The 57,169-nt window shown below is 64.0% G+C and carries 51 protein-coding genes (1 of these 51 cut by a window edge); 25 read left to right on the top strand and 26 right to left on the bottom strand.

Annotated elements, in window-relative coordinates:
• The 3 genes in view from AC2FNS_RS15620 to AC2FNS_RS15610 are tightly spaced (at most 13 nt apart) and all read left to right on the top strand, a layout consistent with a single transcriptional unit that may run on beyond the window.
• On the top strand, window positions 1-929 hold the 3' portion of the coding sequence (locus tag AC2FNS_RS15620) for an ABC transporter ATP-binding protein (RefSeq protein ID WP_496711754.1). It extends 184 nt beyond the left edge of the window; the window shows 929 of its 1,113 coding nt (coding positions 185-1,113); its start codon lies off the left edge, out of view; its stop codon occupies window positions 927-929.
• 13 nt (window positions 930-942) lie between these two features.
• Window positions 943-1,863 carry an ABC transporter permease gene (locus AC2FNS_RS15615; protein WP_496711753.1) on the top strand — a complete coding sequence of 307 codons (921 nt, stop codon included), beginning with the start codon at window positions 943-945 and terminating at the stop codon, window positions 1,861-1,863.
• Window positions 1,860-3,122, top strand: coding sequence for an ABC transporter permease (locus AC2FNS_RS15610; protein WP_496682373.1), 1,263 nt, complete (start codon window positions 1,860-1,862; stop codon window positions 3,120-3,122). The genes AC2FNS_RS15615 and AC2FNS_RS15610 overlap by 4 nt, the downstream gene beginning before the upstream one ends.
• A 33-nt stretch (window positions 3,123-3,155) precedes the next feature.
• Here the strand turns inward: AC2FNS_RS15610 and AC2FNS_RS15605 are convergent, their stop codons facing one another.
• From AC2FNS_RS15605 to AC2FNS_RS15560, 10 genes are all read right to left on the bottom strand, one after another.
• Window positions 3,156-5,075 (bottom strand): beta-galactosidase, encoded by a 1,920-nt coding sequence (locus tag AC2FNS_RS15605; RefSeq protein WP_496711752.1) that lies wholly within the window; start codon window positions 5,073-5,075, stop codon window positions 3,156-3,158.
• On the bottom strand, window positions 5,072-5,932 hold the full coding sequence (locus AC2FNS_RS15600; protein ID WP_496797754.1) for an SMP-30/gluconolactonase/LRE family protein: 861 nt from the start codon (window positions 5,930-5,932) through the stop codon (window positions 5,072-5,074). The genes AC2FNS_RS15605 and AC2FNS_RS15600 overlap by 4 nt, the downstream gene beginning before the upstream one ends.
• On the bottom strand, window positions 5,929-6,534 hold the full coding sequence (locus AC2FNS_RS15595) for a 2-dehydro-3-deoxy-6-phosphogalactonate aldolase (protein ID WP_496803906.1): 606 nt from the start codon (window positions 6,532-6,534) through the stop codon (window positions 5,929-5,931). Before AC2FNS_RS15595 ends, AC2FNS_RS15600 begins: the two co-directional genes overlap by 4 nt.
• Complete coding sequence (locus tag AC2FNS_RS15590; protein ID WP_496685333.1) at window positions 6,531-7,424, bottom strand: 2-dehydro-3-deoxygalactonokinase; 894 nt, start codon at window positions 7,422-7,424, stop codon at window positions 6,531-6,533. Before AC2FNS_RS15590 ends, AC2FNS_RS15595 begins: the two co-directional genes overlap by 4 nt.
• Before the next feature lie 4 nt (window positions 7,425-7,428).
• Complete coding sequence (locus AC2FNS_RS15585) at window positions 7,429-8,196, bottom strand: SDR family NAD(P)-dependent oxidoreductase (protein WP_496711749.1); 768 nt, start codon at window positions 8,194-8,196, stop codon at window positions 7,429-7,431.
• On the bottom strand, window positions 8,196-9,905 hold the full coding sequence (locus AC2FNS_RS15580; RefSeq protein WP_496711748.1) for an IlvD/Edd family dehydratase: 1,710 nt from the start codon (window positions 9,903-9,905) through the stop codon (window positions 8,196-8,198). Before AC2FNS_RS15580 ends, AC2FNS_RS15585 begins: the two co-directional genes overlap by 1 nt.
• A gap of 13 nt (window positions 9,906-9,918) precedes the next feature.
• Entirely contained in the window at window positions 9,919-11,259 is a 1,341-nt protein-coding gene (locus tag AC2FNS_RS15575; protein WP_496711747.1) for an alpha-glucosidase/alpha-galactosidase, read from the bottom strand.
• 22 nt (window positions 11,260-11,281) lie between these two features.
• On the bottom strand, window positions 11,282-12,130 hold the full coding sequence (locus AC2FNS_RS15570) for a carbohydrate ABC transporter permease (protein ID WP_496682354.1): 849 nt from the start codon (window positions 12,128-12,130) through the stop codon (window positions 11,282-11,284).
• A 1-nt stretch (window position 12,131) separates the two neighbouring features.
• Window positions 12,132-13,055 (bottom strand): carbohydrate ABC transporter permease, encoded by a 924-nt coding sequence (locus AC2FNS_RS15565; RefSeq protein ID WP_496685325.1) that lies wholly within the window; start codon window positions 13,053-13,055, stop codon window positions 12,132-12,134.
• A 91-nt stretch (window positions 13,056-13,146) separates the two neighbouring features.
• On the bottom strand, window positions 13,147-14,406 hold the full coding sequence (locus tag AC2FNS_RS15560; protein ID WP_496713356.1) for an ABC transporter substrate-binding protein: 1,260 nt from the start codon (window positions 14,404-14,406) through the stop codon (window positions 13,147-13,149).
• 142 nt (window positions 14,407-14,548) lie between these two features.
• Between AC2FNS_RS15560 and AC2FNS_RS15555 the strand changes: the two genes are divergently transcribed.
• From AC2FNS_RS15555 to AC2FNS_RS15530, 6 genes are all read left to right on the top strand, one after another.
• Window positions 14,549-15,343, top strand: coding sequence for an IclR family transcriptional regulator (locus AC2FNS_RS15555; protein ID WP_496713354.1), 795 nt, complete (start codon window positions 14,549-14,551; stop codon window positions 15,341-15,343).
• Window positions 15,340-16,398 carry an ABC transporter ATP-binding protein gene (locus tag AC2FNS_RS15550; RefSeq protein ID WP_496713352.1) on the top strand — a complete coding sequence of 353 codons (1,059 nt, stop codon included), beginning with the start codon at window positions 15,340-15,342 and terminating at the stop codon, window positions 16,396-16,398. Before AC2FNS_RS15555 ends, AC2FNS_RS15550 begins: the two co-directional genes overlap by 4 nt.
• 122 nt (window positions 16,399-16,520) lie before the next feature.
• Window positions 16,521-17,480, top strand: coding sequence for a dihydrodipicolinate synthase family protein (locus AC2FNS_RS15545; protein WP_496713350.1), 960 nt, complete (start codon window positions 16,521-16,523; stop codon window positions 17,478-17,480).
• Window positions 17,471-18,406, top strand: a complete 936-nt coding sequence (locus AC2FNS_RS15540) for a 4-hydroxyproline epimerase (RefSeq protein WP_496713348.1) — start codon at window positions 17,471-17,473, stop codon at window positions 18,404-18,406. Before AC2FNS_RS15545 ends, AC2FNS_RS15540 begins: the two co-directional genes overlap by 10 nt.
• A gap of 16 nt (window positions 18,407-18,422) precedes the next feature.
• Entirely contained in the window at window positions 18,423-19,661 is a 1,239-nt protein-coding gene (locus AC2FNS_RS15535) for an NAD(P)/FAD-dependent oxidoreductase (RefSeq protein WP_496797824.1), read from the top strand.
• 7 nt (window positions 19,662-19,668) lie between these two features.
• The gene (locus tag AC2FNS_RS15530) at window positions 19,669-20,694 is read left to right on the top strand and encodes a trans-3-hydroxy-L-proline dehydratase (RefSeq protein ID WP_496797823.1); all 1,026 of its coding nucleotides are present in this window, start codon (window positions 19,669-19,671) and stop codon (window positions 20,692-20,694) included.
• Here AC2FNS_RS15530 and AC2FNS_RS15525 read toward each other — a convergent pair.
• Window positions 20,691-21,707, bottom strand: coding sequence for an Ldh family oxidoreductase (locus AC2FNS_RS15525; protein ID WP_496803905.1), 1,017 nt, complete (start codon window positions 21,705-21,707; stop codon window positions 20,691-20,693). The genes AC2FNS_RS15530 and AC2FNS_RS15525 overlap by 4 nt on opposite strands.
• Before the next feature lie 142 nt (window positions 21,708-21,849).
• On the opposite strand from AC2FNS_RS15525, the gene AC2FNS_RS15520 reads away from it, so the two are divergent.
• Window positions 21,850-22,938 (top strand): helix-turn-helix domain-containing protein, encoded by a 1,089-nt coding sequence (locus AC2FNS_RS15520; RefSeq protein WP_496681544.1) that lies wholly within the window; start codon window positions 21,850-21,852, stop codon window positions 22,936-22,938.
• A 10-nt stretch (window positions 22,939-22,948) separates the two neighbouring features.
• Here AC2FNS_RS15520 and AC2FNS_RS15515 read toward each other — a convergent pair whose 3' ends face one another.
• Window positions 22,949-24,253 carry a UDP-glucose dehydrogenase family protein gene (locus AC2FNS_RS15515; RefSeq protein ID WP_496713340.1) on the bottom strand — a complete coding sequence of 435 codons (1,305 nt, stop codon included), beginning with the start codon at window positions 24,251-24,253 and terminating at the stop codon, window positions 22,949-22,951.
• Window positions 24,254-24,414: 161 nt separating this feature from the next.
• Between AC2FNS_RS15515 and gmd the strand changes: the two genes are divergently transcribed.
• Both gmd and fcl read left to right on the top strand, forming a co-directional pair.
• Complete coding sequence (gmd, locus tag AC2FNS_RS15510; protein ID WP_496681540.1) at window positions 24,415-25,539, top strand: GDP-mannose 4,6-dehydratase; 1,125 nt, start codon at window positions 24,415-24,417, stop codon at window positions 25,537-25,539.
• An 11-nt stretch (window positions 25,540-25,550) separates the two neighbouring features.
• Window positions 25,551-26,528, top strand: coding sequence for a GDP-L-fucose synthase (gene fcl / locus AC2FNS_RS15505; protein WP_496713338.1), 978 nt, complete (start codon window positions 25,551-25,553; stop codon window positions 26,526-26,528).
• Window positions 26,529-26,561: 33 nt separating this feature from the next.
• Here fcl and AC2FNS_RS15500 read toward each other — a convergent pair whose 3' ends face one another.
• The 8 genes from AC2FNS_RS15500 to AC2FNS_RS15465 all read right to left on the bottom strand — a co-directional run bounded on the left by AC2FNS_RS15500 (window position 26,562) and on the right by AC2FNS_RS15465 (window position 37,564).
• The gene (locus AC2FNS_RS15500) at window positions 26,562-27,647 is read right to left on the bottom strand and encodes a DUF2793 domain-containing protein (protein WP_496797822.1); all 1,086 of its coding nucleotides are present in this window, start codon (window positions 27,645-27,647) and stop codon (window positions 26,562-26,564) included.
• A 248-nt stretch (window positions 27,648-27,895) separates the two neighbouring features.
• Window positions 27,896-29,332 carry a mannose-1-phosphate guanylyltransferase/mannose-6-phosphate isomerase gene (locus AC2FNS_RS15495; RefSeq protein WP_496713334.1) on the bottom strand — a complete coding sequence of 479 codons (1,437 nt, stop codon included), beginning with the start codon at window positions 29,330-29,332 and terminating at the stop codon, window positions 27,896-27,898.
• 72 nt (window positions 29,333-29,404) lie between these two features.
• Window positions 29,405-30,298, bottom strand: coding sequence for a UTP--glucose-1-phosphate uridylyltransferase GalU (gene galU, locus AC2FNS_RS15490; RefSeq protein ID WP_496681531.1), 894 nt, complete (start codon window positions 30,296-30,298; stop codon window positions 29,405-29,407).
• 247 nt (window positions 30,299-30,545) lie between these two features.
• Window positions 30,546-32,351 carry an ABC transporter ATP-binding protein gene (locus AC2FNS_RS15485; RefSeq protein ID WP_496712338.1) on the bottom strand — a complete coding sequence of 602 codons (1,806 nt, stop codon included), beginning with the start codon at window positions 32,349-32,351 and terminating at the stop codon, window positions 30,546-30,548.
• Between the two features lies 1 nt (window position 32,352).
• Window positions 32,353-33,282, bottom strand: a complete 930-nt coding sequence (locus AC2FNS_RS15480; RefSeq protein ID WP_496681526.1) for an ABC transporter permease subunit — start codon at window positions 33,280-33,282, stop codon at window positions 32,353-32,355.
• Window positions 33,283-33,292: 10 nt separating this feature from the next.
• A complete protein-coding gene (gene oppB / locus AC2FNS_RS15475) occupies window positions 33,293-34,216 on the bottom strand; it encodes an oligopeptide ABC transporter permease OppB (protein WP_170367374.1) in 924 nt (307 codons plus the stop codon).
• 68 nt (window positions 34,217-34,284) lie between these two features.
• The gene (locus tag AC2FNS_RS15470) at window positions 34,285-35,913 is read right to left on the bottom strand and encodes a peptide ABC transporter substrate-binding protein (RefSeq protein WP_496712339.1); all 1,629 of its coding nucleotides are present in this window, start codon (window positions 35,911-35,913) and stop codon (window positions 34,285-34,287) included.
• A 418-nt stretch (window positions 35,914-36,331) separates the two neighbouring features.
• Window positions 36,332-37,564 (bottom strand): lytic murein transglycosylase, encoded by a 1,233-nt coding sequence (locus AC2FNS_RS15465; RefSeq protein ID WP_496712340.1) that lies wholly within the window; start codon window positions 37,562-37,564, stop codon window positions 36,332-36,334.
• A 130-nt stretch (window positions 37,565-37,694) separates the two neighbouring features.
• Here AC2FNS_RS15465 and AC2FNS_RS15460 point away from each other — a divergent pair, with 130 nt between their 5' ends.
• Genes AC2FNS_RS15460 through AC2FNS_RS15445 form a run of 4 tightly spaced genes read left to right on the top strand, consistent with a single transcriptional unit; the run spans window position 37,695 to window position 41,692 of the window.
• Window positions 37,695-38,657: a cytochrome ubiquinol oxidase subunit II gene (locus tag AC2FNS_RS15460; protein WP_496712341.1), complete on the top strand. Its 963-nt coding sequence runs from the start codon at window positions 37,695-37,697 to the stop codon at window positions 38,655-38,657.
• A complete protein-coding gene (locus AC2FNS_RS15455; protein ID WP_496712342.1) occupies window positions 38,654-40,744 on the top strand; it encodes a cbb3-type cytochrome c oxidase subunit I in 2,091 nt (696 codons plus the stop codon). The genes AC2FNS_RS15460 and AC2FNS_RS15455 overlap by 4 nt, the downstream gene beginning before the upstream one ends.
• Window positions 40,741-41,373, top strand: coding sequence for a cytochrome c oxidase subunit 3 (locus AC2FNS_RS15450; protein ID WP_496712343.1), 633 nt, complete (start codon window positions 40,741-40,743; stop codon window positions 41,371-41,373). Before AC2FNS_RS15455 ends, AC2FNS_RS15450 begins: the two co-directional genes overlap by 4 nt.
• Window positions 41,366-41,692: a cytochrome o ubiquinol oxidase subunit IV gene (locus tag AC2FNS_RS15445; RefSeq protein WP_496712344.1), complete on the top strand. Its 327-nt coding sequence runs from the start codon at window positions 41,366-41,368 to the stop codon at window positions 41,690-41,692. Before AC2FNS_RS15450 ends, AC2FNS_RS15445 begins: the two co-directional genes overlap by 8 nt.
• A 6-nt stretch (window positions 41,693-41,698) precedes the next feature.
• On the opposite strand, the gene AC2FNS_RS15440 is transcribed toward AC2FNS_RS15445, so the two are convergent.
• Together AC2FNS_RS15440 and AC2FNS_RS15435 are read right to left on the bottom strand one after the other, a co-directional pair.
• Window positions 41,699-42,061 (bottom strand): fluoride efflux transporter FluC, encoded by a 363-nt coding sequence (locus AC2FNS_RS15440; protein ID WP_496685274.1) that lies wholly within the window; start codon window positions 42,059-42,061, stop codon window positions 41,699-41,701.
• The gene (locus AC2FNS_RS15435; protein WP_496712345.1) at window positions 42,058-42,426 is read right to left on the bottom strand and encodes a fluoride efflux transporter FluC; all 369 of its coding nucleotides are present in this window, start codon (window positions 42,424-42,426) and stop codon (window positions 42,058-42,060) included. The genes AC2FNS_RS15440 and AC2FNS_RS15435 overlap by 4 nt, the downstream gene beginning before the upstream one ends.
• A 203-nt stretch (window positions 42,427-42,629) precedes the next feature.
• On the opposite strand from AC2FNS_RS15435, the gene AC2FNS_RS15430 reads away from it, so the two are divergent.
• Window positions 42,630-44,210 (top strand): FMN-binding glutamate synthase family protein, encoded by a 1,581-nt coding sequence (locus tag AC2FNS_RS15430; RefSeq protein WP_496712347.1) that lies wholly within the window; start codon window positions 42,630-42,632, stop codon window positions 44,208-44,210.
• A 9-nt stretch (window positions 44,211-44,219) separates the two neighbouring features.
• On the opposite strand, the gene AC2FNS_RS15425 is transcribed toward AC2FNS_RS15430, so the two are convergent.
• From AC2FNS_RS15425 to AC2FNS_RS15410, 4 genes are read right to left on the bottom strand one after another with little or no spacing between them, the layout of a single operon-like run.
• Entirely contained in the window at window positions 44,220-44,876 is a 657-nt protein-coding gene (locus AC2FNS_RS15425; protein WP_496712348.1) for an ABC-type transport auxiliary lipoprotein family protein, read from the bottom strand.
• A complete protein-coding gene (locus AC2FNS_RS15420) occupies window positions 44,873-46,189 on the bottom strand; it encodes an MlaD family protein (protein ID WP_496681499.1) in 1,317 nt (438 codons plus the stop codon). The genes AC2FNS_RS15425 and AC2FNS_RS15420 overlap by 4 nt, the downstream gene beginning before the upstream one ends.
• Before the next feature lie 5 nt (window positions 46,190-46,194).
• Entirely contained in the window at window positions 46,195-47,010 is an 816-nt protein-coding gene (locus AC2FNS_RS15415; RefSeq protein WP_496681497.1) for an ABC transporter ATP-binding protein, read from the bottom strand.
• 1 nt (window position 47,011) lies between these two features.
• Window positions 47,012-48,136: an ABC transporter permease gene (locus AC2FNS_RS15410; protein WP_496712349.1), complete on the bottom strand. Its 1,125-nt coding sequence runs from the start codon at window positions 48,134-48,136 to the stop codon at window positions 47,012-47,014.
• Window positions 48,137-48,336: 200 nt separating this feature from the next.
• Between AC2FNS_RS15410 and AC2FNS_RS15405 the strand changes: the two genes are divergently transcribed.
• From AC2FNS_RS15405 to AC2FNS_RS15370, 8 genes are all read left to right on the top strand, one after another.
• Window positions 48,337-49,872, top strand: coding sequence for an alkaline phosphatase family protein (locus AC2FNS_RS15405; protein WP_496712350.1), 1,536 nt, complete (start codon window positions 48,337-48,339; stop codon window positions 49,870-49,872).
• Between the two features lie 102 nt (window positions 49,873-49,974).
• Window positions 49,975-50,955 carry a biotin synthase BioB gene (gene bioB, locus AC2FNS_RS15400; RefSeq protein ID WP_093963112.1) on the top strand — a complete coding sequence of 327 codons (981 nt, stop codon included), beginning with the start codon at window positions 49,975-49,977 and terminating at the stop codon, window positions 50,953-50,955.
• Entirely contained in the window at window positions 50,952-52,082 is a 1,131-nt protein-coding gene (locus AC2FNS_RS15395; protein WP_496712352.1) for an 8-amino-7-oxononanoate synthase, read from the top strand. The genes bioB and AC2FNS_RS15395 overlap by 4 nt, the downstream gene beginning before the upstream one ends.
• Window positions 52,079-52,699, top strand: a complete 621-nt coding sequence (bioD, locus tag AC2FNS_RS15390) for a dethiobiotin synthase (RefSeq protein WP_496712353.1) — start codon at window positions 52,079-52,081, stop codon at window positions 52,697-52,699. The genes AC2FNS_RS15395 and bioD overlap by 4 nt, the downstream gene beginning before the upstream one ends.
• Window positions 52,696-53,982 carry an adenosylmethionine--8-amino-7-oxononanoate transaminase gene (gene bioA, locus AC2FNS_RS15385; protein ID WP_496712354.1) on the top strand — a complete coding sequence of 429 codons (1,287 nt, stop codon included), beginning with the start codon at window positions 52,696-52,698 and terminating at the stop codon, window positions 53,980-53,982. Before bioD ends, bioA begins: the two co-directional genes overlap by 4 nt.
• Window positions 53,979-54,596, top strand: a complete 618-nt coding sequence (locus tag AC2FNS_RS15380) for a pimeloyl-ACP methyl esterase BioG family protein (RefSeq protein WP_496803904.1) — start codon at window positions 53,979-53,981, stop codon at window positions 54,594-54,596. The genes bioA and AC2FNS_RS15380 overlap by 4 nt, the downstream gene beginning before the upstream one ends.
• Window positions 54,593-55,351, top strand: coding sequence for a methyltransferase domain-containing protein (locus tag AC2FNS_RS15375; protein ID WP_496712357.1), 759 nt, complete (start codon window positions 54,593-54,595; stop codon window positions 55,349-55,351). The genes AC2FNS_RS15380 and AC2FNS_RS15375 overlap by 4 nt, the downstream gene beginning before the upstream one ends.
• A 107-nt stretch (window positions 55,352-55,458) precedes the next feature.
• The coding region (locus AC2FNS_RS15370) for a PAS-domain containing protein (protein WP_496803908.1) at window positions 55,459-57,169 on the top strand (1,711 nt) is incomplete at its 3' end.

Genomic DNA, 57,169 nt, shown 5'->3' with positions numbered 1-57,169 from the left:
ATGTCCTGATCGGCGGCAAGAACATGAAGGGCATCGGGCCGAACAAGCGTCCGACCGCGCTGATCTTTCAGAACCTCGCGCTGTTTCCGCTCATGAAGGTGTGGGAGAACATCACCTTTTCGATGGAGATAAAAGGTGCCAGCGCCGCCGAACGGCGCAAACGCGCGGACGAACTGCTGGACATGATTGCGCTGCCGGGTCAGGGCGACAAGCTGCCCAGCGAATTGTCGGGAGGCCAGCGCCAGCGGGTGGCCATCGCGCGCGCCTTGTGCGCCGAGCCGGACGTGCTGCTGTTGGACGAACCTCTGTCGGCGCTGGACCTCAAGCTGCGCCAGCACATGCGCACCGAGCTGCGCGAAATTCAGCAGCGGGTGGGCATCACCTTCATCTACATCACCCATGACCAGGGCGAGGCTCTGACCATGTCGGACAACATCGCCGTGATGCGCGCCGGGGTGATCGACCAGATCGCCGATGGCAAGACCATCTACAACGATCCAGCCACGGCGTTTGCCGCCTCTTTCGTGGGCGAAAACAACGTGTTCCGCGGCAAGGTCAAGCGGGTGATGGGGGATGAGGCGCTGATCGCAACCAACCGTTCGGGTGAGCTGGTGGCGCGTATTTCCACGGCCAACCGGGGCAAGTTGGCCGAGGGCGACGACGCCATGATGTTCATCCGGCCCGAGGCGTTCTCGATCGCGCCCGAGGGCGCCAGCGGCGATCACTTCGTGACCGCGCGCGTGACCCATGAGGAATTCGAGGGCAACGTCTTCAACATCTTCACCGAAGGCGATGGCGGGAAAGAGATCAAGGTCTCGATCCCGAACCACGGCCAGTCGTTCAAGGATCACACGGGACAGAACATCACGCTGGAATACGACACCCGCAACGCGGTCGTGGTTCCGGCCGGTGAACTGGCCGCGGAATAGGGAGGCCCGAGACATGCCCTCCTATCTGAAGGATTTCTTCAACCGCAACGGCACCGGCATGGGGCTGACGATCCTGGGTCTGGTCCTGTTCTGGACGATCGGCCTGATCATCCTGCCGCAGCTGTCGATGCTGGACTTCTCCTTCCGTCCCAACCTGCCGCCCCCGGAAATCGGCGGCCCCAAGGACGTGTACACGCTGGAGAACTACAAATACCTGATCTACGGCCCCGAGGGCGGCAGTCAGGACTACAACACCGTCGATCTACGGGTGTTCTTCCGCACACTGGTGGCGGCGGTCTGCGTGACGATCTTCAACCTGATCCTCTGCTATCCGATCGCCTATTACCTGGGCCAGTCCAAGGGCAGTCACATTCGCATCTTCGCAGTCATGTTGATCATCCCCTATTGGATCAACGAGATCCTGCGCGCCTTTGCGCTGCGTATCATCTTTGGCGAAACTGGCGTTCTGAACACGCTGTTCGTAGGCCTGGGCATCTGGGACACGCCCTTCGATTTCATCCGCAACGACATCGCGCTCTATGCTGGTCTGGGCTATGCCTACATCCTGCTGATGATCTTTCCGATCTACAACGTGATCGAAAGCCTCGACCGGAACCAGATCGAGGCGGCGCGGGATCTGGGGGCGCCCTGGTGGCGGATCCACTGGCGGGTGGTCATCCCATACGCCAAGCCGGGGATCAGCTCGGGCTGTACCATGGTGTTCATGCTGTCAGCCGGTGCGCTGGCCGCGCCGCAGATCCTGGGAGGGCCGTCAAGCCTGTGGTTCACGCAGCTGATCTATCAGCAGTTCAACGACAACAATGACTGGCCCCAGGGCGCAGCCTATGCGGTGGTGCTGCTGGTGACCTGCATCCTGTTCGTGCTGGCGATGATGCGCCTGTTCAAGGTGAACATGGGGGATATCGGGAAATGAACAATTCCTTCCTCCGCATAAGCATCTGGGTCTATCTGGCGATCTTCTTCGCCTATCTGCTGGGTCCGCTGGTGATCATGTCGATCACCGCCTTCAACTCGTCCAGCTTCCCGCGGATGAGCCCGTGGGAATGCCTGACCTTCCAGTGGTTCACCGAACTGTTCCAAGATCAGCGCATCCTGAACGGGATCAAGAACTCGTTGATCATCGGGGCGGGAACGGTGGTTCTGTCGGTGGCGATGGGGCTGGCCGGCGCGCTGATGCTGACCCAGATCTGGCCCCGGCTGCGCGCCACCTACTATACGATCATCATCGCGCCGATCCTGATCCCGGGCGTGGTGCTGGGCATCTCGACCCTGGTGTTCTGGGACCGGATCAACCGGATGCTGGGGCTGGGCGCGGACAGCGTCCTGTCGAACGGGGTGTTCCTGACGGTGATCGGCCAATCGACCTTCATCGCCAGCTATTGCATGCTGGTGCTGGTGGCGCGGTTGCAGCGCTATGACACGGCGCTGACCGAGGCCGCGCTGGATCTGGGTGCGACCCATGCGCAGGCGTTTCGCAAGATCCTGCTGCCGTTCATGCGCCCGGCGATCGCGTCGGCGGCGGTGCTGGCGTTTCTGGCCTCGTTCGAGAACTACAACACCACCACCTTCACCTTCGGTGAGTATCCGACGCTGACCATCGAGCTGGCGCAGAAGGTGCGGTACGGCATCACGCCCTCGATCTCGGCGTTGGCCTTCATCATCGTGGCGCTGACGGTGTTCTTTGCCCTTCTGAACGAGGCCAAGCTGCGCCGGCAGGAGCTGGTCGCCGCCGCCCGCCGCAACGCGACGGTGCAGGACCTGGGCGGCAAGATCCGCCTGCCCAGCTTCTTTGCCGGGAACATGGCGGCGGTGTTGCTGGTGGTCTTTGCGGTGGCGACGATCACGGTGGTGGGCACGGCGGCGGTCTACAGCCCCGACCAGTGCATCGCCAACGTGAAAGAGCAGAAACGCCTGGAGGCCGAACGCCGTATCCAGGAGCTGCGCAAGCAGCGCGAGGAGCAGCGCAAGCAGCGCGAAGCCCAGGAGGCCGAGCAGGGCGGAGCCACGCAATCGGCGCCCAAACCCTCGAACAACAGCGGCTTTGGCGGTGTGTTCGCGCCCGGCACTCTGGGTGGCGGCAGTGACGCCGAGCCCGAAGCCGAAGCACCGCCCAAGGGCAATAGCGGCTTTGGGAACGTGTTCGATCCCAACAGCCTGAGCGGCGACCAATAGGCGCGCCGGTCAGGGCTTCTGCCCGGCCTGAGGTCAGCCCCGGCCGGGCGGATTGCGTTTCAGAATGGCCACGTCGCAGGCCGCGATGGTGTGCCCGTTCCATTCGACGGAATGAGCGTTGTAGTTGATCAGGAACTGATGGGTCGTGGTTTCGCGCCGCCGCAGGCCGGGCGGCATCGGATGCAGGGTCAGCCCGACCTTCTGCGCGGCCATTTCAACGATCCGGTCCCACAGGTCTTCGTCCGGGAATCCGGCCAGATACCAAAGCTGGTCGCCCCCTTTCAGTGCCGGGGTTCCGTCTTCGAAAGTCAACAGATTGGGCGCGTTGCCGGTCAGCCGCTCGACCCAGTGTTGCGCGGCGCCGCCGCCCTGAACCGGGCGGGTGATCTCGGGCGGCAGAGATTCCACCAGCGCCACGTCGCAGTCCAGCGCTTGCAGGCCGGGGCGGCCTTGGGCCGGGATCTGGAAATCAGCCGTGATTGCACCTGTGCGCGGGCCCAGAACCGTCAGTTTGGTCGCCGCGCGCAACCGGTCGGCCAGCGCGTCGTCCAGCGTGGCCAGCCCGGGGGCGAGAATCAGATCATACTCGGCTTCGTCCATGCCCGTGGCCGGCACGACATCGACCGACAGCCCGGCGCGGCGCAGGGCGCGATAAGCGGAAAACACCAGCCGGAAATAGTTGAACCCCGCGCCCTGAGGCTGGGTCGCCCAGGCCCAGTCCGACGGGTAGTCGAACAGGATGGCCACCCGCGCCTGCACCGGTTCGACCGGCCCCAGCGCGGCCAAATCCGCGACCGTCTGCTGCGCCTCGGTCAGACCGGGGGCAGGGCGGTTGTTCGGCGTCAGCAAGCCCGCGTGCATTTGTTCCTGCGCAAAAGGCGCCTGCCGCCAGCGGAAATAGCTGACCACCTCGGCCCCGTGGGCCACAGCCTCAAACGACCAAAGCCGCACCATGCCCGGCAGGGGGGCCGGGTTGTAGGGCGCCCAGTTCACCGGTCCGGGCTGTTGTTCCATCACCCACCAGCGGCCGCGCCCGACGGCGCGGTACAGATCGTGGTGAAAGGCCTGCATGTCGGGATCGCCCTGTTGCAGAAAGGCTGTCTTGTGCGCCGCGTCGGCCTCGAGCCGGTCGGACAGGAACCCGATCGGGTAGCTGTCCCAAGTGGCGATATCCAGATCGGCGCCCACCTCGAAATGGTCGAAATCAAGAATCCGGCCCATGTAGTTGTGCAGCAGCGGCGCGTCGGTCAGAGGCCGCAGCGCCTGAACCTGTGCCCGGTTGAAGGCCACCACCTGGTCCGAGCTGAACCGGCGGAAGGCCAGAACATGCGCCGGGTTGGGTTCGGTTACGGTCAGGTTGGGCAGGTCGATCTGATCGAAATCGCTGTATTCCATAGACCAGAACACGTTGCCCCAGGCCGCGTTCAGCGCCTCGACCGAGCCATAGCGTTCGGCCAGCCAGCGGCGGAAGGCCTCCCGGGCAGGCTCGCTGTAGCTGACGGTGGTGTCGTGGCAGCCATATTCATTGTCGATCTGCCAGGCGGCGACGTACGGGTTTCGGCCATAGCGTTCGCCCATGATCCGGGCGATGCGGACGCACTCATCGATATATCCGGGATGGCTGAAACAGTAGTGACGGCGCGAGCCGAACTTGCGCGGCTGCCCGTTTTCGTCCACCGCCAGCATGTCCGGGTGCCGGTCCAGCATCCAGCGCGGCGGCGTGGCGGTTGGGGTTCCCAGCACCACTTTCAGCCCGGCCGCACCAAGGGTCTCGATGGCCTGATCCAGCCAGTCGAATGTCAGCCGGCCCGGTTCCGGCTCCATCCGGCTCCATCCGAATTCGCCGATCCGGACCCAGCGCAGACCGGCCTCGACCATGCGCGCGGCATCTTCGGCCCACATTTCTTGCGGCCAGTGTTCAGGGTAATAGCAAACGCCAAGTTCGGGGGTCATAGGATAACTCTGTGTTCCGCCTGACCTTGGCCCGCGTTTTCGGCGGCAAAGGTCATTCCGTTAGTGGGGTGTGACGCGATGGTGTCCGCATCCAGCCCTTCGCGGGCCGAGGTGCAAAACAGCGTCGTCAGATCCGGCCCGCCGAAAGCGGGGCACGAGGTATGGGTTGCCGCGAAGGACACCGCGCGCAGGAAGGTTCCGCCGGCGTCATAGGCCGCGACCCGCGCCGCGCCCCATTGTGCGAGCCACAGGTTACCCGCGGCATCGACGACCGCGCCATCGGGGTTCAGACCCTTGGCGCGCAGGTCCAGAAACACCGCGCTGTCGCCCTCGGGCCAGCCGGTTTCGGGGTTCAGACCCCAGCGCCGCACCTGCCCGGTGGCCGTGTCGCAGAAATAGGCGCAGGACCGGTCGGGCGCGAAACTGATCGCGTTCGAGATGGTTACGTCCGGCACCAGCTGCCGCAGCTCACCCCGCCACAAGCGATAGATCGCCCCCGCGCCCCGTTCCGCGCGCTTGCCCATGGTGCCGATCCAGAATCCGCCCCACGGATCAGCCCGCCCGTCATTCGAGCGGGTCACCGGGTTGTCGGCCTCGAGCGCGATGATGCGGTCCTTGCGACGGCTCTCCAGCCCGAACGTCCACAGCCCGGTTTCCGACGCGATCAGCAGCGTGTCGCGGTCGATCCAGCCTGCGGCCGAGACGTGCTCGGCAAAATCCCAGCTTTGCGGACCATCCGCTTCGCGGGTCATCAGGCGCTTGTTGACGATGTCGAACCAGAACAGCTGTTGCCGTTCGGGGTGCCAAAGCGGGCCCTCGCCCAACTCGCACGGGCGGTCGTCAAAGACCTGGCTCATCTCGCGGCCTCGTCATAGGCGGCTACGATCCTGCGGGCGTTCTCGGCGATCTGGTCCACGGACATGCCGGGTTTGAACAGGGCCGAGCCGATGCCGAACCCGTCAGCCCCGACCTTGAGCCAGTCGCCGAAATTCTCGGGCCCCGCGCCGCCAACGGCATAGACCTGCGTACCCTTGGGCAGGATCGGGCGCATGGCAGCCAGCCCCGCCGGTCCGGCCATCACACCGGGAAACAGTTTCAACCCGGTGGCCCCGGCCCGCAGGGCGACGAAGGCCTCGGTTGGGGTATAGATACCGGGCCAGCTTTGCAGGCCCAGATCCACCGTGCGCGCGATCACCTCGGCATCGCAATTGGGCGACACGATCAGCTTGCCGCCCACGGCAGCCACCTGTTCGACCTCGTCCACGGTCAGGACGGTTCCGGCCCCGACCAGCGCGCGGTCGCCGATCGAACGGGCCATACGGCCGATGCTGTCCAGCGGGTCGGGCGAGTTCAGCGGTACCTCGATCCGGTCGATCCCTGCGTCCAGAATGGCCTGGCCGACGGCCTCGGCCTGCGCCGGGTCAAGCCCGCGCAGAATGGCGATGATGGGGCGGCTCATGCGGTTTGCCTCGTGAGGGTGCGGGCCTGTAGCAGACCGGCCAGCGTGGCCTGGGTCGCGTCGGCGGTTTCGACGAACGCGCCCTGTTGCTGCAGCGCCGCGGCATAGATGTGCGACAAGGCCTCGGCGCCGACGATGGCCAGTTGCTGACCCAGCCAATAGGGGCGGGTGGCGGCCAGCTCGGCACCGATCAGGGCACCGGACAGGCGGGCCCGTGCGGTGGCCGGGTCCTGGCCGTGCAGCAGGTCGGCCGCACGCAGCCCGAACAGCCGCCCGGCCAGTTGCTCGGGCTTTGACAGCGTGTCCGCCACGGCCGTGGCGAAGGCGTCGTCGTCCCAGCCTTCGCCCACCGAGTGTTTCAGTACCGAGTGCTGGCCCAGCAGATCGAAAAGTTCACCCGTCATGAAGGTGCGGAAGCTGACGACCTCGCCCGCGCTGACCTGCACCCATTTGGTGTGGGTGCCGGGCAGGCAGATCACGCCATCCCAATGCGGGCGCGTGGACAGGTAGCCGGCGATCTGGGTTTCCTCGCCGCGCATCACGTCCGCGGGGTCGTCCTGTTTCAGGCCTGGCACCACGAAGGCGCGGATGCGTGGATCGGTGCCGGGCACGCGCACCGGAACGGTCGAGATCGGCTTGGCGGGAACAGCCACATAGGGCGCCTCGACCCAGCCCTGGCGGGCACCGACCATGCCGCAGGCGATCACATCGACGGGCGCCGCGCCCAGCCAGCCCTGGACCAGCGTCAGCAGCGCGTCCTGGAACTGATCCCGGCCCAGCGTTGCCATGCCCCGGTCGCATTGGGCGTGGTCCAGCACCGTATCGCCCTGCATCGCCCAGGCGCGCAGATGCGAGGTGCCCCAGTCTACTGCGATCCACTCGGTGTTCATGTCCTCACCCCGTTGTGACCACGCCGCCATCGACGACCATGCATTGCCCGGTCATGGCGCGGCTGGCCGTTGATGCCAGAAACAGCGTCGGCGCGATCATGTCGTCCGGACGCAGATGTTCCTTCAGGCATTGGCGATCCATATGCGCGGCCAGATCTTCGGGCGTGGCCCACATGTCCAGTTGTTTCTGCGTCAGCACCCAGCCGGGCGCCAATGCGTTGACGCGGATGTTCTTCGGCCCCAGCTCACGCGCGAGCGAGCGGGTCATGCCGGTGATTCCGGCATTGGCCGTCGTATAGATCGGATAGCCCGCATTGCCCATCATGTAGCTGATCGAGCTGAAGTTGATGATCGACCCGCCGGTTTCTGCCATCTGCCGCGCGGCCTGCTGGCAGGCAAAGTAATAGGCTTTGAGGTTCACCGCGATCATCCAGTCCCAGAACTCGGGCGTGGTTTCCTCGAGGCTGTGGCGCTTGTCGTTCGCGGCATTGTTGACCAGCACGTTCAGCGGGCCGTGGGCCTCGGCGGCCTTTGTCATGGTTTTGCGCAGCAGCGCAGTGTCGGTCATGTCGCCCTGCAGGAACAAGGGCGCGCGGCCGTGTTTGGCGCGCATCTCTTCGACGAACGCGCTGGCGTCGGACCGGCCGATAAAGGCGACCTTGGCGCCCTGGGCCAGGAACCCGTCGGTCAGGGCCGCGCCCACGCCGGACCCACCGCCGGTGATGAAGACGGACGCCCCGTCGAGGTCATGGAAAGTGGCTGGCTGGCTCATCAATGGCTCTCTCGGGTCACAAGGCGGGTGTCCTTGCCCACCAGGAAATCAAGGTCGGCCCCCTGATCGGCCTGCAGGACATGGTCGATATACAGCTTGGCATAGCCGCGGGTGTAATGCGGGTCGTCGGGCTGCCAGGCCGCGCGGCGGGCCGCCAGTTCCTGTTCGTCGACCAGCAATTCCAACTCGCCCTTGCTGGCGGACACGCGGATGCGATCGCCGGTTTTCACCAGCGCCAATGGGCCGCCCGCCTGCGCCTCGGGGCTGACATGCAGGATCACTGTGCCGAAGGCGGTGCCCGACATGCGTGCGTCGGAAACGCGGATCATGTCACGCACGCCCTGTTTCACCAGCTTGGCGGGGATCGGCATGTTGCCGACCTCGGGCATGCCCGGATAGCCCTTTGGCCCGCAGCCCTTGAGCACCAGGATGGTCTCGGGCGTCACCGGCAGGTCATCGCGGTCGATATTGGCCTTCAAGTCCTCGATGCTGTCGAAGACATAGGCCTCACCTTCCGTTTCCAGCAGGCTGTCGGTGGCCGCCGAGGGTTTTACGATCGCCCCGTTCGGCGCCAGGTTGCCGCGCAGAACGCGCAGCCCGGCGGCCGGTTTTACCGGATCGTCGAAGGAATGGATCACGTCGCGGTTGAAGCATTCTGCTCCTTCGTAATGGGCCGAGATGTCTTTGTTCAGAACGGTTATGGCCGGGCGCAGATGCGATTTCAGCTCGGACAGGACCACAGGCATCCCGCCGGCATAGCAGAAATCCTCCATCAGGTACTTACCCGAGGGCATGCAGTTGACCAGCAGCGGAATGTCCGACCCGATCTCGAAATCCTTCAGAGTCAGGTCCACGCCCACCCGGCCGGCCAGCGCCAGCAGGTGCACCACGGCGTTGGTGGATCCACCCACCGCGGCATTGGCCAGGATGGCGTTCTCAAACGCCGCCTTGGTCAGAATGTCCGAAGGTTTGAGGTCTTCGTCCACCATCTCGACGATGCGCTTGCCGGTCATGTGCGCCAGCGCCATGCGACGGGCATCGACGGCGGGCAGAGCGGCGTTTGTGGGCAGGCTCATGCCCATCGCCTCGACCAGCGACGCCATGGTCGAGGCCGTACCCATGGTCATGCAGACGCCCTTGGACCGGCTCATGCCGGATTCGGCGTTCATGAAATCCTGCAAGGTCATCTCGCCGGCGCGCACGGCTTCCGAGAACTTCCATACATCGGTGCCCGAGCCGATATCCTTGCCGCGATACTTGCCGTTCAGCATCGGCCCGGAACTGACCACGATCGTAGGCAGATCGACCGAGGCCGCGCCCATCAGCTGGCCCGGCGTGGTCTTGTCGCAACCACCCAGCAGCACCACGCCGTCGATGCCATAGGCGCGGATCGATTCTTCGACATCCATGGCCAGCAGGTTGCGGAACAGCATGGCGGTGGGCTTCATCTGGGTTTCGCCCAGCGACATCACCGGGAATTCGACGGGAAAGCCGCCGGCCTCCCACACGCCGCGCTTGACGCCTTCGGCCAGGTCGCGCAGGCCTGAATTGCAGGGCGTCAGCTCGGACCAGGTGTTGCAGATGCCGATGATCGGGCGCCCGTCGAACGCATGATCGGGAAAGCCTTGGTTCTTCATCCACGACCGATGGATGAACCCGTCCTTGTCGAGCTTGCCATACCAATGCTGTGAGCGGCGTTTCTTGGTCATTTGCGGGGCCCTTTCAAGCGGCTTTGGCGGGCTGGCACCAGTCGGGCAGCCAGTCGGCATGGGCGGTCAGCAGGTCACTGACCAAGTTGCGGATCTGGCGCAGGTCCAGTTCGGCGGCGGTGTGCGGGTCCATCATGGCGGCGTGATAGATGTGTTCGGGGTTTTCCTCGACCAAGGCGCGCACGGTCAGTTCCTGCACGTTGATCTGGGTGCGCATCAGGGCGACCAGCTGCGGCGGAATGTCGGTGACGACCGAGGGCTGCACGCCGTTGCTGTCGACCAGACAGGGCGTTTCGACCGCGGCGCCCAGCGAAAGCTGCGGGATCTGTCCGGTATTGGGCAGGTTGCCATAGGCGACGTACGGCGTGTCGGTGACGATTGCGTTCATCAGGTCGGCAGCGAACTCGTGGCTGCGGATCACCTCGATGTCGCGCCCGTCGGTCAGGGTCTTGGCCTGTTCTTTCCAGTTGGCGACCTGCTCTTCGCATCGGGTGGGATATTCGTCCAGCGGGATCTGGAACTGGTCGATCAGGTCCTGACGCCCATCCTTGATAAACCACGGGACGTACTCTGCCAGGTGTTCCGAGCTTTCGGTGCAGAAATAGCCCAGGTGATCCATCACCTCGTACCGCACCTTGTTCGGGCAGCGCGGCATCAGCAGCGGCGTCTTGGGCAGCTGGCCCGCGTGATAGCCCCGGCGCAGCGCCGGATACAGGTCGCGGCCCTGATGTTCGAGCCGCAGGAAGAAGGCCACGTGGTTCACGCCGGCAACGCGATAGCGGATTTCATCTTTGGGCAGGTCGAGGTCATGGGCCAGTTCCTCGACCGTGTTCTGGACCGAGTGGCACAGACCGACTTGTTTCAGCGCCGGGAACCGTTCGGCCAGCGCCCAGGTGTTGATGGCCATCGGGTTGACATATTGTAGCAGCGTGGCATCCGGGCACAGCTGCGTCATGTCGCGGGCCACATCCCACAGGACGGGCACGGTGCGCAGGCCGCGCATGATGCCGCCCACGCCCAGCGTGTCGGCGATGGTCTGGCGCAAGCCATATTGCTTGGGGATCTCGAAATCGGTGACGGTGCAGGGTTTGTAGCCGCCGATCTGGAAAGCCGTGATGACGAAATCAGCCCCGTCCAGCGCCGCGCGGCGGTCGGTGTGGGTGGACACGGTCGCGCCGGTCCCGACCGAGCGGATCATGGCGCGTGCGACGGTTTCGCTCTCGGCCAGACGCTCGGGGTCGATGTCCATCAGGGCAAAATGGCTGTCGGCCAGCGATGGGGTCAGCAGGGCGTCGCCCACGATGTTCTGCATGAAAATCGTGGAACCTGCACCGATGAAGGTGATCTTGGTCATGACTGTAAACCTTGACTAGGCGTTATTTTACGGCACCGAGGGTCAGACCCGCGATGAAGTGTTTCTGCATCAGAAAGAACATGGCCACCGGCGGCAGGGCCGCGACGATCGAGCCGGCACTCATCAAGTGATAGGCGGCGCGGAACTGCGCGTTGAAGCTGGTGATGCCGGCGGTGACGGGTTGGCTCTCGGCCCCTTGGGTCAGCACGACGGCCCAGAAATAGTCGTTCCAGATGAAGGTGAAGATCAGCACGCTGAGCGCGGCGATCGCGGGCTTCATCAGCGGCAGGACGACGTACCAGAAGATGCGCCATTCGCTGATGCCCTCGACCCGGGCGGCCTCGATCAGCTCGAACGGCAGGGCGCGGATGAAGTTGCGCATGAACAGGGTGCAGAACCCCGTCTGGAACGCGATGTGGAACAGCACCAGGCCGGTTTTCGTGTTGTAGAGCCCCAAGTCCAGCGTCAGGTCGCGCACCGGCACCATCAGGATCTGGAAGGGTACGAAGTTGCCCGCCACGAACATGAAGAAGATCCACAGGTTCGACTTGAACTTGTAAATCCCCAGCGCAAACCCGGTCATGCAGCTGAGCGCCACCGCGCCGATCACCGTGGGAACCGTGATCAGGAACGAGTTCAGCAGGTAGCGCGGCATGTCCGAGTTGAAGAACACCTGACCGTAGTTCCTGGCGCCTTCAAAGCTGGAGGGCAGGCCCCAGTAGTTGGCGTTGGTGAAATCCGCCTCGGGCTTGATTGAGAACAGGGCCACGGCCAGCAGCGGGCCGAGCCACAGCAGAAGGGCGATCGGCAGCATCGCCTGATAGGAAATCTGCGCCGCGCGGGGTTGTTTTTCGATCGGTTTGGGAAACATCTCAGTAACCCTTTTCTTCGCGGTACATCGACCACAGGAAGTAGGCGATGAAGCACAGCATGATCAGGAACAGGATCACGGCGATGGCCGCGCCATAACCCATGCGGAACCCGTATTCCGACAAGGCGACCTCGAACATGTAATAGGCCAGCACGCGCGAGGATCCGAACGGCCCGCCCTGTGTCATGATCGAGATCAGGTCGAACGACCGCAGCGCGCCGATGATGGTCACGACAAAGGCGATGAAGGTCGCGGGGCGCAGTTGCGGCAGGATGATATGCCACAGCATCCGCCCGCCCTTGGCGCCGTCCAGCCGGCCGGCCTCGATCTGTTCGGGGTCCACGGCGTTCAGGCCGGTCAGGTACAGGATCATGCAATAGGCGGTCTGCGGCCAGAGGCCCGCGAAAATGATGCCGTAGGTTACGAACCGTTCGTCACCCAGGACGTTCAGCGGACCCAGTCCGACCAAGCCCAATAGCTCGTTCAGCAGTCCGAAAGTGGGGTCGTAGAACCAGGTGAAGACCAGCCCGACTACGACCTGGCTGATGACGAAGGGAAAGAAGAACAGCGACTTGTACAGCCGGATGCCCCAGACCGTCTGGTTGAGGAACAGCGCGATGAACAGGCCGGCCGGGATCGCCAGCAGGTACATGACCAGCCAGATCAGGTTGTTCTTCAACGAGACATAGAAGGCGTCGCGGTCGACCCATTCCCAATACAGGTCTTCATAGTTGCGCATGCCGACATATTCGGCGGCGCCCAGCCCGTCCCATTCGTAAAGCGAGAGGTTGAAGGACTGGAAAACGGGGATGATCACGTAGACCATGAAGAACAGCACGCCCGGAGCCAGAAACAGCCAGGGTGCGATACGTTGCTGATTTCTGTGGAACCAGCTTTCGTGTTCGGTGACGTCGACGGCGGTCATGGTCAATCCCGGTTTGGAGAAGGCGGGACGGGGTCAGACCCGTCCTGTGATTGGCTGAGGCGTGGCCGGGGTTGCCCCGGCCACCACCCGATCAATTGTCGTAGATGCGCTGGCGCGCTCGTTCCAGCTTGGCCAGGATCTTGTCCAGGTTGTCCGGCTTGACCATGAACTCCTGGAAGCCTTCCATCGACACCTTGGCCATTTCCGCCGGTGCGTCGCGATCCCAGAACTGGGCGACGCCGCCGGGGCTGTTGGTCGACAGCATCTTGAAGCCTTCCTGCAGGAACTTGTCGTCGTCCACCGAGGATTTGGCGTTGACGGGCAGCTGTCCGAGGTTCTTGCCGTTGTTGATTTCGGTCTGCTCGTCAGCCGAAACGACAAAACGCAGGAACTCGCGCGCGGCTTCTTTGTTCGACGCGTTCGCCGGGATGTGGAACGTGTCGGTCGGCGCATCTTCGGCCAGCTCGACATCGGGGTTGATCGCGACGAACTGGTAGAAGTCCAGCTGGTCGTCGGTCAGACCGGCCTCGCGCAGCGGAGCCACCGCGAAGTTGCCCATCAGATAGGCCGCTGCATCACCCTGAACCATGAAGGGCAGGGCCTCTTGCCAGCTGTAGGTCTGGTGGTTGTCGATGAACGCGCCCATGTCGATCAGCTGCTTCCAGTTGGCGAAGGTCTGCTTGACCCGGTCGTCTTCCCAGCTGACTTCGCCATTGGCCAGTTGCTGGTGGAAGTCGAAGCCGTTGGTGCGCATGTTCAGGTAGTCGAACCAGCCGCCAGCCGTCCACAGGAACTTGGTGCCGATGGTATAGCAGGCGCGACCCGAGTCGACGATCTTCTGGCAGTTGGCCAGTTCTTCTTCCCAAGTGGTCGGCTCGGACAGGCCCAGCTCGTCAAAGATGTCTTTGCGGTAGTAGACGCCCCACTGATAGTAGGTGTAGGGCACGCCCCACTGCTTGCCGTCGATGGTCATCGCGCCCTTGGTCGAGGCCAAGTTTTCGGCGATTTCCGGCTCGGCCCACAGGTCCGATACATCTTCGAACAGTCCGGCCTCGACATAAGGCTTCATGCGGTTGGCCGCGTACCAGGTCGCGACGTCGGGCGTGTCCGCCGTCAGGAAGTTGCGGATCTGGGTCTTGTACGCCTCGCGGTCGATGACCGTGGTCTCGATCTCCAGACCCGGGTGCTGTGCTGCGAACCGCTCGATCATCGCTTCCATCGTCGCACGCGGCGCCGGATTCGATGTGTCGAGGAAGATTCGCAGCTCGCCGGTCAGTTCTGCCGAAACGGGCGCTGCAAGTGCCACACTGGCCGCCAGAGCCGCCGCAGTGCGCTTGAACATGGAATGCATGGTTTCCTCCCTTAGCTTCCATTTTACGGTTCCAAATAGTGAAACCAAGTTTTATATATTGAAAACTACACATCGAATCGGCTAGGCTTGTCAATACCCTCGCGGCCCGTCCGCTAGGGGAAGTGGAGGAGCAATCAGACCCGTGGCAGGTGACGGAACCATCGGCAAGGCATGTGAAGTGCTGGAGCAGGTCGCGGCGTTCGGCCGGCCTGTGCGGTTCGCCGAATTGCTGGAAAGTAGCAGCTTTCCCAAGGCGTCCCTGTACCGGTTTCTGCAGTCGCTGACCAATCAGGGCATGTTGTCTTACGACCCAGACCGGCAGACCTATTCGCCGGGGCTGCGGCTGGTGCGGCTGGCGCATTCGGCCTGGACGCAAAGCTCTCTGGCGCCGATCGCGCGGCCGATCCTGGATGCGCTCAGCCTGGAAACCGGCGAGACGGTGCACCTTGCGCAGCTTGATTCCAGTCAGGTTCTGTATGTGGACAAGCGCAATGCCAAGAACCCGGTCGAGATGTATTCCGAAGCCGGAAAGGTCGGCCCGGCCTATTGCACCGGCGTGGGCAAGGCGATGCTTGCCTATCTGGATGACGACCTGCTGGACAAGGCGATTTCGCAGCAAAGCTTTCACCGCTTCACCGACAGGACGCTGACCTCCGAGGCCGAATTGAGGGCCGATCTGGCCCGGATCCGCCAACGGGGCTTTGCCATGGATGATGAAGAGCACGAGCCCGGCATCATCTGCGTGGCCTGTCCGATTCTGACATCGGGCGGACGGATGCTGGGGGCGATCTCGATCACCGGGTCGACCCAGCGCATGGATTTCGATCAGTTGAAGAAATGGGTCCCTCGGGTGCGGTGTGCCGCCGACCAGATCGGGGCCGAAGCCGAAGCATGGCGGTTCCCCGAGGGCCGCAAGGACAGGATGCAAGCATCATGACAGGCGTTACCCTGAAGGGCGCAATCAAGCGGTATGGCCAGACCCAGGTCATTCACGGCATTGATCTGGAAATCGAGGACGGAGAGTTCTGCGTTTTCGTCGGGCCGTCGGGCTGTGGCAAATCCACCCTGTTGCGGATGATCGCCGGGCTGGAGGAAACCACCGAGGGCGAAATCCGCATCGGTCAGCGTGACGTGACCCACATGGACCCGGCCAAGCGCGGCGTGGCGATGGTGTTCCAGACCTATGCCTTGTATCCGCACATGACCGTGGCCGAGAACATGGGCTTTGGCCTGCGCATGAACGGCGTGCCCAAGGCCGAGATCGACCGGAAGGTGGCCGAAGCGTCAGAAATCCTCAAACTGGACCCGTATCTCAAGCGCAAGCCCAAGGCCCTGTCGGGTGGGCAGCGTCAGCGGGTCGCCATCGGCCGGGCCATCGTGCGCGGCCCCGAGGTTTTCCTGTTTGACGAGCCGCTGTCGAACCTCGATGCCGAGTTGCGCGTAGAAATGCGGGTCGAAATCGCTCGATTGCACCAAGAGATCGGCGCGACGATGATCTACGTCACCCACGACCAGGTCGAAGCGATGACCATGGCCGACAAGATTGTCGTGCTGCGCGATGGCCGGATCGAGCAGGTGGGCGCTCCGATGGATCTGTATCGCGACCCCGACAACCGGTTCGTGGCGGGGTTCATCGGCTCGCCCGCAATGAACTTTCTGGAATGCGATGTCGTCGATGGAACGGTGCGCCATCCCGCCCTGACGGACACGATTCCTGTGACAAAAGGGGTGCCGGCTGATGCCAGGAAGGTGACCTTGGGGATCCGCCCGGAACATATCGGCGTCGATCGGTCCAGCGACAGCTGCACCGTCGATCTGACCGAGGCGCTAGGCGGCGTGTCCTACAGCTATCTTCTGACGCCAAATGGTGACAAGTTGATCGTCGAAGAGCGCGACGACCAGCGCAGCAAGACGGGCGAGCGGATCGGGATTTCGGTCCGGCCCGAACGCGCAATGCTGTTCGATTCCGAAACCGGCCAGCGGCTGCGCTGAACGGTCCTCGACAACCACGTCCACACGCGCCGGGCCGGGGGCTGGGCGCGCTGTGATTCCCGTGGATTCCGAACCCGAAAACCGCTAACGCAGAGGCAGGATCTGCAAGAAAAGGACTGCCGATGCGACCAAATGTTTTCTCGGGCACGATGCCGGCCTTGATGACGCCGTGCAAGGCCGACCGAACCCCTGACTATGACGCTCTGGTTCGCAAAGGGCAGCAGATGATCGAGGCGGGGATGTCCGCGGTTGTCTATTGTGGGTCGATGGGCGACTGGCCGCTGCTGACCGATGACCAGCGTATGGAAGGGGTCGAGCGTTTGGTGCAGGCGGGCCTTCCAGTCGTGGTGGGCACGGGGGCGATCAACACGCGCTCGGCGGTGGCGCATGCGGCGCATGCGCAGAAAGTCGGTGCGGTGGGGCTGATGGTGATTCCGCGGGTGCTGTCGCGCGGCAGCTCGCTGGCGGCGCAGCGCAACCATTTCAAGGCCATCCTGTCGGCGGCGCCCGACGTGCCTGCGATTATCTACAACAGCCCGGTCTACGGCTTTGCCACCCGCGCCGATCTGTTCTTTGCGCTGCGGGCCGAACACCCCAACCTGGTGGGCTTCAAGGAATTCGGCGGCAGCGCCGACCTGCGCTATGCGGCCGAGCACATCACCAGCCGCGACGATGAGGTGACGCTGATGGTCGGCGTCGATACCGAGGTCTACAACGGCTTCGTCAACTGCGGGGCCACCGGGTCGATCACCGGCATTGGCACCGCGCTGCCGAAAGAGGCGCTGTTGCTGGCGGCGCTGTCGAAAAAGGCGGCCGAGGGCCATACCGAGGCCCGCCTGCGCGCCCGCGAACTGGACGAGGCGCTTGGCGTGCTGTCCAGTTTCGACGAGGGCACTGACCTGGTGCTGTACTACAAATACCTGCTGGTGCTGAACGGCGAAGAGGAATACCGCCTGCATTTCAACGAGACCGACGAGCTGAGCGACGCGCAGCGCCGCTATTGCGAGCAACAATATGCGCTGTTCCGCAACTGGTTCGCGGACTGGTCGCGGCAGGGCGGGGTGATCGCCGAATGCATGTGATCGACAGCCATACCGGCGGCGAACCCACGCGGGTGATCCTGGAGGGCGGGCCGGATCTGGGCAGCGGCCCGCTGGCCGACCGGGCCGGGAGGCTGGCCCGCGACCACGCCGATTTCTACCACGCGGTCCTGCGCGAGCCGCGCGGCCAGCCGGCGATGGTGGGGGCGCTGCTGGTGCCGCCGGTCGACCCGGACTGCGTGACCGGGGTGATCTATTTCGACGCGGATGCGGTGCTTGGCATGTGCGGGCACGGCACGATCGGGCTGACCGTGACGCTTGCGCATCTGGGCCGGATCGGGGTTGGCACGCACCGCATCGAGACTCCGGCCGGGGTGGTCTCGGTCCGGCTGCACGACGCGCACACGGTGACGGTGACAAATGTCGAAAGCCGCCGCGTGGCCCGCGCGGTCGAGATCGAGGTGCCGGGCCACGGCACGGTGACCGGTGACGTCGCCTATGGCGGCAACTGGTTCTTCATCGTCGATCCCAGCCCGGTGCCGGTCGAGCCCGCGAATATCCGAGCCCTGACCGACCTGGGCGTCGCCATCCGCCGTGCGGCCAATGCCGCGGGTATCGGCGGCGAAGCCGGAGAGCCGATCGACCATGTGATTTTTCAGGAGGCCGCGCCGGCCCCCGACGTCCACAGCCGAAACTTCGTTCTGTGCCCCGATGACGCCTATGACCGCTCGCCCTGCGGCACGGGCAGTTCGGCGCGGTTGGCGTGTCTGGCGGCCGACGGCCGCTTGGCGCCCGGTGATGAAATCGTGCAGGCCAGCGTCATCGGCAGCCCCTATCGGCTGTCCTATCAGCCTGGTCCGAACGGCGGGGTGATCCCCTCGATCACCGGTCAGGCTTTCGTGATGGCTGAAAGCCGCTTGATTTTTGATCCCGCCGATGCATTCCGTTCGGGTATAGCGATCACATGAAAAAAATAGAGATCAAATGAAGACAGACGTCATCGTTATAGGTGCCGGCGTGGTCGGCATCAGCGCGGCACTTGAGGTGCAGCGTCGGGGTTACGCCGTGCAGGTGTTGGACCGCGAAGGCGTGGCCGCGGGCAGTTCGGCGGGTAACGCCGGAGCGTTCGCCTTCCCCGAAGTCGAACCGTTGGCCACCCCCGGGATCATGAAAAAGGCCCCAAAATGGCTGCTCGATCCGTTGGGGCCGCTGTCGATTCCGCCCGCTTATGCCCTGCAGATCGCGCCGTGGATGTGGCGGTTCTGGCGGGCCAGCCGCCCCAGCCGGTATCAAGCGCTGGTCGCCGCGCAGGCCAGCCTGATGCGCCTGTGCCAGGCCGCGACCGAACGGCAGATCGCCGATACGGGTGGCGAGGCGATGATGCAGCGTGACGGACAGCTGCAACTGTATGAAAGCGCGGCCGAGTTCCGCGCCGCCTTGCCCACGTGGGAGTTGCGTCGCCAGCATGGCATCGCCTTCGACTTGCTGGAAAGCCCCGAGGCGATCGCCGAGATTCAGCCCGGGCTCAGCCCGCGTTTCACCCATGCCGGGTTCACGCCACACTGGTGGAACACCGTCGACCCCAAACGCTGGGTCGAGCATCTGGCGCAGGTGTTCCGCGACCGTGGCGGGGTGATCGAGACGCGCCCCGTGCGCGCGCTGGAGCTGTCGGACACGGGCGTCTGGGTGCGCTTCGATCAGGGGGCGGCGGATGCCAGCAAGGTCGTGGTGGCCGCGGGCGCATGGTCGCACCACCTGACCCGTACGGTGGGCGACCGGATTCCGCTGGAGACCGAGCGCGGCTACAACACGACCCTGCCGCCGGGCGCGTTCGACCTGCGGCTGCACCTGGCGTTCTCGCGGCATGCTTTCGTGGCCACCAAAATCAACGGCGGTGTTCGCATCGGTGGTGCGGTCGAACTGGGCGGGCTTGACCTGCCGCCCAATTTCAAACGCGCCGATACCCTGTTGAACAAGGCGCGCCAGTTCCTGCCGGGGTTGAAGACCGAAGGCGGGACGCAATGGATGGGATTCCGCCCCTCGCTGCCAGACAGCATTCCGGTGATCGGGCGGTCTCCGAAATCGCGGCACCTGGTCTATGCCTTCGGGCACGGCCATCTGGGCCTGACCCAGTCGGCCGGCACCGCCGAACTGGTGGGCGCGCTGGTCGACGGCACCGACCCGGCCATCCCGGTCGATCCCTTCGCCGCCACCCGGTTCTGAGCGGGTGATGCGCAGCAGCAAGACCATCCACGTGATCTCGGCCCATGCCGAGGGCGAGGTGGGGGATGTGATCGTCGGCGGCGTCGCCCCGCCGCCCGGCGACACGATCTGGGAGCAACGCAGCTTCATCGCCCGCGACCAGACCCTGCGCAACTTCGTGCTGAACGAGCCGCGCGGCGGGGTGTTCCGCCATGTCAACCTGCTGGTGCCGCCCAAACACCCCGAGGCCGACGCCGCCTTCATCATCATGGAACCCGAAGACACGCCACCCATGTCCGGCTCGAACGCGATCTGCGTGGCGACGGTGCTGCTGGACGGGGGCATCCTGCCGATGACCGAGCCGGAGACCCACCTGACGCTCGAAGCGCCGGGCGGGCTGGTGCGGGTGCGGGCCGAATGCCGCAACGGCAAGGCCGAACGGATCTTCGTGCAGAACCTGCCCAGCTTTGCCGACCGCCTCGCCGCGCCGCTCGAAGTCGAAGGGCTGGGGACCCTGACGGTGGACACCGCCTATGGCGGGGACAGTTTCGTCGTGGTCGACGCCGCAGCGTTGGGGCTGCGCATAACCGAGGACGAGGCCGCCGACATCGCCCGCTTGGGGGTGGCGATTACCTATGCCGCCAATGCACAGCTGGGCTTTGCGCATCCCGAGATCCCGGATTGGGACCACATTTCGTTCTGCGCCTTCTGCGGACCGTTGGCCGAAACCGAAACCGGCCTGACCGGCCGATCCGCGGTGGCAATCCAGCCCGGCAAGGTCGACCGCTCACCCACCGGCACCGCCGTTTCGGCCCGCATGGCGCTGATGGCCGCGCGGGGGCAGATGCGGCCGGGCCAGAGCTTCGAGGCCGTCTCGATCATCGGTTCGCGGTTTACCGGCCGTATACTGGGCACAACCCATGTTGGCGACCGCGCCGCCATCCTGCCCGAGATCTCGGGTCGCGGATGGATCACCGGCATCCACCAGCACATGCTGGACCCGGACGATCCCTGGCCGCAAGGTTACCGCCTGCGCGACACCTGGGGCGCCTAGTCCAGAAGGGCCAGCAGGTCGCGGTAAAGTTGCGTCGGAATCTCGGCATATCCCCGGGCGGTGTTACGCGCCCGGGCGGCAAAGCGGCGCTGCGACGGCAGGCGCGCGCCCTGATCGAGGATATCGGCAAACAGGCGCTCGGCCCGCGCGTCGTTGGCCTGTCGCCGCCCGCCGCTGAACTGGTCGGGGTCGAAGGCGATGATGATGTCGCCGTGGTATGGCGCGCCGCCTGTTCCTTGGGCGAATTCCATGCTCTCCAGGCTGGTCAGGTCGTCGATCAGCGGGCCGGCCAGAAGCTCGATCATGATCGACAGGGCCGAGCCCTTGTAGCCGCCGAAGGTCAGCATCGCGCCGTCCAGCGCCGCTTGCGGGTCGGTCGTGGGGTTGCCGTCCTTGTCGATTGCCACGCCTTCGGGCAAGGGTTTGCCCGCGCGCTTGTATAGCTCGATCTCGCCGCGGGCGAAGGCGCTTGTGGCGAAGTCGAAGGTGAACGGGTCCTCGCCCCTGCGGGGCCAGCTGAAGGCCAGCGGGTTGGTGCCCAGGCTGCCGCGCGTGCCCCCGGCCGGGGCCACCCAGGAATGGCTGGGCACCATCGCCATGGCCGCAAGCCCCTCGGCCGACAGGGCCTCGACCTCGGGCCACAGGGCCGAGAAATGAAAACAGCGGTTGATCGCCATGGCCGCGATCCCGTGGGTGCGAGTCTTGTCGACCAGATGCGGCATGCCGGTCTGGAATGCCAGCAACGACATGCCGCCCCGCGCGTCGACGCGCACGATGGCATTGTCCGAGGAGGTGACCTCGGGCTGTGCATGGCCGTCGATCTTGCCGGCCTGCATGGTCTGGGCGCACATGAACAGGCGAAACAACCCGTGCGACCGGCAATCATCCATCTGGCAGGTGGTCAGCATCCGCGCAATCGCCTGCGCGTGGTCGGGGCCATAGCCCACATGGGTCAGGACCTTCAGGCTCAGATCGGTCATTTCCTCGGGCGTCAGCCTTACCGTTTCGCTCATGTTCTGTCCCCTTGGGCTGATTTTGGTCGCCCAAGGGGTAACGGGGAAGCTCGGACCTGTTCAACCCGATAACCGCCAGCACCGGCACCGCTGGGCGGAAATGCCGCCGGCCCTCTTGTGAAGCGTTGAAAATCGCCGAAGAATGCAGGTCATGATGTCAGGACCGCATTCCCCCGACCCCGACGAGGACGAGCCCTTTGCCGGCCCGCGCAGCATCTATGATGTCGATCCCCCGGAAGACGAGGACCTGTGGTTTCTGCCCCCCGACAGCGACCCGGCCGTCGAGGATCTTTTGCCGCCCGGTCCCCGGGCGGACCGGCGCCTGCTGTTCGATCCGCGCGAGTGGCGCGCGGCGCAGGCCGCCGTGGCGCAGGACCTGGCCGAGTTGACCCTGACCTTCGGCGCGTTGGACGAACGGTTGCGGGCGGGTCCGGCGGGCTGGACGCATCGGCTGGCGCTGATGGACGTGTCCGATCTGGGTTGGTGGACCGGCGATCGGATCAGCGTCGACCGGCTGGCACTGTGGACCGGGCTGCGCATCGGAGCCACCGGCGACGACGTACAGGCCCTGTTTCGGGCGGGCTGGGCGGTGCGGCGGCTGACCTCAGGGGCCGGTCCGTCCGACGGGGGCTGGCAGCACGGGCTGGCTGCGTTTCTGGACCGGATGGCGCAGGGCATCGACGAGGTGCCCGAGGCCGTGGCCGATCTGGCCGAGGTGATGGACTCTGCCGCCGATCTGCACCCGGTGACCCAGTCGGCCATCGCCTTTCACGCCTGGCGCGCGCTGTCGCAAGGGATGGGTCAGGACACCGAGGCCGCTGTCATCGCCGCTCGCCACGCGGCCACGATGGGGCGGGGTGGGGCGCTGTTCATGCCGCTGGCGCTGTCGGGGCCGGGGGCGTTGCGCAGCGCAGGAGCGCCCGAAGACAAGCTGGGCGCGTGGGTGCGCGGCGCGGGGCAGGCGGCGCTGGCCGCCCTGCTGCACCTGGATCGCGTCAGCGCCTGGGAGTCGCGCGCTCGCGCCGCGACCGATGATCTGAGCGGCCGGACACCGCCGGTTCTGATCGACGTTCTGGCCGCCTGGCCTATGGTTTCGGCGCCGCTGGCCGAGCAACTGACGCAGGCCTCGCGCGCGGCGGTGCAGCGCAATCTCGACAAGTTCACCAGCCGCGGGCTGATCCGCGAGGTGACTGGGCAGGGGCGGTACCGCGTCTGGGCGGCGGCGCTGTGATGCGGCGGGCCTAGCGGCCTACGCCAACATAGGTGTCGAAACCCGATTTCAGCGCCATTTCGCGGGCGTAGATGTTGCGCAGATCGACCATCCGCGGGGATTTCATCGCCCGGGCCATCTGGGACAGGTTCAGAGCGCGGAACTCGTTCCATTCGGTCAGCAGCACGACCGCATCGGCATCGCGCACGGCGGCATAGGGGTCGTCCTCCCATATCACGCCCGGCAGCAGGGCCTCGCCCTCGGCGCGGCCCTGCGGATCGACCACGCGCACCTGAGCGCCGCCGCCGATCAGCGCCGGTACGATGGTCAGCGAGGGTGCATCGCGCATGTCATCCGTGTTGGGCTTGAAGGTCACGCCCAGCACCGCGATGGTCTTGCCGTTGAAGCTGTCTCCGCAGGCGTCTCGGATCTTTTCGATCATGCGCTTCTTGACCTCGTCATTCACCCGCATGACTGTCTCGGTGATCTGCATGGGAAAGGCGTGATCCTGGCCGATCCGCGCCAGCGCGGCAGTGTCCTTGGGAAAGCAAGACCCGCCATATCCGGGACCGGCATGCAGGAACTTGTTGCCTATGCGCCCGTCCAGACCGATGCCCCGCGACACCTCCTTGACGTCGGCGCCGACCCGCTCGCACAGGCCGGCGATTTCGTTGATGAAGGTGATCTTGGTCGCCAGAAAGGCATTGGCCGCGTATTTGATCATCTCGGCGCTTTCCAGATCGGTGGTCAGGATCGGAAAGTCCCGCAGGTACAAGGGGCGATAGATGTCTGCCATCACCTGAGCGGCGCGGTCGCTCTCGACGCCCACCACGACCCGGTCGGGACGCATGAAATCGTCGATCGCCGCGCCTTCGCGCAGAAATTCGGGGTTCGAGGCGACGTCGAAATCGGCCTCGGGGTTGGCGGCAGAAATGGTCTCGTGAACCTTGCGGTTGGTGCCCACGGGCACGGTCGATTTGGTGACGACCACGGTATAGCGGGTCAGGGCGCGGGCGATCTCGTCGGCGGCGGCCATCACATAGGTCAGGTCGGCATGCCCGTCTCCGCGGCGGGTCGGCGTGCCAACGGCGATGAACACCGCATCGGCCCCATCGACCGCCCGGGCCAGATCGGAGGTGAAGCTGAGCCGTCCGGCGGCCACGTTCTTGGCCATTAGCATGTCCAGCCCCGGCTCATAGATCGGAACCTGACCCGCCTGTAGCATCCGAATCTTGTCTTCGGCCTTGTCCACGCAGATCACGTCATGGCCGAAATCCGAGAAACACACCCCCGACACCAGCCCTACGTAACCGGTGCCGATCATCGCAATACGCATTGTCCACTATCCCTTTCTGGTACCCACCGTGGCGGGCGGGCACACATTCTGAGAATCTTCCGCCGGTTTCAATGGCTGTCTGCCGGACCGGCTTGCAATCTGGTTCGTCTTGCTGTTTTAGGAGCGAAACCCAAATACCCCTAGGATTTTTGAGGCATTCGATGACGAAAACGGCGCTGATTACCGGGATCACCGGACAGGACGGTTCTTACCTGGCAGAGTTTCTTTTGGCCAAGGGGTATGAAGTTCACGGAATCAAGCGGCGGGCCTCTTCGTTCAACACGCAGCGGATCGACCATATCTATCAAGACCCGCACGAGCCCAACCCCAAACTGCGCCTGCACTATGGTGACCTCAGCGACACGTCGAACCTGACCCGGATCATCCAAGAGGTTCAACCCGACGAAGTCTACAACCTAGGTGCGCAATCGCATGTGGCGGTCAGTTTCGAGGCGCCGGAATATACCGCCGATGTCGATGCAATCGGTACCCTGCGGCTGCTCGAGGCGATCCGCTTTCTGGGGCTCGAGAAAAAGACGCGCTTCTATCAGGCTTCGACCTCAGAGCTGTACGGGCTGGTCCAGGAAATCCCGCAGCGCGAGACCACGCCGTTTCACCCCCGTTCGCCTTATGCCGTCGCCAAGCTGTATTCCTATTGGATCACGGTGAACTACCGCGAGGCCTATGGGATGTATGCCTGCAACGGGATCCTGTTCAATCACGAAAGCCCCCGCCGGGGCGAAACCTTCGTGACCCGCAAGATCACCCGCGGTCTGGCCAACATCGCCCAGGGCCTCGAACAGTGTTTGTACATGGGCAATATCGACAGTCTGCGCGACTGGGGCCATGCCAAGGACTACGTGCGCATGCAGTGGATGATGCTGCAGCAGGATCAGCCCGAGGATTTCGTGATCGCCACCGGCAAGCAGTATTCGGTGCGCGAGTTCATCGAATGGTCGGCGGCCGAACTAGGGATCTCGGTCGAGTTCTCCGGCAGTGGCGTCGACGAGGTTGCAACGGTGACGGCGATCGAAGGCGAGGACGCTCCGGCTGTGAAACCGGGCGACGTGATCATGCGCATCGACCCGCAGTATTTCCGTCCGGCCGAGGTGGACACCCTGCTGGGCGACCCGACCAAGGCAAAGGAAAAACTGGGCTGGGAGCCGGAACTGACGGCGCGGGAAATGTGCGCCGAAATGGTCCGGGAAGATCTGAGAACGGCCAAACGCCACGCCCTGTTGAAAGAGCATGGCTATGAACTGCCGGTCAGCCTCGAAAACGGCTGAGGGGGGTCAAAATGCAAAAGGTCTATATCGCCGGACATCGCGGCATGGTCGGAGGCGCGATTCTGCACCGTCTTCAGACGAGTCAGGCCCAGGGTGAGGACCTGCAGCTGATCACGCGCACCCACGCAGAACTGGACCTGACCGATCAGGCGGCGGTGCGCGACTTCATGCAGGCCGAACGCCCCGATGTGGTGATCCTTGCCGCCGCCAAAGTGGGCGGCATCCACGCCAACAACACTTATCCGGCGGATTTCATCTATGACAACCTGATGATCGAGTGCAACGTGATCCATCAGGCCTTTGCCGCCGGTGTGCGGCGCCTGCTGCAATTGGGCAGTTCTTGCATCTACCCGCGCGAGGCCGCCCAGCCCATGCGCGAAGATGCGCTGTTGAACGGTGTGCTGGAACCCACGAACGAGCCCTATGCCGTTGCCAAGATCGCGGGGATCAAGCTGTGCGAAAGCTACAATCGCCAGCACGGGGTCGACTACCGCTCGGTCATGCCGACGAACCTGTACGGACCGGGCGACAACTTTCACCCTGAAAACAGCCACGTTCTGCCCGCCCTGATCCGCCGGTTTCACGAAGCCGCGCGCGACGGGCTGGACGAGGTGGTGATCTGGGGCACCGGCAAACCCAGGCGCGAATTCCTGCATGTCGATGACATGGCCGAGGCGTCGCTGTTCGTGCTGGACTTGCCGCGAGCCGACTACGAGGCCAACACCCAGCCGATGCTGAGCCACATCAATGTCGGGTGCGGGCAGGACGTCTCGATCGCGGAACTGGCCGCGCTGGTGGCCAAGGTCACGGGGTTCCAGGGCAGGATCACCCAGGACCCCAGCAAACCCGACGGCACGATGCGCAAGCTGATGGATGTTTCGCGGCTGGCGAGGATGGGCTGGACGGCGCGCATCGGGCTCGAGGACGGCATTCGCCAGACCTATGCCTGGTTCCTTGAGCAGCCCGAGCACGGCCTACGCGCCAAGTAGCGGCCCGGCCCGAAGGCCGGGTGGCTGAGCAGGTCAGATCCACCGACCGATTGCGACCAGTGCAGGCGCGATTGCCGTTGTGTCCGAGATTGTCGACAAGACCTGCCAGTCGGCCTGACTGTCGGTTGCGGCTCCAAGGCTGAGGAACCGGCCCGTGGCCCCGCCACTGCCCGAGACGGCAGGCGAGCTGCCGCTGACAAAGGGCACCGGGTAGGTCCAGGTTTGGGTGGCGCTTGCAAATAGGGCGCCGGCATTGGCGATACAGCCGACCCCAGCAGGGCTTGTTGTGCAGATCTGGGTGCCGTCGGCAAAGCGGACATATTCGCCGTCAGCCGAGGCGCCGCGTTCGATCACCGCTCCGGTCGGTGTGCCGCCGGACTGGCTGACTGCGCCCAGCAGGTTGCCCGGCCCATAGCCAAAATCCGCCCGCATCAGTCGGCCGGGGGTTACGTCAGTCGCGCTGGCCTGAACTGCGGCCCCGGCCGCAGTGCCCGTGGCCGCGTCCAAACGAAGTGCCTCGGTCCAGCTGCCGCCATCCGGCGACACCTTGATCGAGAAGTCGGTGTTTCCCGCCAGACCCATCTCGGCGTGGCCGGTCCAGTTGGACTGAAACAGCAGGGATGCAGTGTCGGATGCAGCGGCCTTGTTGATCTTCAGTTGATGCCCGGCCCCGTCATGGGTCAGCAGCGTGGCCGGGCTGCGGACCGACAGACGGTTCGTGCCGTCATAGCCGGTTGCGATACCGATGCCCGCAAGGTTGGACGTTTCGACCGGCGGATCGATCCAACCGTTCCCGTCCCACGACTTCAACCGCCCGGCGGTTTCATCCCAGATCCGCCAACCGGTTCTGGGGGTCACGAAATACCAGCCATTGTCCAGCCAGGCCGCCAGCTTGCCCGCGTGCCCGGCCCAGGCGCCGGTGGGCGCGGATCCCAATCCATAGACCGCCCCCTGCGCGGGTACCGCAGGCGGGGTGTTTTCGTTCAGCGCAATCGCGCTGAGCTGCACGACCAGATCCAGCTCACGCAGGGCCTCGTTGTGGGTGACATGTTTTTGCGCCTGAGACGGTTGCAGAAAGGGCAGGTTCAGGCGGGGAGTGGTTTGTGACACGGCGGGCATCCTCCTTGGGCTGTCGGGTCAGTGAGTGCTTTGCGCGTCACTCTGCCCTGCCTGTGGTCAATGCGCGCTTTCCCGTGCGAACGGTACGGAAACAAATTCGAAAGTGGTGATTTCCAATGGCGAAACAAATCGGGGCGATGGTGTGGTTTGTTGCCATCTAAGGGCGGCGACGCATCAAGGTGATTCTGTTGGCCGCACAAAAAAAGGGGCCGCCATGGGGCCGCCCCTGGGGTCATCCGCCGGGATGCTCAGCTGCGGGCATAGACATCCTCGTACCGGATGATGTCATCCTCGCCCAGATAGCTTCCGGTCTGAACTTCGATCAGAACCATCGGCACCTTGCCGGGGTTTTCCATCCGGTGCACGGCGCCCAGCGGGATATAGACCGACTCGTTTTCGCTCACCAACTGCACCTTATCGTCGATCGTGACCTTTGCGGTGCCTTCGACGACGATCCAATGTTCGGCCCGATGGTGATGTGACTGCAGGCTCAGCGCGGCGCCGGGGTGCACATGGATGCGCTTCACCTGAAACCGGTCGCCCACGACCAGGCTTTCGAACCAGCCCCACGGGCGATGGTCCACCGGCAGCTGTTCAGCCTGTTTGGAGCCCTTTGCCTTGAGGGCCGCGACCGCTGTCTTGACGTCCTGCGCCTTGTCCATGCTGGCTACCAGCACAGCATCGGGCATGGCCACGGCGATCATATTCTCAAGTCCCATCGCCACGACTTCCTGGGCTGGCGATTCCGACCGGATCAGAACGTTGCGACAGTCGATCGCCGTCACCTCGCCGGCGGTTGCCACGCCATCCTCGGATGGGTTGCTCAGTTCCTGCACGGCAGACCAGCTGCCCACATCCGACCAGCCGCCTGCGAAGGGCACGACGCTCAGGTTGTCGGCCCGCTCCATAACGGCATAGTCGATCGAGATGTCTTCGATCGGCTCCCATGCGTCGCGGTCCAACCGCAGGAAACCCAGATCGGCCTTGGCCTTTTCAACGGCGACTCGAACCGGGTCGATCAGATCGGGCGCGTGGGCTTCGAAGGCGGAAATGATGTCGCGGACGGCGAACAGGAAGATCCCGGAATTCCACAGATAATTCCCGTCGGCGACCATCTGGCGGGCGCGTTCGAGATCGGGTTTTTCAACGAAATGGTCCAGCGGGACGGCCTTGCCCGAAGCGTCCGGCGTCGTGGCGAGCTTCAGATAGCCATAGCCGGTCTCGGGCCGGTCCGGCGTGATGCCGAACGTAACCAGATGCCGGTCTTGCGCGACAGCTTGCAAGCCCTTTTCGACGGCGGCGTAGAAGGCGGCCTTGTCCGGGACGACATGATCCGACGGAGCCACCAGCATCAGCGCGTCCGGGTCCTGCTGTTGCAGGTACAGGGCCGCCGCCAGAATAGCCGGTGCCGTGTTGCGTCCTTCGGGCTCGATCAGCACTGGGCCGGGGTCGATTCCGACAGCGGCCAACTGCTCGGTGACGACAAAACGGAAGGCCTCATTGGTCAGAATCAGGGGTTTGGAAAAAGGTGCCTCGGCCGGACCCCGCATCCGATCGGCGCAATCCTGCAACAGGCTGGTTTCACCGAGCAGCGGCACGAATTGCTTGGGATAGCTCTTGCGGGACAACGGCCACAGCCGGGTTCCGGAGCCTCCACACAAGATGACGGGATGGACGTTGCTCATGTTAAAAAATACTCTTTTTTTGATGTGATTTGGGTGGTTACACCGTTTGACGGCTAGGTATGGCGCGGTGCATCACTGCGCGGCTTTGCCTGTGGCGACGATATCGTTCAGGTATCGGGCTAAGTCGTCGCGCAGGTCGTCGCGGGCCAGCGCGAAGGACACCGTCGCCTGCAGAAACCCCGCCTTCGAGCCGCAATCGAACCGCTGGCCCTTGAACCGATAGCCGAAGACCGGCACGCCGTTGCCGATGTCCTCGGCGATGGCATCGGTCAGCTGGATCTCACCGCCGCTGCCTTTCTTCATGTGGTTGAGGTTGTACAGCACCGAAGGACCCATGATGTAGCGTCCGATCACCGCCAGGTTCGAGGGCGCCTCTTCGGGTTTGGGCTTCTCGACCATTCCGCGCACGCGGACCACCGTGCCGGCGTTTTCGGCCACGTCCAGAATGCCGTAGGCGCTGGTGCGCTCTGGCGCCACCTCCATCGTGGCGACCATGTTGCCGCCGGTTTCTTCATAGGCTTCAACCATTTGTTGCAGACAGGGCTTTTCGGCGGCGATGACGTCGTCGGGCAGCATCACGGCAAAAGGTTCGTCGCCGATCAAACGTCGTGCGCACCAGACCGCGTGGCCCAGGCCCAGGGCCTTGTACTGGCGGATATAGGCGATCGCACCGCTTTCCATGTTGGTCGCATCCAGCGTTTTCAGCAGCTTGTCTTTGCCCTTGGCCCGCAACTCTTCCTCGAGAACGGGGTTGTGGTCGAAATAGTCTTCCAGCGCCGACTTGCCGCGCGATGTCACGAAGATGAATTCCGTGATCCCGGCCGCGCGGGCTTCGTCGATGGCGTATTGAATTAATGGCCGGTCAACCAGCGTCATGATTTCTTTCGGAACCGATTTCGTGGCGGGCAGAAATCGGGTCCCCAATCCCGCGACCGGAAAAATCGCCTTGGTGACCTTTCGTGACATGATACCTCACAAATAAATACGCTGCGGGCGAACAAACTGCCGCCGGGGATCCCTCTTAGGCCGGGAGGCCAGCGCATTCAATGACTCTTGGGCGACCCGGCGGAAACTTTCCGAACCGTGCCATCTGAAATGAACGGTGTCAAAAGCATCCTTAGAGGTGTGATCGACCCGTGAAACGCTATGGGCCCGGTAACAAGGCAAGCGGACGAACCCCCAAAGCCGAAGTTCCGGCTTTGGGGGGCGGCGATCAAGCCTGAGCCAGAATGGCGTCCAGCGGGTCGTGCTCGGCCACCAGATGCCCCGGGGCAACCTCGGTCAGCTTGGGAACATAGTCGGTCTGACCCGCCGCCAGACGGCTGGGCAGGAACCGCAGCGCCGCCTTGGGATCCATCGGCGAGGGCAACTCGCCCGGCAGTTTCAACCGCTGGCGGCTGCGCTCGACATCCGGGTCCGGGATCGGAACCGCCGAGATCAGCGATTTCGTATAGGGATGAACCGGGTTCGAGCAGATCACCTCGCCATCGCCCAGTTCGACGATGCGGCCGAGATACAGAACCATGATCCGGTTCGACACCGCGCGCACCACCGACAGGTCGTGGCTGATGAAGATCATCGACAGACCGAACTCCTGCTGCAGTTCCTTCAGCAGCTGCACGATCTGCGCCTGGATCGACACGTCCAGCGCCGAGACCGCCTCGTCGCAGATGATCAGCTTGGGTTTGTTGATCATCGCCCGAGCGATGCCCACGCGTTGGTTCTGCCCGCCCGACAACTCGTGCGGGTAGCGGTTGATCATGTTGGCGTTCAGGCCGACCCGTTCCATCATCTCAGCGACCATCTGCTTGCGCTCGCGCTCGGTCAGGTCGGGGCGATAGGTTTTCAGCGGTTCCGCGATCGAGGCGGAGATCGTCATCCGCGGGTCCAGGCTGGCCAGCGGGTCCTGGAACACGATCTGCAGATCCTTGCGGTACTTGTTCAGTTCGGCCCGTTTCAGCCCGACGATCGGATGGCCCAGCCAGCTGACATTGCCGGCGCTCGGCTCGATCAGCTGCAGCACGGCACGGGCGAGGGTGGACTTGCCGCAGCCCGATTCACCGACCACGCCCAGGGTTTCACCCTTGCGGATGTCAAAGCTGACGCCGTTCACCGCCTTCAACGGCACCTTGCGGCCAAAAATGCCGCCCGGAACGTGGATCGGGAAATGCACCTTGACGTCATCGACCCTCAGCAGCGGGGCCTCGTCGGTCTCTACCGCCTTGGGCGCATCGCCCGCGTCGATGCGGGGCATGGCCTCGATCAGGGTGCGGGTATAGTCGTGCTTGGGCGCGTGAAAGATCTCGCGCGTGTCACCGGCCTCGACGAACTCACCCAGGCGCATGACCTGCACCCGGTCGCACATGCGGGCCACGACGCCCATGTCATGGGTGATCAGGGCGATGGCCGTGCCTTCGTCCTTTTGCAGACGCACCATCAGATCCAGGATGTCGGCCTGAACGGTCACGTCCAGCGCGGTGGTCGGTTCGTCTGCAATCAGCAGTTTGGGATTGCACAGCATCGACATGGCGATCATCACCCGCTGGCGCATCCCGCCCGACAGTTCGTGCGGGAACTGGTCCAGACGGCGCGCGGCCTCTGGGATGCGGACGCGGTCCAGCCATTCCAGACACCGTTGCCGCGCGGCCGAGCCCAGCAGGCCTTCGTGCACGCTCAGCACTTCGCGCATCTGCTGGCCGATCCTCAGATGCGGGGTCAGCGCGGTCAGCGGGTCCTGAAATATCATGCCCACATCGGCACCGCGGATCTGGTTCAGCTTGCTCACGGGCAGGTTCAGAATTTCCTGCCCGTTCAGCAGCACCGACCCGGTGGCCCGGCCCGCCGGCGGCAGCAGGCCCATCGCGGCCATGAAGGTCTGGCTTTTGCCCGACCCGCTTTCGCCGACGATGCCCAGGCATTCGCCCGGGGCGATGTCAAAGCTGATGTTCTTGACGGCCTCGACCACCCCATCGGGCGTGTCGAACTGAACGCTCAGGTTCTTTACGGAAAGCAGGCTCATGTCAGCGGTCCTTCGGATCCAGTGCGTCACGCAGGCCATCGCCGATGAAGAACATCGTGATGATGATGGTGACGTAAAATGCCAGGGGGTACATCAGTTGCCACAACGTGCCGTAACCCATGGTTCCGGCGCCCTCGGCGATCAGACGACCCAACGAGGTATAGGGCTCGGAAATCCCCAGCCCCAGGAACGAGATGAAGCTTTCCGTCAGGATCATCTCGGGCACCAGCAGCGAGGCATAGACGATCACCACGCCCAGCAGGTTGGGCAGGATGTGGCGGTACATGATGGTGAACTCGCTGACACCGGCGGCGCGGGCGGCTTCGATGAACTCTCGGTTCTTTAGGGTCAGGGTCTGGCCGCGCACGATCCGTGCCATGGTCAGCCAGCCCACCGCACCCAGTGCGATGAACAGCATGAAGAACGACCGCCCCGCCACAACCAGCAGCAGGATGATGACCAGCGTGGCCGGAATGGCCAGCAGGATGTCGACAAAGCGCATCATCACGCTGTCGACGCGCCCGCCGATGTAACCGGCGGCGATGCCGTAGCAGGTGCCGACGATCAGCGCGGTGGCCGCCCCGACTAGGCCCACCAGTAACGAGGTGGTGGTGGCCTGGATGACCCGGCTGTACAGGTCGCGCCCCAGATCGTCGACGCCGAAATAGTGGCCGGTTTCGATGGACGGCATCCCCATGCCGGCCACGTCGCCCATGACGGCCCAGTCGATTTCCTCGTTGTTCCAGACGGCGAAGTAAGGCCCGATGATCGTGAACAGAACGATCAAGCCCAAGATGAACACGCTGGCCATGGCGGCCTTGTTGCGGACAAAACGCATCCGCGCGTCCTGCCACAGCGACCGGCCCTGGATGGCGGTGTGATCGGTGATGGTCTCGGCCAGCCGAGCGGCTTTTTGTGATTTTCCAAGCATGGATTGCCCCTCAGTACCGGATTTTCGGATCGAACCAAGCATAGGCCAGGTCGGTCAGCAGGTTCACCAGAACGGTCAGCACGCCATAAAGTATCGTGACCCCCAGCAGCACGGCATAGTCGCGCGACAGGGCCGAACCCACATAGGCTTGCCCCAGCCCGCCGGTCGAGAAGTAGATGTCCACAAACACCGACCCGGTCAGTACATAAACGAAGACCGGGCCCAGATAGGACACCACCGGCAGCAGCGTGGGTTTCAGCGCGTGGCGCCAGATCACGGTGCGGGTCGGTAGGCCCTTGGCCCGGGCGGTGCGGATGAAGTTCGAATTCAGAACCTCGAGCATAGACGACCGGGTGATCCGCGCGATCGAGCCCATGTACGAGGTCGCAAGCGCGATGACGGGCATGATCAGGTATTGCCACTGACCCCCGTTCCAGCCGCCGCCCGGCAGCCAGCCCAGCCACAGGGTGAAAGTCAGGATCAGGATCGGGCCCATGATGAAGTTCGGCAGCGCCTGGGCGGCGATGCCCAGACCCACGGCGAAATAGTCGATCCAGCTGTTGTGGCGGATCGCGGCGGCGATGCCCAGCCCGACGCCCACCAGCGTAGCCACGATGAAGGACAGCATCCCGTAGGTCAGCGAAATCGGAAAGCCCTGCGCGATGATGTCGTTCACGTCGCGGTCCTTGAACTTGAAGGACGGGCCGAAATCGAAATGCACCACGATGTTGTACAGATAGTCCCAAAGCTGTTTCCACAGCGGCTGGTCCAGCCCGTAGCGCGCCTCGATATTGGCCAGAACCTGCGGCGGCAACGGCCGCTCAGAGGTGAAGGGCCCGCCGGGCGCGAAGTGCATCAGAAAGAAACTGGCGACGATCAGCAACAGGATCGTCGGAACGGCGATCAGCAGTCGCCGGATGACATAGGCAAGCATTTCATGCCCCCAATTATTGGCCCTGCCCCAGAGCATGTCCGGGGCAGGGCGCGATCAAAGGATGATGATTACTCGGCGATCTTGTAGAGGTTTTTCGAGTACCAGTTCTGCTCGACGTTGTTCACCGGCCAGTTCCCCACGTCGCTGTCCATCATGTAGACGCCGGCATAGTGGTAGATCGGGATCACAGGGGTTTCCTGTGCGATGATCCGCTCGACCTCGGTGTACAGCGGGGCCGGATCATCCGAGGTCTTGGCCTGGGCCAGCAGCTCGTCCACCTTCGGGTTGCTGTACTTGCCGTCGTTATAGCCGGAATCAGACTGCAGCAGGTCCAGGAAGGTCGAGGCTTCGTTGTAGTCGCCGCACCATGCGCCGCGGGCCAGCTCGAAGTTCTGGTTGCCGCGCTCTTCCAGGAAGATCTTCCATTCCATGTTGGCCAGCTCGACCTGCGCGCCCAGCTTCTGCTTCCACATCTGGCTGAGGGCCACGGCGACCTTCTTGTGCGCCTCGGAGGTGTTGTAGACCATCGAGAAGGTCAGCGGGTTGTCGGGGCCGTACCCGGCCTCGGCCAGCAGTTCTTTGGCCAGCTCGTCGCGCTCGGCTTGCGTCATCGTCGCCATTTCGACGACCGGCGGGGTGAACCCTGCGGTGGCTTCGGGCACGAAGGTGTAGGCTTCGGGCTGACCTCCGGCCAGGATGTTCTCGGTGATGATCTTGCGGTCAACCGCCAGCGACAGAGCCTGACGCACGTTCGGGTCCTTGAAGGCCTCGGGGCCGCCGTCGGACAGGTTGAACGTGTAGTAGTAGTTGCACAGGCGCGGGAAGCTGATCGCCTCGTTCGGGTATTCCTTCTTCAGTCGCGGGAACTGGCCTGCGGGCACCTCGGTACGGTCCAGCTCGCCGGCCAGATAACGGGTCAGGGCCACGTTTTCATCGTTGATGACCAGCGCCACGACCTTGTCGATGATGGTGTTGTCGTTGTCCCAGTACATCGGGTTGCGCTCGCGCACCGAGCGTTCGTTGGGCAGGTGCTCGGTCAGGACATAGGCGCCGTTCGACACGATGTTGCCAGGCTTGGTCCATTCATCGCCGAACTGCTCGATAACCTTCCGCGGGGCCGGGAAGGTGGTCGAATGCGTGGTCATCTGCGGGAAATAGGGCAGCGGCGCGCTCAGCTTCACTTCCAGCGTGTGGTCGTCGATCGCCTTGACGCCCAGATCGTCGACCGGCTTTTCGCCCGCGATGATTTCGGCGGCGTTCTCGATCGACATCAGTTCCATGAACCACGCATAGGGCGAGGACAGCGCCGGATCGACGGCGCGCTTCCAAGCGTATACGAAATCATGCGCGGTGACCGGGTCACCATTCGACCACTTGGCGTTGTCGCGCAGGGTGAAGGTGTACACGTCCTTGGTTTCGTTGGTGGTATAGCCGGTCGCCACGCCCGGAACCAGGTTGCCGTTCTCGTCCTGGTTCATCAGACCTTCGAACAGGTCGCGGACAATCTCGGCGCCCGACACGTCCTCGACCACCTGCGGGTCGACCGAGCTGTGCTCGTCCAGCACGCGGTAGACAAAGGTCTGGTCGTCGGCCAGCGGCTCGCCGGTGACCGGATGGGTGCCTGCGGCCAGCGCGGCACCGGTGATGAAGGTCGAGCACAGCAGGCCCGCCACCGAGTTTCGAAGGATGGTGTTCATGATCTTCTCCCATTTATTGTGGCGGCGGTCTGCGCATCCCCGTGGGATGGCGTCCGGCGGCCCTGGTTGCCCGACATCCGCTGGGACCCGGTTCTTTTCGATTTTGGATTGTGCCAATTCGCAAGGAACACTGCGTCGCAGCTTTGTGGATTGCAGTCGGTGAAGTGGATGCAAGAGCTTCCTCTCGCTGTGCAAGACCGTGCCACTATTTTGGGCAGGGTTAAAGCCTTCCCATGAACCCGGATCGCCTAAAGGTAGAAAGAAACTTCGTGACGCGAGGTCGCCGAAATTTTGTAACGATGGCGTTTGTCGTTGGGATATTTTCGTGCCCAGGCTGCCCGGAATTCCGCCTGTGAAGCGGCCTGTTTCGGCAGAGTATCGCGGCCCGTTTTCGCCGAATTCGGCGAATCGCCCGCGGTCAGGGGCGCAACCGCGATTTCATCCGCGCGTCGGGAAAGCATGTGGGGCGCTGGCCTGTCGCCTCTTGCCAGCGGCCGATCGACCGGCGCGTCTTGTATCCCGGCAGGCCATCGGCACCGCCCACGTCATGCCCCATGGCGATCAGGGCTTTCTGCATGGCTGCGATGTCCGACCGGTACAGGCCGTCAATCTTGCCCCAGCGCCCCTTGAAATCGCCCACGCCATAATGGATGCGGTCGCCTACATGGCCCACGAACAGGGCATAGAGGTCGCTGGTGTTGTAGTCCTTCAGAACGTAGAAATTGGGTGTCACGATGAAGGCCGGCCCGTGGCGGCCCGCTGGCATCATCAGGTATCCTTCGCCGAGCAGCTCGTGCGGGGGAAAGGGTCGGCCCGAGACGCGGGTGATGCCCATCGCGGCCCAGTCGCGGATCGGGCGACCCTGATCGGGGCCCTCCAGCGCACAGGACACTGACGCATCCACCGTCACCTCGAACCCCCAGTCGCGGCCGGGCACCCAGCCATGTCGTTCAAGGTAGGCAGCGATCGAGGCGATCGTGTCTTCGGCCGACCTCCAGATATCGGCGCGCCCATCGCCATTGCCGTCGGTGGCATAGGTCAGAAAACTGCTGGGCATGAATTGCGGCTGGCCCAGAGCGCCGGCCCAACTGCTTTTCATCGCCCGGCCGCTTACGTGGCCGGCCTCGACGATCTGCAGGGCGGCGATCAGCTCGTCGGTGAAATACGCCGCGCGCGTGCTCATGAACGCCTTGGTGGCCAGCACCTGAAAGGCATCATGCCGGATGGGCACCTGCCCGAACCCGCTTTCGCGGCCCCAGATCGCAAGGATGATGCGTGCGGGCACGCCTGTGTCCGCGGCGACCCGACGCAGGGTCGCTGCATGGCGTTTGGCCATCCTGCGCCCGGCCGCGGCGGTGCCTTGCACCGTGTTGGCGTTGAAATAACGAGCCGGTGCGCCGAATTCGGCCTGGCGCTGCGTCTTGGGCGTCTTTGGTGTGGTTCCGGGCGGCACCAGATCCGGCAGATCCCAGTTGATCCTGACGCCGTTCAGACTGTTTTGGAACGTGCGGCGCGACACGCCCTCGCCCCGGGCCAAGGGCCAGAGTTCGGTGCTCAGCCAAGCCTGGAATTGTTGTTCCACGGCGGCCCTGTCCAGCGCCGGAACGGCGGTGGCCCAGATCAGGCCGAGGATGACGAACAGCACACGCATGGCAGGTTCCGAGTGTCTCCACCCCGCGACCCAAGTCAACTCATACCGATAGTTTGCCTGAAATTTCTTGTGAAGTCGGTCAACTCTGCCGATAGTTGCCGAAACCAGCGGGAACAAAAGGCAATCTGACGTGGCCAGAGAACCGACGACCCCGGCAGTACGAGCGACGCTGATCGCGATCACGGTCTGGGCGGTCGCCGCCCATCCTGGGTTGGCCAGTAATAGCTTTCTGGACCCGCAAGGCCCGATAGCCCAGGCCCAGAGGGTTCATCTGTTGCGCGCCACCGCGCTGATCCTGGTTGCGGTCATTCCGGTTCTGGTTCTGGTTCCCCTGATCGCTCTGCGCTATCGCCGTCGCGCGCAAAGCCCGGCTACCTATCGGCCCAAATGGGAGTTTTCGCCCCTGCTCGAAACCGCGATGTGGGGCGTGCCAGTGGTAATCGTGGCGCTGCTGTCCTTCTATCTGTGGAAGGCGACCCACCGGCTGGACCCCTACGCGGCCGCGTTCGGCGATGAACCGGCCCTGCGCGTGCAGGTGGTGGGGCTGGATTGGAAATGGCTGTTCATCTACCCCGATCTGGGCATCGCGACGGTGGGTGAATTCGGGATTCCCACGCAGCGTCAGGTCGCCTTGACGCTGACGACGGACACGGTGATGCAATCCTTCATGATTTCTGCCCTGGCGGGGCAGATCTATGCCATGCCCGGCATGATGACCCAATTGCATCTTGTGGCTGATGTCCCGGGCCGGATGCAGGGCGAAAACACCCAGTACAACGGGCGCGGATTTACCAAGCAGAAGTTCCAGACGGTCGCGATGTCGCCCCCGGACTTCGACGCATGGGTTGACCGGGTTGGGCAGAACGGAATCGTTCTGGACCCGGCAACCTATCGGACGTTGGCCATGCGGACCGACCGGGACGAAGTTCAGGCCGCGCTTGGCACCGCGCAGATGCCGGACAATGCGCTGTACTTTCGTCTGGATGATGGCGATCTGTTCCACAGCGTTCTGGACCGGTATCACAACGGGCAACCATTGCCTGAGGATCAGCAACCGGGAACCGTCCAGTACGGGCAGGAGGGCAAGCCATGACAGCTGCCGAGTCCGGTTTCTTCGGTCGTCTGACCTGGGAAGCATTCCCCATCGCCGGGCTGATTCAAGATCCCAACACGAACGAGATCGTCGCCAAAGCGGCGGCGGGCGTGGTGATCGTCGGTGTGGTCTTGGTTCTGGGGCTGCTCACGTGGTTTCGCCTGTGGGGGCCGCTGTGGCGCGACTGGCTGACCAGCGCGGATCACAAGAAAATCGGCATCATGTATATCGTCTTTGCCATCGTCATGCTGGCGCGCGGCGTTCTGGAGGGCGTCGTGATGCGTGCCCAACAGGCGGCCGGGCCGGGCGAGGGATTCCTCGAGGCCGAACACTTTGCCGAGCTGTTCAGCACCCACGGCACGATCATGATCTTCTTCGTGGCGGTGCCCTTCGTGTTCGGACTGGCGAATTTCCTTGTCCCGCTGATGATCGGCGCGCGCGACGTGGCCTTTCCGGTGATGAACCAGATCAGCCTCGGCCTGACGGTTTCGGCGGGGATGATGCTGATGGTCAGCTTGGTGGTGGGCGAGTTTTCCACCGGCGGCTGGACGGCCTATCCGCCCTATACCGGAGCGGCCTTCAATCCGGGTGTGGGGCCGGATTACTGGATCTGGGCGATCGTGGTGTCGGGTATCGGCACCACGCTGACGGGGATCAACTTTGCCGTCACGATCTACAAGCTGCGCGCGCCCGGGATGAAATTCATGCGGCTGCCGATGTATTGTTGGACGATCATCTGCAGCTCGATCCTGATCGTGTTCGCAATGCCGCCTTTGGGGGTAGCGGCGCTGCTGCTGGCCGCTGACCGGTATCTTGATTTCCATTTCTTCACCAATGACCTGGGCGGCAACATGATGAACTATGCCAACCTGTTCTGGCTGTTCGGCCACCCCGAGGTCTATCTGCTGGTTCTGCCGGCCTATGGCATCTTTTCCGAAGTCTTCGCGACCTTCTCGGCCAAGCGGCTCTATGGCTACACTTCGCTGGTGATCGCGACCATGTCGATCGCGGTGCTGTCGTTCACCGTCTGGCTGCACCATTTCTTCACCATGGGCCAAAACGCCCTGATCAACGCGGTCTTCGGCATTGCCACGATGCTGATCGCAATTCCCACCGGCGTTAAGGTCTATGACTGGATGGCCACCCTTTATCGTGGCCGCATCCGGTTCTCGGTGCCGATGCTGTACGGGCTGGCCTTTCTGATGCTGTTCGTGATCGGGGGGCTCAGCGGGGTGATCCTGGCCAATCCGACCGTCGACTATCAGGTGCACAATACGCTGTTCCTGGTCGCGCATTTTCACAACGTGCTGCTGCCGGGTGTCCTGTTCGGCTTGCTGGCGGGCTACAACTATTGGTTCCCCAAAGCCTTCGGCTTCCGCCTGGATGAAGCCTGGGGGCGGATTTCAGTCGTGCTGTGGACGGTGGGCTTCATGCTGACCTTCCTGCCGCTGTATGTGGTGGGTCTGATGGGTATGCCGCGCCGGTCCTACAGCTGGGAGGAACCGAACTTTCATCCCTACATGATCGCGGCCGTCATCGGAGCGCTGGTTATTCTGGCCGCGCTGTTGTCGATCGTCGTGCAACTGTGGGTCAGCATCCGCAACCGCGAACAGAGCCGCGTTCCGGTTGGCGACCCCTGGGACGCCCGCACGCTGGAATGGTCGATCGCGGCCCCGCCGCCGCGTTACAATTTCGCGATCATCCCGCTTGTCACGGACCGTGACGATTTCGCCGCCGCGAAAGAACGCGGCGAGGCCTACCCGCACCCCGACCGATACGAGGACATCACAATGCCGCGCAACACCAGCATCGGTTTCGTACTCTGCGTGCTCAGCGGCGTGTGGATGTTTGCGCTGGTTTGGTGGATCTGGTGGCTGGCGGCGCTGATGACCGTGATGATGATCCTGTCGTTCATCCTTTGGACCTTTCAGACCGATACCGAGGAGGTTGTTGCGGCCGAAGACGTGCGCAGGCAGCACGAGGCCTGGCTGGACCTGGTCCGCAACGCGACCCCTGTAAACAGGGATCATGAAGGCGCGCCAGAAAACACCGGGCTTGCCCGACCGGATCTGGAGGCGACGACATGAGGCCTGCACCAACCCACAGCTATCCGGGCCTGAACCTGGGCCGGGGCAGGCCCGGGGCCCACAAGGCGACCGAGGTGGTGACCTTCGGTTTCTGGGTCTTTCTGATGAGCGATCTGGTCTATTTCGGGCTGATGTTCGGCGTCTACATCACCATGATAGACGCACAGGCCGGTGGTCCGGGCCCGCACGCGCTGTTTGATCTGTACAGCATCTTTGCCCAGACGCTGATCCTGCTGACCAGCAGCCTGACCGTTGGACTGGCCATGCTGGCGCTGAAATACAACCTGCCGCGCGGCCGGATCGTTTTGTGGTTCGGGGTCACGCTACTGCTGGGGCTGAGTTTTCTGGTTCTCGAGATCCGCGATTTCATGTCGATGGTGGAAAAGGGCGGCATCCCACAGCGCAGCGGTTTCCTGTCCGCCTACTACGGGCTGGTGCCTCTGCACGGTCTGCATGTGGCCGCGGGCTGCGTGTGGTTGGTGGTGCTGGGCATTCAACTGCGGGTCATGGGGATGACCGACCTTGTGATCTCGCGCATGGTCCGGCTGGCGCTGTTTTGGCATTTTCTCGACCTGATCTGGATCGGCATCATCACCATCGTCTATTTCGGAGGGCTGACTTATGGATAGACATTCCGAACTGCACCGGCGCGAGCGGCGGCGCTATGCGATCGGCTATGGTGGCTCGCTTTTGTTGACGCTGGCCATGTTTGGCACGGCGCATTGGTTCGGCATCGAAACCCGCGGCGTCTATCTGACGATCGGCCTGCTGGGGCTGGCGCAGCTAATCGTGCAGCTGATCTATTTCCTGCATATCGACCGTCGCCGCAGCAGCCGCGAGGATCTCGATCTGGTGTTGTTCTCGACGCTGGTTCTTCTGATCATAATCGGGGGAACGGTCTGGATTCTGGGCAATCTGGCGATGCGGATGCACATGCCCGTCATGTGAGCGCGCTCAGCGCGTTGCCCACAGGCCCAGCCACAGGGCCAGCCAGCACAGGCCGACGCTCAGCAGGATGTTGGCGGCTGCGGTCGCGATGGTGCGCTCGCGCCGCAGTTCCAGCGACTGCCAGGCAAAGCTGGAAAAGGTCGTGAAACCGCCGCAGAAGCCGAAGACAAGGCGCCTTTGATCTTCGGCCAGATCGACGGTGCCGCCCAGATACCCGATCCAAAGCCCCAACAGCAGGCTGCCGCCCACGTTCACCATCAGAGTTGCCACCGGCAGGTCATGGGTAACCGCGCGTGTAACCCAATGGCGCAGCACGGCGCCCAGCCCGCCGCCCAGCCCGAACATCAAGTGCAAGTGCAGATCGGTCATCCGCCGAACCCTCGGGCCGACCTGCGACGGCCGATGGCCTCGCCCAGAATCGCCGCGCCCAGTCCGGCGGAGATCTCGGCCGCCAGCGGTATCAGCACCACCCAGCCCGAGGTTTCGGCGAAGCGCTCCAGCTCGGCGACGAACGAGGAAAAGGTCGACAGCCCGCCGCAGAAACCCACAGCGCCCAGATGCAGCACATGGGCATGCACACGGGTGCGGATCGCATACAGCCAGCCCAGCACGAAACAGGCCGCCACGTTGATGCCGAACGTGGCCGTCAGCAGTGGCGCACCGGGGATCTGCAGCGCAAACAGTTCGCGCAGGATCGACCCCGCCGCGCCGCCGATGAAGACGGCGGCATACATCAGCGGTCGTCCCGCTATGGCAGCCTGCGCTCTGGCCAAGACGTCTGTCCCTGTTCCTGCGTGTCTGCGCATGGATAAAGGGCGTGCCCATCAGGCTCAAGGGCGATCACGATGGCGCAAGACAGGCCGCGCGATCCGCACAAAGGCTTGCAATCGCGTGACAAGCTTTCCACGATCGGCCGAAGATCATGAGGGAGAGCAGGATGATCGTACGCAGGATCTACTTTGCCGTGACCTTTGTCGCGTTGCCGCTGACGGTCATTCTGGGGCTGTTCTGGCCGCCTGCTTTCTGGCTGCTGGTCCTGTTGGTGCCTTATGCGCTGGTTGGTCTCTATGACCTGCTGACCACGCGGCACAACGTGCTGAACAACTATCCGGTTCTGGGGCACTTCCGCTACATGCTGGAATTCGTCAGCCCCGAGATCCGGCAATATTTCGTGGAAACCAACGAAAGCGGCCGCCCGTTCAACCGCATCGTGCGGTCTCTGGTCTATTCCCGGGCCAAGGGGCAGGTCGATACGCAGGCCTTCGGCACGCAGTACGACATCCTCAAGGTTGGGTACCACCGCGCCAACCATTCGCTGGCCCCCAAGGAGGTGCCGGAAAGCGAGGAACGCATCCTGCTTGGCGGGCCTCAATGTGAAAAACCCTATTTGGCGTCGCGTCTGAACGTCTCGGCCATGAGCTTCGGTGCGCTCAGCGCCAATGCGATCCGGGCGCTGAACGGCGGCGCGCGCGACGGCGGTTTTGCCCACAACACGGGCGAGGGCGGCCTGTCGCCCCATCACTTGGCCGAGGGCGGTGACATCATCTGGCAGATCGGCACCGGCTATTTCGGCTGCCGCACCCCTGAGGGCGGTTTCGACAAGGACAAGTTCGCCGAACGGGCGCGGATGGAGGTCGTCAAGGCGATCGAGATCAAGCTGTCGCAAGGGGCTAAGCCCTCGCATGGCGGCGTGCTGCCTGCGGCCAAGGTGGATGCCGAAATCGCCGTGATCCGCGGCGTGCCGGTGCACCAGGACGTGATCTCGCCGCCGGTGCATTCGGCCTTCGACGGCCCGACCGGGTTGCTGAATTTCGTCCAACAGCTCCGCGACCTGTCCTGCGGCAAGCCCGTCGGCTTCAAGCTGTGCATCGGGGCGCGATCCGAATTCCTTTCGATCTGCAAGGCCATGCTGGAAACCGGCATCCTGCCCGATTTTATCACCGTGGACGGGGCCGAAGGCGGCACCGGCGCTGCCCCAGTGGAATTTACAAATCGCCTGGGAACCCCACTGAACGAGGCGTTGATCTTCGTCGACAACAGCCTGCGTGGCGTGGGGCTGCGTGACAAGATCCGGGTGATCGCCTCGGGCAAGGTGGCCACCGGGTATGACATGATCGAGAAATGCGCCCTGGGGGCCGACATGTGCAACGCGGCGCGGGCGATGATGTTCGCGGTGGGCTGCATCCAGGCGCTACATTGCAACACCAACCGCTGCCCCTCGGGGGTGGCCACGCAGGACCCGGTGCGCGGCCGCGCGGTCAATGTCCCGCAAAAGCGCAAGCGCGTGCACCGGTTCCACGATGCGACGCTGGAAAGCTTCCGTGAGATCCTGGGCGCCATGGGCAAGGAACGGGTGTCGGATCTGCGCCCGTCCGACATCTTTCGCCGGACGGCGGACGAACGCGAGTGGTCCTATGCCCAGCTTTATACCTTTCTCGAAGACGGCGCCTTGTTGGGTGCCGACATTCCTGCCGAATTCGCCGATGATTGGGCCCGTGCCTCACCCGCGCAGTTCTGACACCCGGGCCTAGTTCAGCGACGGCCGCGGGTTGCTGGCGGCATGGGCGTGGATCTTGCGGATGCTCCATTCAACAGCGTTCCGCATCGTGCTGCCGAGGGCCTGATCGAAGGCAGCGACCAGGTCGGGTGTCTGGTCGCTGGCAGCAATCACGTCGCGCTGGAACGAGTTCGAGGCGATGATTTTGTCTTCGAACTCGTCGATGATCTTGATGTTGAGGCGAACTTCGATTTTGACCGAGGTGGAATCTTCGGTGTCTCCGACGACGATTCCTTGGAATTCGCGCAGGTCTGGAACGATCACATAGTCCGCCCGCAGACCGACGGTCGAGCGGCCCACGGCCGCAACACGGTTGCTGTTTTCAAAGCTCTCGACCATCAGGGCCTGCACGATCAGCGGTGCCCTGTCGACCCAGCGCGCGCGCGGCAGGTATTGCACCTGCAGGCGCGTCGGCTGCACCGCGATCTGGTCGGTGTTGACCGCGGCTGTGGCCGTCGGCTCCTGCACGACGATCTGCTTACCCACACGTGGCAGCGAACTGGAGAACGTGCTTTTGGGCGTCAGCAAGTACAGATCGTTGGGTTTCGAGGCCTGCTTCAGCGTTCCCAACCCGGTGCAGCCGGTCAACCCTGCCAGGCCCAACGCGACGATTGCTGCTCTGATCATTGGCGAAACTCCGATGCCTGTGTGCCCAGCAGGAACCGGGCCGGGTCGCGTTCCAGCTTGTCCACTAGCCGATCAAGGCCAACGACAAGGCGCTGGGATTCTTCGACGAAGCGCACGAACTGGGGCAGGCCCACCCGCAGAAAGTCCGACACCTGGCGACGGTTCTGCTGCACAATGCCGTCGATCGTGCCCAGCAGGTCCGACGCCGATTGCGAGGCGCTGAGGATATCGGCGGAAATCGCGTCGATCCGCTCGGTGACGTTCGACACGGTCTCGGCCACCTGGTTGGCTGCGGTGCGGATATCGGCGGCCACGGCGGCCACGTCTTCGTCCATGACACGATTGGCCGAGTCGAAGGCGCGTTCGGCCGAGGTCAGCGTGCCCTTGGCCGTTTCCATCGCCGAGGTGACGGAGTCGAGCGTTTGGTTGGCATTCGCGAAGGTGTTGTTGACGGTTGTCATGGTCACCCCTGCCTCATCCGACAGCCCGATCAGCCGGTCCGCCAATTCAGACCCCTGCGCGATGAAGGGCCGGATATCCTGTTCCAGCACCTGATCGGCCGTGGCCAGCGTCTTGTTGACACCATCCAGTGCGGTTTTTGCGGATTCCGCGGCGGTCTTGACACTGTTGAGCGTGTCAGTCCCGGTGGTCAGCGTGGTTTCGGCCGTATCCGCCAGCTGGTCCAGCCGCTGGGTGAAGGCACCAATCTCCTTTGCCGCTCCGCCCAGATCGCCCGAGAGGGTTTCGAAATCGGTCAGCGTCTTGTCCAGCCGCCCCGAGGCCGAGGCGAGGTTGTCCAGAATGTCGGCCACCGCCTTGCGGTTGTCGTCATCGACAACGGCGTTGAGGTTTTCCAGCAGGGTCACCGCCTCGTCCAGCACCTTTGGCGCGCCTTCGAACAGCGACTGGATCGCGCTGCGTTTGCTTTTGATGACGCTGAACTGCGGCAGGCGCTCTGCATCGGGCGACCCCCCCGACAGTTCGACATAGCTGACGCCCGTCACCCCCAGCGACTGCAATTGCGCGATGGTATCCGTGGTGACGGGAATGTCGGCGTCGATTTCAAGGCGCACACGCACCTTCGAGGGGTCGTCATCGTCCAGATCCAGCGAGATCACCTGGCCCACGGGCAGACCGTTGTAGTTGACGCCCCCGGCCGCCGACAGGCCCGAAACATTGTCGAACAACACGTCGTAGTAGGCGTATTGCCGGGTTACCTCGAACTTGGCCAGCCACAGGAAAAAGCCGAACGCGCTGAGGATACCCACAAGCGTAAAAGTGCCGATCAGGATGTAGTTCGCCCGGGTTTCCATCGCCTCTACCTGTCGTGCCCCTTCTGCTGCGCCGCGCGGGCCCGGGGGCCGGTGAAGTATTCCTGTACCCAAGGATGATCGACCTTGGTCATCTCGTCTATGGGACCTTCGACCAGAACGCGTTTTTCCGCAAGCACCGCGACGCGGTCGCAGATGGCGTAAAGACTGTCGAGGTCATGGGTGACCATGAAAACGGTCAGCCCCAAGGCCTGTTGCAATTCGCCGATCAGTTCGTCATAGGCCGCCGCCCCGATCGGGTCCAACCCGGCGGTGGGTTCGTCCAGAAACACGATCTCGGGGTCCAGCGCCAGCGCGCGCGCCAGTGCCGCCCGTTTGCGCATCCCGCCCGACAGCTCGGACGGAAACTTGCCGCAACTCAGCTGTGGCAGGCCCACAAGGCTGATCTTGAGGCTGCCGAGCGCGCGCATCAGGCTTTCGCTCAGGCCCGTATGTTCGCGCAGCGGCGCCATCACGTTCTGCAACACGGTCAGCGATGAAAACAGCGCGCCGTCCTGAAAGGCCACGCCCCAGCGTTTCTCGATCCGGCGACGGTCCGCCTCGGGGCCGTTCAGCACGTCAACGCCCAGCACCTCGATGCTGCCGGCGGCGGGCTTGTTCAGCCCGACGATGGTGCGCAACAGGACCGATTTGCCGGTGCCCGACCCGCCGACGATGCCCAGAACCTCGCCGCGCCAGACATCCAGGTTCAGGTCATCATGCACCACCTGCGGGCCGAACTGGTTGCGCAGGTGACGCACCCGGATCACCGCCTCGCGCTGTGCCTCTGCCTTGGTGTCCTGCTGCTGGATTGCGCCATCCATGTCAGACGCCCACCTCAGAGAAGAAGATGGAAAACAGCGCATCGATGGCGATCACCATGAAGATCGCCTGCACCACCGATGATGTCGTCCGCTGCCCCACGCTCTGGGAAGAGCCCTTGACCTGCATCGCCTGCCAACAGGCGATCACCGCGATGACCACGGCAAAGAACGGAGCCTTGATCAGGCCGACTGCCAGGTGCCAGACATCGGTGTTTTCCTTCAGGCGCGTGACGAACATGCCGGGGCTGACGCCCAGATCGATCCAGCTCATCAAGGCGCCGCCGAACAGGCCGGCAATGTCGGCGACGAAGCCCAAGATCGGCAGCATGATCAGCAACGCCAGCACCCGCGGGACAACCAGAACCTCGATCGGGTCCAGGCCTAGCGTCTGCATGGCGTCGATCTCCTCCTGCACCTTCATCGAGCCGATCGAGGCGGTGAAGGCCGAGCCCGACCTGCCCGCCACGATGATCGCGGTCAGCAGGACGCCCAATTCGCGCAGAACCGAGATCGAGATCAGCTCGACCACGAAGATCTCGGCGCCGAACTGTTTCAACTGGGTTGCCCCCTGAAAGGCAAGAACCACGCCGATCAGAAACCCCATCAGCGCCACGATGGGCAGCGCCTTGAGCCCGGTTTCCTCCATCTGCGACACCAGCGCGGCCCGGCGCAGACGCCACGGCATGACCAACGTGCGCGCCAGCCGATGCAGCGTCAGGCCCAGAAAGCCCAGCATCGACGCCGTGTCGCGCCCGGCCCCGACCGTCCTCCGGCCCAGAGACTCCAGCCAGGGCACGAAGCCGCGCGGCGGGGCCTCTGCCGGTATCTCGGTTGCGATGTTCTGCGCGACGGTCTCAAGCAGCGCCGATTGCGTGGCCGAGACGTTTTCATAAGTCACGGTTGCGCCCGCCGCCGAGGCGCGCCGCGCCAGATCGCAGATCAGCCAGGCGCCTCCGGTGTCCAGCGACCTGAGCCCGGACAGATCGAAAACAATGCTTCTCGCGTCGGGGGGAACAGACCGAAATCCCTTTTCCACCGACTCCAGCGATTGGGTCACCATCTCACCCGAAACGGCGATCCGCAGGTCGTCGTTGACCTGCTCCAATGCAATCGAGGGCTGTGTCATGTGGGTATCAGATGGGAAACGGCCCCCTGCTGCAACGGCTTTCTTGCACATGAGGTGAAACTGAGCGTGGGGCGTGTCCTTCAGGGGCTGCCGCGCCGTCGGAAAATCTCGCCTGACCGACGGAATCGGTTGCCCGGCCCAAGGATCGCAGACACAGTCGATTTCGGACGGAACACGGGATCCAGACAGGGTGGTTCGGAATGCGGCGAAGGGGAAATGTCCTGTTCATCATCATCGATCAGTTGCGTGCCGACTGCCTGACCGGGGCGCTGGCCGACCATGTCGATCTGCCGAACCTGCGCGGCTTCATGGCCGAGGGCGTCACGTTCACCCGCCATTTCTCGGTCACCAACCCGTGCGGGCCGTCGCGGGCGTCGCTGCTGACCGGACAATATGCCATGAACCACCGATCGGTGCGCAATGGCACGCCGCTGCGGCATGATACGCCAAACATCGCCACCGAAATGCGCAAGGCCGGATACCTGCCGCAGCTGTTCGGCTATACCGACACCTCGGCCGACCCCAGGGTGCATCACCCGAACGACCCGGCGGTAAAGACCTACGAAAACCCGATGAACGGCTTTCACGAGGTCGTCGAAATGCGGCTCGAGGAATCTTTTCCCTGGCAATCGCACCTGCTGCGCAAGGGATATGAGTTCGACAACTATTGGGACCTCTACAAGCCGGTTTCACAGGACGGGTCCGTGCCTCGGTTGAATGATCCGGCCCCTTACAGCGCCGAAGACAGTGACACGGCATTCCTGACCGACTCGTTTTTGAACGAGATCGCGTCGTATCGAAAGCCCGGCTGGTTCGCGCATTTGACCTATATCCGCCCGCACCCGCCGCTGGTTGCGCCGGCGCCGTACAACGGCATGTATGATCCGGCGTCGCTGCCCCTGCCGACGCGTCTTGAATCGCCCGATGCCGAAGCTGCCGTTCATCCGTTCTTTGGTCCGGCGCTGGAAAACTACGGGCCCGGTGACTGCGTGCATGGCTTTGCCGAGGTGTCACCGACCGATCCGAACACCCAGACACTGCGCGCCGTCTATCTGGGGCTGGCGAGCGAGGTCGACCATCACATCGGTCGGGTGCTGCGGTTTCTGAAGGACAGTGGCCAATATGATGACACGTTGATCGTCATCACCGCCGATCATGGCGAGATGCTGGGCGACCACCATGCCTGGGGCAAGATGTCGGTCTATGACGCGGCCTATCACACGCCGTTGGTGATCCGCGCGCCGGGCAACGCGAGGAATGCGGGGCTGCGCGTCGACGTTCCGACCGAATCCATCGACATCGCGCCTACCATTCTGGATTGGGTGGGGCAGGCCATCCCGAATTCGATGGACGGGCGTTCCCTGCTGCCGCTTCTGCAGGGCCAGACACCGGCGGACTGGCGCAGCCATTCTTTCAGTGAGCTGGATTTTTCCGACCCCGAACACCCGACCGTCTGGCAGAGGCGGCTGGGGACAGGGCACAGCGACTCGTGCCTGGGCATCCTGCGGGATGCGCGGTTTACATTGGTGGAATTCGCCGCCGATCTGCCGCCCCTGCTGTTCGATCACCATGGCAAGGGCGAGGCCGAGAATGTCGCGCACAAGCCCGAATTCGCGTCGGACCTTGCGCGGTTGACGCGCCAGATGCTGCGCCACCGGATGCGCAACATGGACCATACACTCTCGTTGCATTCAATCACGCCGGATGGGCCGAGATCGGTGTGGCGCTATTCCTGACCCACGCCAGTTCCACCCCCTGTGACATCGCGGATGTTGCGTTTTCCGGCTTTATTGATAAACCCGAGTAAATCTGAATCATCGGGAAAAATTATCTATAAAATGTCGGCTACATCGAACACCTGGACCCGCGAAACCGCTCAGGCCATCTATGACCTGCCGCTGATGGATCTTCTGTATCGGGCGCAGACCGTACATCGCGAGAATTTTGACCCCAACAAGGTGCAGATGTCGCGGCTTCTGTCGATCAAGACCGGCGGCTGCGCCGAGGATTGCGCCTATTGCTCGCAATCCGCGCGCAACGGCTCCAAGCTGAGCGCCTCGAAACTGATCGAGGTCGAACGCGTTCTGGCCGAGGCCCGCAAGGCCCGCGAGTCCGGCTCGACCCGGTTCTGCATGGGCGCCGCCTGGCGTGAGCCCAAGGCGCGCGACATGGATGCGCTGGTGGCGATGATTCAGGGCGTCAAGGCGATGGGCATGGAAACCTGCATGACCCTGGGTATGCTGGACGACACCCAGGTGGTGCAGCTGCGCGATGCCGGGCTGGATTATTACAACCACAACATCGACACGTCCGAGCGTTACTACCCCGAGGTCATCACCACCCGCACCTTTGCCGACCGGATCGACACGCTGAACCGCGTGCGCGAGGCGGGGATGAAGGTCTGCTCGGGCGGCATTCTGGGCATGGGCGAAAACGGCGAGGACCGGATCGACATGCTGGTCACGCTGGCCAACCTGCCCGAGCCGCCGGATTCGGTGCCGATCAACATGCTGATGCCGCAACCCGATACCCCGCTGGCCGACGCCAAGCCGGTCGATCCGATCGATTTCGTGCGCATCATCGCGCTGGCGCGGATCATGATGCCGAAATCCCATGTCCGCCTGTCCGCTGGCCGCAGCGACATGAGCGACGAGATGCAGGCCATGTGCTTCTTTGCCGGTGCCAACTCGATCTTTGCCGGCGACACGCTGTTGACCGCCGAGAACCCCGAGGAAAGCAAGGACGCGATCCTGTTCGCCAAGCTGGGCATCCAGCCGATGGAGGCGGAGTCCGAGGCCCGCGTGGACGCGGCCGAATGACAGCGATCGCAAGGCTGGGCAATGCGCTGAAGGTGCTGGAAACGCGCCATCGGCTGCGCAGGCTTGCGCCCCGCACTGGGCTGGATTTCGCATCCAACGATTATCTGGGCCTGGCCGGGTCCGATGTTCTGAAACGTGCGGCGCAGGACGCGCTGGACCGGGGTGTTCCGCTGGGTTCCGGCGGGTCGCGCCTGTTGCGCGGCAACCACCCCGAGCATGAGGCGCTGGAAGCCGAGGCCGCCGCCTTTTTCGCCGCCGAGGCGGCGCTGTACATGGGCGGCGGGTTTCAGGCCAATCAAGCCATTTTCGCGACCCTGCCGGCGGCCGGGGATCTGATCCTGCATGACGAGTTGGTCCATGCCAGCGCGCATGAAGGGATGCGCTTGGGTCGGGCCGACACCCGTGGCTTTGCGCATAACGACATTTCGGCGGCCCGCGCGGTGCTGGCCGATTGGCGTGCGCAAGGCGGCACGGGCCAGGTCTGGATCGCGGTCGAAAGCGTCTATTCGATGGAGGGCGATCTGGCCCCGTTGAACGCCCTGGCCGAACTGGCCCGAGCCGAGCAGGCAGTGCTGGTGGTGGACGAGGCCCACGCCACGGGCGTCTTCGGCCCGAACGGGCAGGGACTGGCCCATGGGTTGGACGCCGAGATACTGACACTGCACACCTGCGGCAAGGGGCTGGGCGCCAGCGGCGGGTTGATCTGCGGACCGCGTGAAATGATCGACACCCTGATCAACCGGGCGCGGCCGTTCATCTTTGCGACGGCCCCGTCGCCGTTGGACACCGCCATCGTGCGGGGCGCGCTGCGGGCCGTGGGGCAGGACCCGGGCCTGACATTGGCCGCGCGCGACCGGATGGCCCATGCCCATGCCGAAGCCGCACGCCTGTGCGGTCTGACCGGATTTCACAGCCAGATCATGCCCGTCATCGTGGGCGAGGACGCGGCCACGATGGATCGCGCGGCGGAACTCCAGCAGATGGGGTTTGACGTGCGCGGCATCCGCCCGCCCACCGTACCACGAGGCAGCTCGCGACTGCGGGTCTCGATCACCGGCAACGTCGGCGCGCAGGACATCACGGCGGTGTTTCAGGCCATCGCCGAACAACAGGCAGGAACCGCATGACCACAGTGATCGTGACCGGAACCGACACCGGTGTCGGCAAGACCGTGTTTTCCGCCGGGCTGACTGCGGCCCTTGGCGCGCAGTACTGGAAGCCCGTGCAATCGGGGCTTGAGGAAGAGACCGACAGCCAGATCGTGGCGCGCCTGTCCGGCCAACCGGTCTTGCCCGAGGCGTATCTGCTGAACCTGCCCGCCTCGCCGCACCTGTCGGCCGAGGCCGAGGGGGTCGAGATCGACCTGAACCGACTGACCCTGCCGCAGACCAATGGCCCGCTGGTGGTCGAAGGGGCTGGGGGTGTCATGGTGCCGCTGACCCGGCAGGCCTATTACCTTGACCTGTTCGCCCGCTGGCAAGCACCCGTGATTCTGGTGGCCCGAACGGCCTTGGGCACGATCAACCACACGACCCTGTCGCTGATGGCGCTGCGCGGCGCCGGTTGCCCGGTGGTCGGTGTGGCCTTCATCGGAGACCCCGAACCCGAGGTCGAACAGACCATCGTCCAGATGTCGCAGGTGCCCCACGTTGGACGCCTCGGCCGGATCGAGAATCTGACACCCGCCACCCTGCGCCGCGCGTTCGAGGCGATCGACATGGACACGATCCGAGGTGCCCTGTGACCCCGCTCGAGTTTGACGCCCGCCACTTATGGCACCCCTATACGAACGTGGCCGACCCGGGCCCGATGCATCTGATCGACCGGGCCGAGGGCGTGTATCTGTACCGCGAGGATGGGGTGAAGATGATCGACGCCATGTCCTCGTGGTGGTGCGCCATCCATGGGCACCGTCACCCGGCGATCACAGCCGCCATGCAGCAGCAGCTGGACCGGATGCCCCATGTCATGTTCGGAGGCCTGACCCATCGGCCCGCCATTGATCTGGGCCGCAAGATGGTGGCCCTGCTGCCCGAGGGGCTGGACCGGATCTTCTATTGCGACAGCGGCTCGGTCTCGATCGAGGTGGCGATGAAGATGGCGGTGCAGTTCCAGATGGCTCATGGCCGCACCGACAAGGTCGAGTTCGCCACGATCCGCGGCGGCTATCACGGCGACACCTGGAAAGCGATGAGCGTCTGCGACCCCGTCAACGGCATGCATGGGCTGTTCCGCGGTGCGCTGTCGATCCAACATTTTCTGCCACGCCCGTCCGTTCGCCTGGGCGATGACTGGCCAGAGGACTCCGCGCAGAACGGGCTCGACGCTCTGGAAAAGTTGCTGCGGGACAAGGCGCACCGGCTGGCTGCGTTGGTGCTTGAACCGGTCGTGCAGGGCGCGGGCGGCATGTATTTCTATCACCCCAAGTGGCTGCGCCGGGCCAAGGCATTGTGTCAGGCCCATGACGTTCTGGTGATCTTCGATGAAATCGCCACGGGGTTCGGCCGGACCGGAGAGCTGTTTGCTACCACCCATGCGGGGGTGACGCCGGACATCATCTGCCTGGGCAAGGCGCTGACGGGGGGGCATATCTCGTTCGCCGCAACGGTGACCACCGAACAGGTGGCTTATGGCATCGGCAACAGCGAGGCCGGCGTGTTCATGCACGGCCCAACCTACATGGCCAATCCGCTGGCCTGCGCCGCCGGCATCGCCAGCCTCGGGCTGCTCGAAGACGGCGGCTGGCAGTCCCGTGTGCGGGCCATTGAGACGCAGATGAAGGCCGAACTGGAGCCGGCGCGCGGCCTGCGCGGCGTCACCGATGTTCGGGTGCTGGGCGCCATCGGCGTGATCGAGATGGAGCACACGGTCGATCCGCGCATCGCCCATCGGCGGGCGCCGGAAACCGGTGTCTGGCTACGCCCCTTTGCGCGCAACATCTATTGCATGCCGCCCTATGTGATCTCGGGCGACGAGCTGAGCCAGGTGACGGCGACCATGGTCGAACTGGCGCGAGGCGACGCATGAGGCGGCACTGGCTGAACCGTGACGGCGGAGCGCAGTTGACGCTGGTGTTCGGCGGGTGGGCGCTGGGGCCTGCGCCGTTTACGCGCCTGACCGGGGCGGCGGATGTTCTGGTGGTTGACGACTATCGCAACCTCGACGACGCCCTGCCCGAAACCGGCGACTATGACACGGTCCGGCTGCTGGCCTATTCCTTCGGGGTCGCGTCGGCCGCGCATTGGCTGTCGGGTCACAGGCTGACCTGTGTCCGCAAGGTTGCGGTCAACGGCACGCTGTTTCCGGCGGATGCAGACCGGGGCATCGCGCCCGAGACGGTCGCGGCCACGGCCGATGGCCTGAGCGCGGCCAGCTTTGCACGGTTCTGCCGCCGGGCCGGGCTGGAAGGCCCCGCACCCGGGATCGATTTTGCCGTCGCGGCCGAGGAACTGCGGGCCATCGCCGCGCGCGGACCTGCGCCCAATCCCGGGTTCGACCGGGTCTGGATTTCTGCCTCGGACCGCATCGTGCCGACGGCGGCGCAGGAGGTGGCCTGGGGCCAATCGGACACCGTGCGACGCATCCCTGGCCCGCACCAGCCTTTCGCGGCGGGGCAGACTTGGGCGGAGTGGTTCGCATGAACGCCATGCCCACGGACCGCATCCGGCGCAGTTTCAGCCGCAGCTTCGGCAGCTATCACTGCGCCGCTGGCCCGCAGGCCCGGATCGCCCGCGTGTTGGCGCAGCGGTTGGTCGATCTCGGGGCACCCCGCCAGTTTGGCACCCTGTTCGAAATCGGCTGCGGCACCGGCCATCTGACCGAGGCGCTGCACCAGCAGTTTTCGTTCACCCGGTCCACGCTCAACGACCTGATGGCCGAGGCCCAGGAGACTGCGCGGCGATGGGGCGCGGATTTCCTGCCGGGCGATATCCGCAATGTGACATGGCCCGCGCGGCCCGACCTGATTGCCTCGGCCTCGACGGTCCAATGGCTGGACGATCCGACGGCCGTGGTCCGCCGCGCGATGCATCAGGTCGCACCCGGCGGGTGGGTTGCCATTTCGGGATTTGGCCCCGACCAGTACGCCGAACTTTCCGCGCTGGGGTCGGCCGCCCGCGCGCCCGGTTTGTGCGGCCCCGAGGATCTGGCCGCGGGGATCGGCCCCGATGCTGAAATCCTCGACCTGTGGCAGGATCGGCAACCGCTGTGGTTCGACACGCCGTTGGACGTGCTGCGCCACCTGCGTGAGACCGGGGTGAACGGCCGCGCGGCGCAGGTCTGGACCCGCTCCGACCTGACCGATTTCAGCACGCGCTATCGCGCCGCGTTTTCCGGCCCCGAAGGCGTGCGCCTGACTTATCACCCCGTCTGGATCATCGCCCGCAAACCCGGCTAGGGGCCAACCGGTCGCATCCGGCCCCTCTACACCTGCCCGAAAACTGGTGATAGGCCTGTGCCCAGGGGAGGATCGGCGTGGACATATCCGAACAGCGCATCAAAGAGATGACGACCGCAGGGCTGAACCTGATTGGTCAGGCGTTGTCGATCTATGACGACCAGTTGCGCCTTGTGGTCAGCAACAAGCGTTTTCAGGAAATGTTCGACCTGCCCGAACGCCTGGTGCAGCCGGGCGCGCTGTTCAGCGACACGATCCATTTTCTGGCCAGCCGCGGGGAATATGGTCACGACCAATCGGTCGAGGATCAGGTCAGTGTCCGGGTCGAACAGGCCTTGGCGTTCGAGCCGCACTACATGGAACGCGTGCGCCCCAACGGGCAGGTGATCGCGATCGAGGGTGCACCCCTGCCCACCGGTGGCTGGGTTGCCGTCTATACCGACATAACCAGCACCAAACGGGTCGAAGAGCTTCTGCGCAGCCGGTCCGAAGAACTGTCGGACCAGTTGCTGAGCCATGCCGAAGAGCTTTCGGCCACCAACCGGCAACTGGCCGCCACGATCAGCGCGCTGGAAGAGGCCAAGCGCCAGCTGACCGAGATCGAAGCGCGCACCCGCATGACCACCGAGATGATGCCCGCACATATCGCCCATCTGGATGCCGAGGGGCGGTATGATTATTCCAACCGGCGGCTCAGTTCGGTCCTGCCGGGGCGGCCGTCGGACATCCTGGGTCTGCACATCTCGCAGGCCCTCGGCGCGCACGCTTACGAGCGGGTCCGGCCGCATCTGAAACAGGCCTATGACGGGCAGGCCTCGGTGTTCGAATTCACCGAGGATCAGGATTCACGCCGTATCCGTGTCTCGTTCACGCCCGACGGCGCGGGCGGCGTCTATATCATGTCGGTGGACATCACCGAGGAAACGCAGGCCCGCGTGGCCCTGCAGCAGACCCGACGCCGGGCTATGGCCGCGCAGATGACCAGCGGGCTGGCGCATGATTTCTCGAACCTGCTGACCATCATCCTGGGGATGCAGGCCAAGCTGGAAAAGATGGACCTGCCCGAAGACGCCGCCGAGCTTGTGGTCGCAACCCAGCAGACCGCGCGGCGCGGCGGGCAGCTGCTGAACCGCATCGCCGACATGACCGGCAACCGCACCCCGCAGCCGCAGGCCACCGACATGCGCGGCCTGCTCGAGGATCTGCGGGTGCTGGCCTCGCCTTCCTTGCCGCGTGGCGTGGGGCTATCGGTGGTCAATACTCTGCCGGATGAAGCGCTGATGTTGGACCCGGGCATGGTTCAGGACGCGTTGTTGAATCTTGTGCTGAATGCCCGCGACGCCTCCGGCAGTAGCGGGCAGATCACCATCAGCGCCCATGCGATCGGTCGGATCTGGGTGGAAATTACCGTGTCCGATACAGGCCCGGGGTTTTCACCCGATGCGCTGGACAAGGCGTTAAACCCGTTTTTCACCACCAAGGGCAGCAAGGGGTCGGGGCTGGGCCTGCCGATGGTCTATGACACGGTCAAGCTGGCGGGTGGAGACCTGCAACTGCGCAATACGCCCTCGGGCGCATCCGTAATGCTGCGGCTGCCCTATCGGCCCGCGCCGCCTGTCCAGTCGGGCCTGGCGTTGCTGGTCGAAGACAGCGACGATCTGCGCCACCAGTTCCGCGACATGCTGGTTGATCTGGGTCTTTCGGTGATCGAGGCGACCTCGGCGGATGAGGCGCTGGCACTGACCGCCAGTTTGAATGACATCTCGCTGATCTTGTCCGATATTCGGCTGGAGGGCACTGCCACCGGCATTGATCTGA

Source organism: Ruegeria sp. BHSA191 (assembly GCF_059613325.1).
The sequence above is the reverse complement of the archived record's forward strand: the minus strand, read 5'-3'. Positions and strand labels throughout refer to the sequence as shown.

Coding starts and splice junctions, on each gene's coding strand:
- AC2FNS_RS15500 (WP_496797822.1), bottom strand. CDS start 27,647: ATGCCCGCCGTGTCACAAACCACTCCCCGCCTGAACCTGCCCTTTCTG.
- AC2FNS_RS15420 (WP_496681499.1), bottom strand. CDS start 46,189: ATGGAAACCCGGGCGAACTACATCCTGATCGGCACTTTTACGCTTGTG.
- AC2FNS_RS15575 (WP_496711747.1), bottom strand. CDS start 11,259: ATGACCAAGATCACCTTCATCGGTGCAGGTTCCACGATTTTCATGCAG.
- AC2FNS_RS15435 (WP_496712345.1), bottom strand. CDS start 42,426: ATGTATGCCGCCGTCTTCATCGGCGGCGCGGCGGGGTCGATCCTGCGC.
- AC2FNS_RS15410 (WP_496712349.1), bottom strand. CDS start 48,136: ATGACACAGCCCTCGATTGCATTGGAGCAGGTCAACGACGACCTGCGG.
- AC2FNS_RS15580 (WP_496711748.1), bottom strand. CDS start 9,905: ATGACCAAGAAACGCCGCTCACAGCATTGGTATGGCAAGCTCGACAAG.
- bioB (WP_093963112.1), top strand. CDS start 49,975: ATGTCGGCTACATCGAACACCTGGACCCGCGAAACCGCTCAGGCCATC.
- AC2FNS_RS15535 (WP_496797824.1), top strand. CDS start 18,423: ATGAAGACAGACGTCATCGTTATAGGTGCCGGCGTGGTCGGCATCAGC.
- AC2FNS_RS15525 (WP_496803905.1), bottom strand. CDS start 21,707: ATGAGCGAAACGGTAAGGCTGACGCCCGAGGAAATGACCGATCTGAGC.
- AC2FNS_RS15560 (WP_496713356.1), bottom strand. CDS start 14,406: ATGCATTCCATGTTCAAGCGCACTGCGGCGGCTCTGGCGGCCAGTGTG.
- AC2FNS_RS15445 (WP_496712344.1), top strand. CDS start 41,366: ATGGATAGACATTCCGAACTGCACCGGCGCGAGCGGCGGCGCTATGCG.
- AC2FNS_RS15430 (WP_496712347.1), top strand. CDS start 42,630: ATGATCGTACGCAGGATCTACTTTGCCGTGACCTTTGTCGCGTTGCCG.
- AC2FNS_RS15600 (WP_496797754.1), bottom strand. CDS start 5,932: ATGAGCCAGGTCTTTGACGACCGCCCGTGCGAGTTGGGCGAGGGCCCG.
- AC2FNS_RS15595 (WP_496803906.1), bottom strand. CDS start 6,534: ATGAGCCGCCCCATCATCGCCATTCTGCGCGGGCTTGACCCGGCGCAG.
- AC2FNS_RS15480 (WP_496681526.1), bottom strand. CDS start 33,282: ATGCTTGGAAAATCACAAAAAGCCGCTCGGCTGGCCGAGACCATCACC.
- AC2FNS_RS15550 (WP_496713352.1), top strand. CDS start 15,340: ATGACAGGCGTTACCCTGAAGGGCGCAATCAAGCGGTATGGCCAGACC.
- gmd (WP_496681540.1), top strand. CDS start 24,415: ATGACGAAAACGGCGCTGATTACCGGGATCACCGGACAGGACGGTTCT.
- AC2FNS_RS15565 (WP_496685325.1), bottom strand. CDS start 13,055: ATGACCGCCGTCGACGTCACCGAACACGAAAGCTGGTTCCACAGAAAT.
- AC2FNS_RS15515 (WP_496713340.1), bottom strand. CDS start 24,253: ATGCGTATTGCGATGATCGGCACCGGTTACGTAGGGCTGGTGTCGGGG.
- AC2FNS_RS15450 (WP_496712343.1), top strand. CDS start 40,741: ATGAGGCCTGCACCAACCCACAGCTATCCGGGCCTGAACCTGGGCCGG.
- AC2FNS_RS15415 (WP_496681497.1), bottom strand. CDS start 47,010: ATGGATGGCGCAATCCAGCAGCAGGACACCAAGGCAGAGGCACAGCGC.
- AC2FNS_RS15405 (WP_496712350.1), top strand. CDS start 48,337: ATGCGGCGAAGGGGAAATGTCCTGTTCATCATCATCGATCAGTTGCGT.
- bioD (WP_496712353.1), top strand. CDS start 52,079: ATGACCACAGTGATCGTGACCGGAACCGACACCGGTGTCGGCAAGACC.
- AC2FNS_RS15380 (WP_496803904.1), top strand. CDS start 53,979: ATGAGGCGGCACTGGCTGAACCGTGACGGCGGAGCGCAGTTGACGCTG.
- AC2FNS_RS15530 (WP_496797823.1), top strand. CDS start 19,669: ATGCGCAGCAGCAAGACCATCCACGTGATCTCGGCCCATGCCGAGGGC.
- AC2FNS_RS15425 (WP_496712348.1), bottom strand. CDS start 44,876: ATGATCAGAGCAGCAATCGTCGCGTTGGGCCTGGCAGGGTTGACCGGC.
- AC2FNS_RS15615 (WP_496711753.1), top strand. CDS start 943: ATGCCCTCCTATCTGAAGGATTTCTTCAACCGCAACGGCACCGGCATG.
- AC2FNS_RS15440 (WP_496685274.1), bottom strand. CDS start 42,061: ATGACCGATCTGCACTTGCACTTGATGTTCGGGCTGGGCGGCGGGCTG.
- AC2FNS_RS15465 (WP_496712340.1), bottom strand. CDS start 37,564: ATGCGTGTGCTGTTCGTCATCCTCGGCCTGATCTGGGCCACCGCCGTT.
- AC2FNS_RS15570 (WP_496682354.1), bottom strand. CDS start 12,130: ATGTTTCCCAAACCGATCGAAAAACAACCCCGCGCGGCGCAGATTTCC.
- AC2FNS_RS15585 (WP_496711749.1), bottom strand. CDS start 8,196: ATGAGCCAGCCAGCCACTTTCCATGACCTCGACGGGGCGTCCGTCTTC.
- AC2FNS_RS15375 (WP_496712357.1), top strand. CDS start 54,593: ATGAACGCCATGCCCACGGACCGCATCCGGCGCAGTTTCAGCCGCAGC.
- AC2FNS_RS15540 (WP_496713348.1), top strand. CDS start 17,471: ATGCATGTGATCGACAGCCATACCGGCGGCGAACCCACGCGGGTGATC.
- AC2FNS_RS15520 (WP_496681544.1), top strand. CDS start 21,850: ATGCAGGTCATGATGTCAGGACCGCATTCCCCCGACCCCGACGAGGAC.
- fcl (WP_496713338.1), top strand. CDS start 25,551: ATGCAAAAGGTCTATATCGCCGGACATCGCGGCATGGTCGGAGGCGCG.
- galU (WP_496681531.1), bottom strand. CDS start 30,298: ATGTCACGAAAGGTCACCAAGGCGATTTTTCCGGTCGCGGGATTGGGG.
- AC2FNS_RS15395 (WP_496712352.1), top strand. CDS start 50,952: ATGACAGCGATCGCAAGGCTGGGCAATGCGCTGAAGGTGCTGGAAACG.
- AC2FNS_RS15545 (WP_496713350.1), top strand. CDS start 16,521: ATGCGACCAAATGTTTTCTCGGGCACGATGCCGGCCTTGATGACGCCG.
- AC2FNS_RS15485 (WP_496712338.1), bottom strand. CDS start 32,351: ATGAGCCTGCTTTCCGTAAAGAACCTGAGCGTTCAGTTCGACACGCCC.
- AC2FNS_RS15610 (WP_496682373.1), top strand. CDS start 1,860: ATGAACAATTCCTTCCTCCGCATAAGCATCTGGGTCTATCTGGCGATC.
- AC2FNS_RS15470 (WP_496712339.1), bottom strand. CDS start 35,913: ATGAACACCATCCTTCGAAACTCGGTGGCGGGCCTGCTGTGCTCGACC.
- AC2FNS_RS15590 (WP_496685333.1), bottom strand. CDS start 7,424: ATGAACACCGAGTGGATCGCAGTAGACTGGGGCACCTCGCATCTGCGC.
- AC2FNS_RS15495 (WP_496713334.1), bottom strand. CDS start 29,332: ATGAGCAACGTCCATCCCGTCATCTTGTGTGGAGGCTCCGGAACCCGG.
- oppB (WP_170367374.1), bottom strand. CDS start 34,216: ATGCTTGCCTATGTCATCCGGCGACTGCTGATCGCCGTTCCGACGATC.
- AC2FNS_RS15455 (WP_496712342.1), top strand. CDS start 38,654: ATGACAGCTGCCGAGTCCGGTTTCTTCGGTCGTCTGACCTGGGAAGCA.
- AC2FNS_RS15605 (WP_496711752.1), bottom strand. CDS start 5,075: ATGACCCCCGAACTTGGCGTTTGCTATTACCCTGAACACTGGCCGCAA.